The organism is Trinickia mobilis, from assembly GCF_017315705.1.
Taxonomy (GTDB): domain Bacteria; phylum Pseudomonadota; class Gammaproteobacteria; order Burkholderiales; family Burkholderiaceae; genus Trinickia_A; species Trinickia_A mobilis.
The window spans coordinates 1-56,625 of the sequence record NZ_JAFLRF010000019.1 but is presented as its reverse complement, the minus strand read 5'-3'; the positions used below and the strand labels follow the sequence as shown (position 1 = coordinate 56,625).

Below are 56,625 nucleotides of genomic sequence, written 5' to 3'. Positions count from 1 at the left end.
CTGGTCCGATATGCGCGTTAACAATTGCCTTATAACGAAAGACAAATCGCTCAAGCATTTGAACTATTTCAGCGAATTGCTTTTGTGTCAGCTGACATGCTGATACTAACAGCGGGATGCAATTCGTATGTTTCAGCTCAACCACCAGAAGCCGAAGCCGATCGGCGTCCCATTTCGACACGGGTGCCGCGAGTGTGTACGGCCAAGAACCCTCTAAGATTTTCGTCATTAACCGAAATTCAGTCTGTATTTTCAAGACAGTGTCAGTTAACTTACTTGCAGACGCTTTGCTAAGCGGCGTCTCACGGTGCATTGGAAAAAAGAAATCCAAACAGTCATCGAATAGTGTGGTCTTCCCAGGTCGAGAGCCTTTGTGAGACGAAAATAACCAGCGGAGCCCTTGCTCAATTCGCTCGGGTTCCGTCCCCAAAATATCATCCCAACTATTTTCGACGGTTTGCTGCTGAGTCGCGGTTCCTCCACTGTCCAGTACTTCCAGCGTCTTCGCCCTGAGCAATTCACCCTCTGTCAGGCCCATGCCTCGATCATTCAAGACTTGGAACAGCATGTACGCTTCTGTCCGGGTGTGGGTGGCCATGTGAATGACGGTCCAATCCTCCTCGAGAACTTCCGCTATAACTGCCAATGCCTCCGCACGCTTTTTGTCCGAATGCTCGGTCGCAACGACTTCATCCAGATGCTGCCCTATTCTTTTGTAAGCCTCCGCTAGCAATTTGTGAGATTCTCTTGTGCTGGTCGCGTGCTGATCACTTAATAACTCCGTAAAGAAGTCCTTGTCGGGCTTCGACAACTCCAAGCGAGGAATGGGGACCACTTCGAGGTTGATGGTATCCATAAACGTCTCGTATTGACTGACGAGTGTGTTAGCTTTGGCCTTCAGAAACTTTTTTAGTGGCTGGGAGCCGCTGTTGACCGATGTCGAGAGCTTTTCCATAGCTCGTCGAAGCTGGACCACAAGCATCACAAAGGACGCCAGTCGCTGCTGCCCATCAATAACCTCGAGGTTCTGGCGAGCGCTGCCGGGAAAGGGTTTCGACACGGTGACCAGTCCGCCGAAGAAATGTGGACGGGGTGTTTGCGCTTGGCGGGCTTTTCGACAAGCGTCCAAGTCCTTCAAGAAGTCATCTATTTCTTCGCTCGCCCAAGAGTAGTATCGCTGATACTTCGGAACACGAAATATTAAATTATGCGAGAACAGCTGACCTACCGACAGATGTGTGGGCTTTATATTCATTTTGTTTGTCATTTGAATGAGTTAAGTTTTTGCTTTTAATTTTGGCACTGGTCTCTACGGCCGGAAGATCGGATCACGTCAGCTCGTATGCCCTCACGCACTGGCATCAAAACAAAGGATAAGCACAGAGTCCCGTGCGGGTCCGCGCACCCGCTTATATCTAGGAGGACGCGATTAGTTGTTCTTAATACGATGCGTGAGTTCCTAGATCCTAAGTCTCGATAGATCGAGGACCTGCGTATCAGATTCCGCACGCTTTCGAAGGGAAGAGATCATCAGTAAAACCGCTTGGCTCAGGTTCACGTCTCCCCGGGTCTCATTGGCAATAATAGCCAGTCCGCCATTTGCATATTCTTCAAAAATCTCTGAGCGCCTTGCGATCATTTCTTCAGAATCCTCAAGAACAGCGGGACTTTTCTCAGCCTCAACCGCGACTAGGCAGATCAATGTGTCATATCCTTGACGATCGAACACTTCTTGTCTGATTGGCTCTCCGAGAGCTTCAGGCAACGGCTCACGTCGCTTGCGGTGCGCTCCCAACGACGCAGCAAAAGCGAGTACATCTGCCTGCGTTCGAAAGGGGCCAGTGCCGTCTTCCGACGAAAGGAGGCGTCTCATGAGTTCTTGCTTCTCTTTGGCGTATCGTATTCTTCTCTCAGCCACGATCGACCTCTCGAATTGTTGAATATTCAAACTCATTGGGGCTGCTGGTTACCAATTCGTACCGACTAGTGCCAATGTCTAGAGGTTCGTTTGGAACACCGTCACGAGGCGTCGAATATTCGACGACATACGACTTACCGATCCTAGCCCCCAACGCCGTTTCGACTTCCCCGAGCCACTGCGTGTTGGTCACCATAAGCACAACTTGATCGGCAAGTGCAGTAATATTCTCGGCCACCTGGGTTCTGTAGGTTGGCCCCAGGCTACCGAACGGTGAGTCCATTACAACGGGGTAGGTGCTAGCTTCCGGTCCAGGCAGTCGTTCCTTGCTTCTTGTGAACTCCCGCGCGACGTCTATCACGGCACCAATAAATGCCAAGCTAAGGATTTGGTTTTCTCCTTGAGAGGCCGCAACAGGGAGCATCGAGCCACCAGCGCCTTCCAAGAGACGCAAAGAATAGCCTTCAGTGATCTCCGGGACGTATGGCGTGTAGGAAATTTTGCCAAAAATGCTGCGAACCTTGTCTGTCAGCGTGCGCCGGAACGTCTCTTCAAACCGGCCCTTCGACTCCGCCAGTCGCGCGACTGCATCGGTCGTGGCGTTTAGTCGTCGTTGAGCCAAGCGTTGCTTCTCTTCGTTTTGCTGGCTCTTTCTCAACGCTGCTTCGCACTCAGCAAGTTGATCTTCCAGACCTCGCTTTAGGGTATTCGAGCTACCGATTGTTTGGTTAGCTCGCTCAATATTTTCGCCCGCTTCCGTGTGCTGCCGCTCAAGATCCTGAACCTCCTCACGAGGGCTGCCTTGGAGACGAAGATGAATTGCCTCCAATTCCGACTCGATTCTTTTGATCTGCTCGCGATCTCCAGCGATTCTCTTTTGAAAGGCTTCACTTTGATCCCAAAACGTATCTTGGTCTAAGCGGATTCGTCGCACTTCCCCGCCCATCCGGATCGCCTTGTCTTCAACATCAACGAGCCCCGCGCGCTGTTTCCACCTCTCGACGGCGCAGTGCGCTATGTGATCCACAGAGGGATTGAGCGTTCGCTCACAGATGCATTCGCCGCGATTCAAAAGATCATCCACAAATTGCCGCTTAATTCCCGCAGGTAGTTCCCCTTTCTGACGAAGATTCTCGATTAGGTTCAAATATGTGTCAGATACATCACCGAGAAACACCTTATATCCATCAGCGTTCACCAACTCGTTCAACTGCTGCTTTGTCGTATCCAGTGCGTCGGAGTATGTCCTGTGCTCACCATTTAGGTGATCGCGACGAGCTTGATCACTCTTAATGTCCTCGAGTTGTCCAAGGCGCTTTGATAGCTCTCGCTGTCTAAGGCGAAACCCTTTCAAGTTGCGCTCTGTCTGCGCAAAGGTCTCTTCGACCGCCCTTAATTCCTCTTCGATCTGGCTCTTCTTCCGAAGAATTCCTTTTGTTGTTTCGTCGCCAACGACTTCGAGCTCGCGCTCCAGGGTCTTCTTCGCGGACGTCAGGTGACGTATTGCCCGCTCAACAACTTCCAGGCCGAGAATTTTTTTCGTCGCATTGGCGATGTTAGCTTGATCTTCAGCAGACGGCTGCACAATGCGTTCGATACGCTCGCCATCGAAGAAAAAATATGTATGGAGATCCTGAGGCAACACCCTTCCGATGACATCGGCGATGTTCGTTTCTGGACGCCACGTCCCGGATTCATCGGTCCACATGAATTCACGACGCGGTTCACCTTTTGACACGACCTCGGTGTCACTATCGCCGCGTATTGCGTCTACCATCTTGCGAAGTGAATACTCGCGACCCAGATGTTCGAATTTCAGATGAACCCACGCGTTAATGGTCGAACCCGGCGCAGCTTCACGGATTGCTCGCTTATTTATAATTTGATCCGGAAACAAAAAACCTTTGCTTACCGCATCGTATAATGTCCATGTAAACGCGTTAAGGAAAGTCGTTTTCCCCCCTCCGTTCGTAGCATGTATAACCGTGACGTTCTTCTTGCCTTGTGAGAATTTGATTACCGGAGACGATCCAAAGAATTGACGGAAGTTGTGCAATTGAAGCTCGAGCAATATCATTTCACAATCTCCTTGATAATTTTTATTATATCGTCGTTGATATGCGGCTTCTCCTGATAAAGCCGCTCGGCCTCGATTGTTAATACCTGAGCAATAATTTCGCGCACGTCCTTCGGGTCACGTGTCAGTGGTTCCATGGGATCCGGATGCATTTTGGCCTCCAAGCTTATTTCAGATATCCATCAAATCGAACTTTTTCTGAAGTTCTAATATAGCCACCCTCGTCTCGCCACTATTAATCGCAAGATCGGCAAATTCAGCGAAACGAGTCAGTTCTTTGCGAAGCAAACTTCGCTCGGCGTCCGTTGGATCAGAGCTGTCTGGCGGCACAACAATCATGTCGTATATTGTCGCGTTTTCCTTATCCGGCGCACGCCTAAGCACGCGCCCGCGTCTCTGGATAAACTGACGAGGATTCGTACTGCTCGCAAGGATGACTGCCGTGCGCACTGACGGGATGTCTACGCCCTCGTCGAGACACCGAATTGCAACAAGCCCCTGAAGCTGCCCCGAGGTGATCTGGGTTCGGAGAGACTCGCGCTCGGCGACAGACTCGTCGGATGTATATTTCGCAACTCTGATTCCCGCCTCATGGCCGAGTATGCGTGTCACCTCGTCCACCTGCCGCGCAACACCATTACTTACTTCGGATTCGACAGATCCGTCGCCGCAATAAAATAGCATTTGCTCATTTTTTACCAATTTCTGTGCTAGATCACGCAATGCATGCAACTTGTTTTCCGCGGAGGCAACAAGGCGTGCTCGCTCCAATAAAAGATATTTGGATGCCTCTGTCAATTCGCCATCGACACCTGCTTTCTTGGCGATTTCAGCACTCAGCCGGAGGTACTCCTCCTGCTCTATATCTGTGAGTTCGATCAGGATCGGGAAATAGAAATACGGCACAAGCACTTCCAGTTCTAACGCCTTTCGAAGCGTTAGGCGCGGTTCCAAGACCTGCCCGAAGTAATCGAAGAGTCGGTTCGTTCCATCTGGATCAAACCAACGTTCGGGTGTTGCGGATAAGCCGAGGCGGAGGCTAATTTGCGACGGGAGTGCATCGCAAAAGACTTTGGAACCTAGATTGTGAACCTCGTCAGCAACCAATAGCGATCTTGTTGGAAAATAGGGAAGTAAGCTCTGAAAGGTGAGCGAAGCAAAAGTTGCGTTCGTGGTAATAACGCAAAGAAATCCACCTTCGCCCACCGATATATCGTTAAGTTCGGCCTTGAGTGTTTCGGCCCAGCTTTGTGCCGATTCGAAGGCCAACAACGGATCAAACCCAAGCTTGATGGCCTCATCACGCCATTGCGTCACCAAGTGCCGATAGGGGCAGATGACAACCAATACCTTTAGCCCCAGTTGCTCATACAGGCTAACTGCAGCCGCCAAAGCGGTTAGAGTTTTGCCGGTACCGGTGGCCATCTCGAGTATTCCGCGGCCGTTCGCGGATACCCAATTGCGAATTGCTTCAAGCTGATAGGAACGCAGAGTAAGGGTGGCGGGGAGGCGCGGCTTGTTTCGAGCGATTCTTCGCGAGCGAGGACGCCACGACACTTCCTCTGGGTCCACTGTCGGTGGCTCACTTGTTTTATATTTCTCCAGTACTTCCTTCGCAATCTGCGTGAAGTCTTCCACGAGGACGCCGGACTCGACATCCCCCCCCGCCCACAGCGCTTCAAAATCATTTACTTTGCCAGCCGCTCGCCGATGACTGTCGTCCCAAGACCAATAGACGTCGATTGATTCGAAGTTTGAGACAAAGCCGCCTGCAGTTTCGTTTTGGGACCCGGTAAACGCGACTCGGTTACCTTCTTCATCTTCAAAGACACCAATTTTCTCGTGGTAAAGACCACGGGCGAGACATCCAGTACTTGGGTCTACTCGAAAGGCGATCCGTATCTCAAGGCGCCCTAGGGAGATAAGCCACGCCAGGGCACTCAACCGTTGCTGAATGAGTTCGGACTCCACTCGTTCCATCTCAAGAACGAATAAGCGTTGTGCCACTCGCGACCTGGCCTCATACCCCCTCTCTATTGCTTCGATATCTTCTTCCGATAGATTAGGCGAGGTAATCAGTTGAATCTTTCCGCCAGAAGCAATCAGGTGAGCCGCACCTCTTGCAGCTAAGCTTAGACCTGCGCTAGTAAAATAACCGACGGCGCGTCGATAAAGCACCGACCTCTCCATGCACGGCACATAGAAGTCGTCAACAACATTTGAAGCACCTGATCTGTAGCAAATCTTGAACGCCAGCTCTCGAAGACTGTTCATTTTTAGCTTTTTTAAGGTGCCTTGCGGTAGTTTCGGCCCGTCGCGATCGCACAACAACTAGCGTGGTGCCGCCGACGCAGACACAAATCTCACCAGCCAGGAATTTTGAAAGTATTCGTCGCCGCTTTGAAAGAAATTTCACAGAATTAGAGGGCGTGTGCTAGATATTGAAAGTTTTGACGTAATACGTCGCCGCCTTGCAGGATTTGTGCACATTTTTCACCTACAGTCTCACTCGATATCTATTTGGCGGCTTGCAAAAAAAACGCCATTCTGCGTCGCCCCCCCGGCTAGCAGCACAGCCGACTCGACAAACGTCACTTTCGACCGGCTAAATTCCCACCAGCCGCGAAAGGACCCCGTCAGACGCGATCGCATCTTACTTACCCCGGCAGCACGCTTTTCTCATAAATATTGTTTGAAGTCTAGCAGGGGGAATCCTCCTCTGGCGAGTACAAAATGGTGTTGCTCGTGCAGGGCAAATCTTCACGATTGGGATCGCCGTCCCCGACTTGCACTTCCAGGTCCTTCTTTGATCGTCAGGATTTGGTTGAATTCCCTTGCCGCGGTGTTCCAGCGCACACCACCGCTCGGCTCTAAGGGAGTGGCTGTACCGGACAGCGATCTGCAACGGAGTGAGGAAGAGCCATCGCCGCTCCTTGTTAGCTTGGGAACACGGCAAAAGCCTCCGCATTGTCGATTACACAATCGATCTAGTGCGGCGAGAGAAGTTGGGACCCAGCTACTCTCACTTGGCGTCAACTCTTTGAGATCAATTGAATACGTTTGCTCTTGAAGATCTGCCACTCCCTGCCTTGGCAAGGTCCGGGTGGCTCCGGTACACAGTCCCATCATGTGAGCCGATTTTCGGGGGACTTCTCAATGGAAAGAAGCTGTGCAATGAAGACCAAACGCTTCGACTTCGAGCTGACCGTGGCGGTGGCTTTGCACCGGTACTTCCGAACACTGCATCCAACTCTGGATGATGAATCGGCTCTCCGCCGGAATTCTTCTTGGCGCGCGAAATTCCAGCGCGCTAAACGTGTGTTTCTCGCTGTAGTGCTTGAACGCGTTAGCGCGTTTGTTCGAGCCCGTCGCTGCGTCGGGCTTCGGCACGAAGAAAATGTAGTCGCGCTTCATTGTCATCACGAAGCTTTCCGCCGTCGCGTTACTCTGCTGGCCGCAGACCCGGGGCATCGACCGTCTACGGTCGATGCCCGCGCCGAAAGCGCGGGGTTTCTCACCTCCGTAACCCAAGCCGTTGTTCGTCAGCCATTCGATTTTCGTACAGCGCCTTCTGACATTGCCAAGGCGCTTTTCGACGGCTTCTGACATCACGTCGCCGCTGTGGATGCTGGTCATTGCCACATAGCTCATCGCCTCGCGCTCGCAACGGTCCGGCACGAACATCACTCGCGGCGGCTCGCTGCCAATGTCGCAACGAAACTCAAAGCCGTCCGAGGATCGTCGCTGGTTGCGATTCAGCACGGCGACCTTGCCGTCATGCCGGCGCTCCGGGCTAGGCGAGATTGTCTTGTGTAGAAGCGGTAAGGTCGCGAGATCCACTTGACATTGACGGGAGCCATACTTTGGAATTCGCATTCCCTCCCATTCTGCGGCACACATGCAGGCAACCCCAGCTCGGCAAGTCGGCAATCACGCGCCGGATTTTTTGGCCAGTTTAGCGTTGTCGAAGGAAGACTATTTGCTCACACGGCGCCCCAAACCGGCGGAAGCCAATCCTGCAATACCCTAATTTGCTCCTATTTTTAGCGCACACTTTCAAACGCCATTGCGACGCTGCCAAATGCTTCCGAATCGTCACCGAACTTAATCACCCATTCCGCCGCCTGCATGCGCGTTGCGATCGTTTTCGAATTGAAATGCAACGCAGTTACCCAAGGAACCGCGCCGAGCGCGTCGTGGACAATAAGCGCATCGGTAAACAAACCGAGCTGCAAACGAAACCGAGACGGGAATCACGGACAGAATGTGTGATGCGCGATCCAACATAAAATTTGCGCTGGACGGCTAAGCCATCGCGTTAAACCTCACACCGAACTCTGCGGAAACGCACGTCCCAAAGACTACCCTACCGTTGCTCCGATGCGACGAAACGAAAAGACTGCGTTCTTCCCGAGCGTCCCGCTACGGGCCAAGGCGCTCTGCAAACGTCCACAACGCTCGCGTAGACGACGTTGACGGGCTATCCAACGGCATGCACGATCAGTTAGAGACATCCGATACAAACGGAGGGTCACGATGCCTGCACCGAAGACCTACACGAAAGCCCAATGGGACGAGTTTGCCCGGCTACTCGACGCGTTACCGGAAAAGCCACCGTCGGAACGACGCATCACTGTGCGCGACGCGATGCCAAACGTTCGCGTCCACATCGACGCGGCTAGGGCGAAAGGTTATTCGGTCGAGCAACTGATCGATCAGGCTAAGCAGGCGGGTATCGACGTGACTGCCAGTGCGCTTCGATACGCACTACAGGAAACGAAGAAGCGAAGGGGCACGGCTCATCGCATGGACGGCACATCCCGGTCCCGTGGGAGCACGAACACTTCTCGCAACCAATCGACACAGCGTACGGCCGGTCAGCGGACCAGTCTTGCATCTCAGGCAAAAACGGCACACGAGAACAGCAAACCCGGCTCGACGGTCATCCAGGATGCGTTCAGCTTCCAGATTAGACCCGACATAGAAGACCTTTGAACCAGATAGCGACGCGAACGAATCAGCAGGATAGGCGCCTTCAAAACGCGGTAAAAGTCGATCAAACGAAGCGAGATCGAGGTAGAAAAAGTGCTGTTTCGCGATAGATGGGCGGCGACAAAGGTCCATTCTCAGCGCAGACCTCTACCTCGGGCCGTCGATGGCGCAACATCTGCCTTCGCCGGGATTGGTTGCGACACAGTCCACTTATGAAGCTCAGCACGTTAGGGCCTTCGCCTCAAACACCCCGCGGCCGAATCGGCCCTACCTCGGCCCCCGCTTTCAGTCGATCCAGATAGTTGGCCCACTCCTGCATCATCACTATGCGGTCGTCGATAAACCGGGTGCGGTTGTAGGCGGTGCCGAGCGAATCAGGCACTCGGTGGGCCAGTTGATGCTCGATGACTTCCGCCGGAAACCGAAGCCGCTCGTGCAGGATGGTCCGAGCCATCGCCCGGAATCCGTGTCCGGTGATCTCGGTTTTCGTGTCGAAGCCCAACCGCTGCAGCGCGGCATTGATCGCCGCTCCGCTCATAGGCTTTTTGCGTTCACGGCCCGGAAAAACACAACGCCATTTGCCAGTCTGCGCTTGCAACTCTTTCAGAATCTCCACAGCTTGGGTGGCCAGCGGCACGAGATGCTCGGTCTTCGTCTTCGAGACAGTAAAGCGCCATTCGCGCCGTTCCAAATCAATCTGCGCCCACTCAGCCTGTCTCAACTCTCCGGGCCGCACGAACAGCAACGGCGCCAACTGCAGAGCTGCGCGCACGACCAATGTACCGGAAAAGCCGTCAAAGGCTCGCAGCATCTCCCCGACCTTCTCCGGATCTGTGATCGAGGCGAAGTGCGTATGCCGGTTGGGACGCAGCGCGCCACGCAAGTCGGTGCTTACATCACGCACGGCGCGTCCAGTCGCCACCGCGTAGCGAAAGATCTGCCCGCAGTTCTGATGCAATCGGTGTGCGGTGTCGTGAGCACCACGCTTCTCGGCACGACGCAGCACTTCGAGCACTTCGGGCGGGGTAATGTCGGCGATCGGACGTGACCCGAGCCATGGAAACAGGTCCTTTTTCAGTCGCCCCATGATCTTCTCGGAATGGCTGGTTGCCCAGCCGGGCACCTGCTGCTCGAACCACTCGAGCGCGACTGCTTCGAAGGTCGTGGCTGCGTTGAGCCGGGCGAGGCGCTTCTTCTCTTTCTTGGCCTGCCCTGGGTCGACGCCATCGGCCAGTAGCGCACGCGCCTCATCGCGCTTCCTGCGCGCGTGGGCCAGCGTGACATCGGGATAGACGCCCAGCGCCAACTTCCGCTCGCGGTCGTTGAATCGGTATTTGAGGCGCCAGTACTTGCCGCCGGCAGGAGAAATCTCGAGATACATGCCGCGGCCGTCGGAGACTCGATACGTCTTCTCCCGTGGCGCAGCCCGGCGTACTTCCAGATCGGTAAGAGGCATGGGACACCTCCCGTGGCGTGGGGGCCTAAATTTCCGGTGGGCTCTAAAAATGAGCCGATGCCCCCAAAACTGCGCTGAAAAGCCTCCGGCTGTCAACGGAAACCACAATCCCGAAGTGGAAACAAAAACCCCGCGAGCCTTACGGGACGCGGGGTTTGCGGAATGCTGTGGAACTTCGTGGAATACTTAATGGTGGAGCGGAGGAGGATCGAACTCCCGACCTTCGCATTGCGAACGCGACGCTCTCCCAGCTGAGCTACCGCCCCAACGAAGCGCTAATTCTAGCACAGCGCCCGAACCGTTTGCCAAGCCCCTGACCGCCGCAAGGCGTCACTTCGACGGCGCCCCCGCCAGCACCCACGCAACCACCGTGCGAATATCAGCATCGCTCATTTGCGGATGCGACGGCATCGGAATCGCGCCCCAGACGCCCGAGCCGCCGTCGCGCACTTTCAGCGCGAGCTTCGCGGGCGCCTGCGCGTCGCCCTGGTACTTGCCCGCGATCTGCTGAAACGACGGCCCGACGAGCTTCCGATCGACCGCATGACACCCCATGCACGCATTACTCTTTGCGATCGCGAGGCCATTCGGCGCATCGGCAGCGTAGGCATGCGCAGACGCCACCCCAAACACGACCATCACGCCCGCCGCAACCACCCCACCCAACGTCCGACTCACCAAACTCATTGCATTGCCTTCGGATTGCCGGAGTGGACCGCATTCGAATTGGTGACCGGCGCGGGCGGCTGCTGGTCGAGCGGCTGCGAGCTGATCGTCGCCGACTGCACCGCCCCGACCGTAGGCTCGCTCGACGCCGCCGCCTGTGCCGCGCCCGGCGCGCTGGCCGCCGCCGCCGCGGACGCTTCGAGCGCCTGCGCCTCTTGCGGCTGGACGTACTGGAACACCTTCACGACCTGCAAGACACCCGGCACGCGGCTCGCCGCATCGCCGCCGGTATCGCCTTCAGCCGTCGTCACAAGCCCCATGAGGTACACGTTGCCCCGCTCGCTGACCACCTTGAAGTCGTTCGCCGAAATGCCCTTCTCCGCGATCAACGCAGTCTTCACGCGGCCTTCGAGGTACGAGTCGTTCGCCCGCGACGAGAACGAGCTCTTCGGCTGGACCGCCAGCTCGTTGATGATCCGGTTGACGTTATTGATGCCGCGCACGATCGTCTCGGCCTGTTGCTTGTCCTGCTCGCTCGGCACCTCGCCCGTCAGCAGCACGCGACGGTTGAAAACGGTGACGTTCACGTGCGCCTCGTCGGGCAGCGAACTGCTGATTTGCGACAACGCCTTGACCTGGATCTCGCGGTCTTCGGTCTGCGCGCCCACCGTGCGCCGGTCGGTCGCGATCAGCGCGCCGCCTCCGGCCGCGCCGGCCAGCGCCAGCACGCAGCCCTGCAACGTTGCGGCGAGCCCCGCCGTCAGTCCGACCACGAGCGTGGTCCTCACAAGCGTCTTCTTGACGCGGTTTCCGCTCATCAACGCACTCCCTTTCGTGGTCAATCTTCGCCGAGCAGCATCGCATCGATGCCGTCGCACAGACAATGAATCGTCAGCATGTGCACTTCCTGGATGCGCGCCAGGCGCTCCGACGGCACGCTGATATGAATATCCATATCGGTCAGCGCCTCGTTCATTTTTCCGCCGCCGTGCCCCGTCAGCGCAATCACGACCATCTCGCGCTCGTGCGCCTCGGCGACAGCCGCAATCACATTGGCCGAGTTCCCGGTGGTGCTCAACGCGAGCAGCACGTCACCCGTGTGGCCGAGCGCGCGGACTTGCTTCGAGTAGATCTCGTCGAACGCGTAGTCGTCGCCGAGCGCCGTCAGAATGGAAGAATCGGTGGTGAGCGCGATGGCCGGCAAGCCAGGCCGCTCGCGCTCGAAGCGGCCGATCAGCTCGGCCGCGAAGCGTTGCGCGTCGGCGGCAGAACCGCCGTTGCCGCACGCAAGAATCTTGTTGCCGTTCGCCAGCGCGGCGAACATCGTGTCGACCGCTGCGGCGATCGGCATCGACAGGGTTTCCAGTGCTTCGAGCTTGACTGCCGCGCTGTCGCGGAAGTGCTGTTGAATGCGTTCGACTGACATCGATCTCTGACTAATACCAAGGTTGTCGCGCAACCTCGCTGCTGCATCCATGGTGCGCCTTTCGGCGCTGATTGTGGAGCCCTTTGGTGACGGCCGCGTGCATCAGCCGGCAATTCGCTTCGCCCCGTGCATCGCTTCGGGCGGCATCGCTGCGCGCAAGCGATGCGCCGTTTCGGCCAAATCGCCAGCGCGCAAGTTTAACGCACTCGGCAAGCGCCGAAACACCGTTCATACATCGTCGGCGCGAAAAGCGTCCCGCAACCACACGAGCCGGGGGCCATCGAACGCGACGACGTCGAAGCGGCACGCGCCCACCGCCCCGCCGCTCGTCGCGAGAAAGTACTGCGCCGCATGCACGAGGCGCCGGCGCTTCTGCCAACCGACGCTCGCCGCCGCGCCGCCGAAGCGTTTGTCCGCACGCGCGCGCACTTCGACGAACACCAGCACGCCATCGCGATCGCGCATCACGAGGTCGATCTCGCCGCGGCGGCAACTCACGTTGCGGGCCACAAGCCGCATGCGCTGCCGGCGCAAATACTCGAGCGCACGCGCCTCGAATGCCGTTCCGACGCTCTTCGACCCTGCCCGCCCAGAAAAGTTGTCGCTCGCCGCGTGGCACAATGTCGGCCTTGTTCCGCTTGTCCGCGTTTTCTGCCTCATGACTGATCTCCTCGAACTCGCGCAAGGGCAGCAGTACCCGGCCGGCGCTCTGTATGTGGTGGCAACGCCGATCGGCAACGTCGCCGACATCACGCTGCGCGCCCTGCACGTGCTTGGGGCCGTCGACCGCATCGCCGCCGAGGACACGCGCAACAGCGGCCAGTTGCTCGCCCGCTACGGCATCGCCAAGCCGCTCATCGCCGTGCACGAGCACAACGAGCGCGCCGCGGCCGCGCGCGTGATCGAACACCTGCGGGCCGGCGAGCGGATCGCGTATGTATCCGACGCAGGCACGCCCGGCATTTCGGACCCCGGCGCGAGGCTCGTCGACGCCGTGCGCGAAGCCGGCTTGGCCGTCGTTCCGCTGCCGGGCGCCAGCGCGCTGACCACTGCGCTCAGCGTGGCCGGCGACTGGGCCGGCACATTCTCGTTCCTGGGCTTTCTGCCGACGAAGGCCAAGCAGCGCGCGGCCCAGCTTCAGCAATTGGCCGGGCACACACAGGCTTTGGTCTTTTACGAGGCGCCGCATCGCATCGTCGAAACCGTGCAGGCGCTCGCCGATGCATTCGGCGGCGCGCGCCGCCTGTTGATCGCGCGCGAGTTGACCAAGTTACATGAGGCGCTCCACCGCTGCCCCCTGGCCGAAGGGCCAACGTGGCTCGCCGCCGACGCCAATCGGCAGCGCGGCGAGTTCGTGCTGGTGGTCGAAGGCGCGCCGCAAGCTGAGCCAAGCGCCGGCGATCACGACGCACTCCTGAATATCCTGCTCGAAGAACTGTCTGTGAGCGGTGCGGTGAAGGTGGCCGCCGCGGTGACCGGGGCGTCGCGCAACACGTTGTACGCACGCGCGCTCGAGCTTAAGAAAAACTGAAGGGCCGCACGCGGCGGCCCTTCGAGTTTCGAATCGATTCGGTGCGACGGCGAAGCGGACCGCGCACAGCACGGCACGGCACCGTCAGATCCGACGCTTACTTGCTGATCGAATTGTCGGCCAGCATTTGGGCCTGCTCGGACTTCGCTTCCTGCTGCGACAAGCCTTCGATATTCACTTGCGCCGTGCCGGCTTTGCGCAAACCAAGCACACGAGCCGCGGCGTAAGACAAATCGATGATGCGCCCGCGCACATACGGCCCGCGATCGTTGATCTTCACGACGACCGACTTGTTGTTGGTCGTGTTCGTCACCCGCACGTAGGACGCGAGCGGCAGCGTCTTGTGCGCGGCGGTCAGCGCATTCATGTCGAAGCGCTCGCCGCTCGCCGTCTTGCGGCCGTGGAACTTCATGCCGTACCACGAGGCGCGGCCGCTCTGACGGAAATCGGAAACATTCGGGCCTGCTTCGAGCGGCGTCGCATCAGCGAGGCTCGCCTTCGAATCGGCAGCGGGTGTCGACGTGTTCAAGGCGTCGTAGCCGACGGGCGCGGATGCGGCGCTTGCCAGGGCGCCCTGCGTGCGCATCGGCGAGGCGCTGGCTTGATCAGCCGGACCATGAGGAACCGCGCAGCCCGCCAAGGCAAAAAAGGCAAACAGACTCCCCAGACGAGACAATCGAGATTTCATAAGACGTAACTCAGCAGTGTCGAGCCGCAACACGTCAATCTTTCGTGTAGCTTGCGGCTCGGGCGACCGAGGCAAAACGTGGCTCCGCTCGCTTTGGCGAGTCGTGCACATGCACTCGGGTGCGGCCATTCGCCGCTTTCCGCCCGGTTAGCTTTCACGTCTGGCGCAACCTGTCCCCGGCAGCCTGACCAGACCCCACATGCCGCCATCGAACGTAAATTGCACGTTCTATGCACGTCGCAAGACGTACAGGAACAGCGGCGTAGGCCCCACCCAGCGTCACGGCAGCAAGGCCGTAGCAGGCGCGCGGCGCCTGGCTGGGCAAGACGTGTGCATCGAATAACCTATCCGACGCAAGGTTTGTGCCGTCGTAACCGACGGCCTTTCACTTGACGGCGACCCGGCTCTATTCGCCTGCGAGCGATGCCGGATCGTCAATTGGCAGCGTGGGTGCTCCACGCACAACGGTGCGGATTATAGCAAATCCACATTCAAAGCACCTGTCAACCTACATAGCCATCATTGATTTTCACTATGGGCGTAAAAATCGGGATTTGCCGTCGTCCGTTCGGCCAGCCAGCGACGGCTTCGCGCCGCCGGTACAATCGAGCTTTTCGCCGTCTTGCCGCATCGCCGATGAAAGTCTCGATCATCCCCGTCACGCCGTTTCAGCAAAACAGCTCGCTGCTCGTCTGCGAGGCGACGGGCCGCGCCGCCGTCGTCGATCCGGGCGGCAATCTCGAGCGGATTCAGGATGCGGTTGCCCGGCAAGGCGTGAGCGTCGAGAAGGTGCTGCTCACCCACGGGCACATCGACCACTGCGCCGGCGCGAAAACGCTCGCGGCACATTACGGCGTGCCGATCGAAGGACCGCACCGGGACGAGCGCTTCTGGCTGGACCAACTGCCGCAGCAAAGCCAGCGCTTCGGCTTTCCGGAGGCGGAGGCGTTCGAGCCCGATCGCTGGCTGGAAGACGGCAATACCGTCCAGTTCGGCAACGAAACGCTCGACGTCTACCACTGTCCGGGCCATACGCCGGGGCACGTCGTGTTCGTGAGCGATGTCCACCGGCTGGCACTTGTGGGCGACGTGCTGTTCGCGGGCTCGATCGGCCGCACCGATTTTCCGCGCGGCAACCACGCGGACCTGATCGCGTCGATCCGCAGCAAGCTGTGGCCGCTCGGCGACGATATGACGTTCGTCCCCGGCCACGGCCCCACGTCGACTTTCGGTGCCGAGCGGCGCACGAATCCATACGTGGCGGATGGAGTCGGCGCATGACAGCCGAGATCTACGTCAGCACCGATGTCGAAGCGGACGGCCCGATTCCCGGTCCCCATTCGATGCTCAGCTTTGCGTCAGCGGCCTACACCGCGGACAAGCAACTGATCGGCACGTTCTCCGCCAATCTCGAAACGCTTCCGGGCGCGGAGGCGCATCCGATCCAAGCGGCCTGGTGGAAGACGCAGAAGGAAGCTTGGGCGGCATGCCGCGCGGATCTGCAAAAGCCGGAAACGGCACTGGTCGCGTACGTCGAATGGGTTGAATCGCTGCCAGGCAAGCCGGTGTTCGTAGCGATGCCGGCCGGCTTCGATTTCACGTTCATGTTCTGGTACATGATGCGCTTCGCGGGGCGCTGCCCGTTCTCGTGGTCCGCGCTCGACATCAAGACGCTCGCGTTCGCCATGACGGACCTGCCGTACCGCAAATGCATCAAGCCGCGCATGCCGAAGCGCTGGTTCGACGACCATCCTCACACGCACGTCGCGCTCGACGACGCCATCGAGCAAGGCGCTCTTTTTTGCAACATGCTGGCAGAATTGCGCAGCCAGCAAGCCGCCCTCGGCATCATCTCGAATTTGCCCTCGCCGGACCCGTCAGCTGGGGACAACACAGGACAAAACGCCGCGAGCAACCCGGCAAATTAGGGAAATTCCCTCGCTCCTGGGGTCTCACATTGCCTTTCTTTTCCGCCACCTCTAACATTTAGGAAAGTTGCGGCCGAACTGGGAGGCGCGCGTGACACTCGATACGTTTTCTCAAAAAATTCTGCGCCTGCTGCAGCTCGACGCGCGCCGATCGGTGCAGGAAATATCGGATCAAGTCGGCTTGTCCAGCACGCCTTGCTGGCGGCGGATCAAGGATATGGAGCAATCAGGCGTGATCCAGCGCTATACGGCACTGCTCGATCGCGAGAAGCTGGGGCTGCATGTCTGCGCGCTGGCCCATATTCATCTGATGAGACACACGGAAGGCGGCGTCGAACAATTCGAGCGCGAGATCGCCACTTGCCCGGAAGTCACCGAGTGCTACAGCACGACCGGGGAAGCGGACTACATTCTGAAAATCGTCGCCCCCGACATCAAAGCGTACGACTCGTTCCTGCACGAGCGCATCTTCAAGATCCCCGCCGTGGCGCAGGTCCGCACCAGCGTGGTGCTGCGCGAGATCAAATTCGATACGCAATTGCCGCTCTAGCAGCGGCAATCTGTTCCCGCTCAACTGATGCGCGCCGCCTTCTGATCGGACGAGCGGCCTGACGTTTCGAGCAAACGTTGCACGGTAATCTTGCGCGCGCCGAGCCGGGCGGCCAGATCCGTCAAGTCCAGGCGGCTTGCAAGCTCGGCGTCGTGCTCGGCGAGCGCGTCCGCCGCGAACGTCACCTCAATATCGAGCCCGCTGCTCAGGTAGTGGAGATTGAGACTGGCGGCACGCAAGCCGCACTTCGCCAGTTCGGCATCGAGCGCCTCGATCACCACTTCTCGCGGCGGCAAGTTCGCGGCGGGGTGTCTTACCGCGTCGTTCTCCGGATCGACATGGATCAGCGCATCGAGCACGCGCTTGTCGGTCAGCACGCGCGAGCGCGCTGACTCGGCGATGTAATGCCCCTCCGACACCGAAATCAGCGGATCGACCAGAATATGCGCATCCACGAGTGCGAGGTCGCCCATCTTGCGCGTGCGCAACTCATGCACGTCGCGCACGCCGGGCGTCGACATCAGCAGCTTGCGCACGTCGGCGGTGGCGTCTTCATCGAGCGCGCGGTCCGACAAGTCCTGCAAGGCGTCCCAGCCAAAGGTCCAGCCCATGCGGGCCACCATGAAACCGACGATCGCGGCCGCGATCGGATCGAGCAGCCGCACCCCCGCGAGACTGCCGACGATGCCGATTGCCACGACCAGCGACGACGCCGCGTCGGAGCGCGCGTGCCACGCGTTGGCGATCAAGAGCGCCGAGCGCACGCGCTGCGCCTCGCGCAGCATGTAGCGAAAGAGCCCTTCCTTCGATACCAGAACGAGTATCGCGACAGCGAGCGCACTGACATGCACGGCGGGAATATCGTCCAGGTGAGCAAGCCGTTGGCCCGCGCGCCACAGCATGCCGACGCCGACGGCGATCAGCAGGCCGCCCAGAAAAAGCGACGCCACGGTCTCATAGCGGTTATGTCCGTAATTGTGATCGGCATCGGGCTTCGCACCGCTCGCTTTATTCGCGACTAATACGATGAAATCCGATACGAGATCGGCAAGCGAATGCACGCCGTCGGCGATGAGCGCTTGAGAATGAGCGATGACACCGATAATGATTTGCAGCGTCGTCAGCACGAGGTTCAGCACGATGCTGACAAACGTGGTCTTGCGCGCGACTGCTTGCTTCTCTGCCGTGTCGGCGTGGAAACTGTCGAAACTTTGCGACATAGGAAACCGGAGCGTAGAGGGTTTTGAATGCCCGGATTCTAGCAGCGCAACTGTGACAAGTCGTCGCAAAGCCCTATATTTTCGTTTTAAATCATATGCTTATGCAAACACGAAGTATTCGTGTTTCGATATCCGCGCGCCCGGCGTGAGTGCGCGCGATGGTTTCGCGCCGCACGCAAAGCGATGAAGTCAGACTTTCTGCGGACATTAAAAAACCGCGCACTTTTGAAGTGCGCGGTTTTTTGTGTTGGACGCCGCGGCGTGAAGCAGGCCGCTCGTGCCAGGACGTTTCCAACAATTACTTCTGAATCAGAAATCGATCGCGATCTTGGCCGGCGATCCATTTCGGAGGTTTGCCGCGACCCGACCAGGTGCTGCCGCTTTCAGGATCGCGATATTTCGGCGCAACGCCCGCGCGCGGACGGCCAACTTTTGCATGCTTGCCGCGAATTACACCGAGTTCGGCGAGCGTAATGCCGTAGTCGGCCATTTTCTGTTTGATCTCGTTAAGCACTTCCGCGTATTCACGTGCCTTCGCCTCTTCGATCTGCTTTTCCAGCTTTTCTCGTTGGGCGAGAAGTTCCTTGTAAGAAGACATACATTCCCTTGTGGTTTCGATAAATGACGCAGGTCTGTAGCCGGCTTGCCATTTCACTGCGTGGTGCCTCGGATATTTCGCAGGGAGATTAGCACAAACAAGAAACCGAAGAAAAGACTGAAAAGCAAAAAAATAAAAACGCTGATTTGAATCCATTGATTAGGTTGCATCACGCATGACGCGGGCGGCATTTATACCCCCTTCGAGTATCTCGAAATCTGATCGGCTGGCCTAGTCCAATGGGCATAATTCCCAAAGCATGATATTAATATCGACCGTCTCACAAAAACCTATCATGCGATGAGAGGTTTCAGGTTAAACAAAGATGGGCCTTCGCTCATCTTTGCTAAAATCGAACTAATCAGAGTTTTCCCGATTAGGAAAAGCACGAAACTATTTTGACGCGCGGCGCTCGATGCAATCGGCCAGCGCCGTTTGGAGTTTCGGAATCGTCCGTTTCGGTTCGTCAAAAGAATCGCGTTCGAGCACACCGTCGACTTTCAAGTCTGCTCCGTAGCGATCCACCCCCGCCAATCCGAGCCGCGCCGGGCGCTGCGGATGACGCTCGAAGAATGCCGTCAGCGCCGCTTCTTCTTCGGACGGCAGCGGGGCGAGCGGGTCCAGGTCGGCGGCATCGAGCCACCCCATTGCGCCGAAACCGCCGATATAACGCAGCCGCTCAATCGCCATGACCCAATACGAAAAATCGCCTAGCGCGAGATAACGCTCGGCGTCGGCGTGATAGCGCAGATAGCGCGTCGCGGCAGCCGAAGCGGGCTCGAGCGGCTCGAAGCTGCCGATCAGCGTGACACGCTCTGCGTTCAACACGTCGCCGCCTGGCGCGTGCACGACGAGAAAACCGGCGCGCGGGTCGGCCTGCAGATTGCGCGTATGTTCGGCGAGCCGGCTCACGAGCACGACCGGACGATGCCGCGCGTCCGTCGCGAACGGCAGCACGGTCGGATAAGGGAAACCTTGCGGCTCGCGCGAATGCGTCGCGAGCGTGCCGACGCCGCTCCGGTGCAGCAGGTGAAGCGGGGCATGAGCGGGAATTTTCAAGTCGATGTCCTCGAATTGAACCGGCCTGGAACTGGAGTATGCGCACGGCCGGGACACGAATCGGTGCTTGGCCTTGCCCAAACATCTTAGATTACCGCGCAAGCGAGACAGCAAGCGCTCCGATAGAATCGACCAGGGCGCGCTAGACCACGTCGAGGCTCACCGACGCATCGCTTGCCCATCACCCTCCATCTGTGCCCTCGATATACCCGCAACCCGCTGTTTGACGAGCCGACCTGTGCCCGACCACTCCCCCGAACTCGCCCCGCTCCCCGCCGCGCATCGCAACCTCCCGGCGGCAGCGCGCAACCGTGCACGCAATGCGACGATGGCACTTTTTTTCATTGCCGGCATGGTGTACGCGTCGTGGGGCGTGCACGTGCCGACCGTGCGCGACAAGTTCCATTTGAGTCCGGCGCTGCTGTCGATCGCGTTGCTCGCCGTCGCCGGCGGCTCGATTGCCGCGATGGCGACCAATGCCAAATGGATAGCGCGCGTGGGCACGCGCCGCGCGTGTCTGGCGGGCGGTCTCACGATGTCGGTTTGCGCGGCGCTGATTCTCGTCGTGCCGTTCTATTGGCTGCTGCTCCCGGTGCTCGCGATCTTCGGCATCGGCCTGGCCACACTCGACGTCGCGATGAACGCCGAAGCGAGCGCCGTCGAGACCGCGCTCGCGCGGCCGATCATGTCGTCGCTGCACGGCATGTTCAGCGTCGGCGGGATGGCGGGCGCGGCCATCGGCGGCGCGCTGCTCTCGCGCGGCATGGCGCCGGCGCTGCATCTCGCGCTCGTGGCGGCGGTGAGCACCCTCGTCCTGCTGCTCGCGTGCCCCGCCGTGCTGCCGCACGTGCCGCATGCCGACGATCCTCGCCACGGCGGCTCGCGCGCCAACCGCTGGCGCTCGCCCGTGCTGTGGGCGCTCGGCGCGGTCGCGCTGATCGCGCTCATCGCCGAAGGCGCGATGTACGACTGGGCGACGGTCTACATGCGCGATGTCGTCGCGGCGACGCCCGCGCTCGCCAGCGCGGCGTATGCGGCGTTTTCCGGCGGCATGGCGGCCGGCCGCTTCGCCGGCGACGCCGTGCGCGCCCGCTTCGGCGCGCCGCAGCTCGTGCGCGCGAGCGCAACGCTCGCGTGTGCAGGGATGATCGGTGCGCTGCTGCTGCCGTATTCGTTTGCCGCGTTGACCGGCTTCGCGCTGATGGGCCTCGGGCTCGCGAACATGATGCCGGTGCTGTTCGCCGCGGCGGCGCGCGTCAAAGGGATTCATGCCGCCGAAGGTCTTGCGCACGTTGCCGGCCTCGCTTATTTCGGGCTGCTGTTCGGGCCGGTCGTGATCGGCGGCGTGACGCAGGCGACGAATCTGTCGATCGGCCTTTCGATCGTCGCACTGTGCGCGGCGCTCGTCGCTTTCGTCGGGCCCAGGGTGCTGGGCCGGCTGCGCATCTAAGGCCCACGAGGCCCGCGAAGCCGACGCCAGCCATGCATGGGACCGCCCTGCATGGGACCCGAGTAAGCGCTGAAGCGCTAACTCGGGTCGACCGCCTTGCATGGGACCCGAGTAAGCGCTGAAGCGCTAACTCGGGTCGACACAAAAAAAGCACGCATGCCGTGAAGCATGCGTGCTTTCTTGAAGCAGTCGAAACAGAAGGAACATCCACGCCCGCCTGGTCCATCGCGAGGCCGCGGCAAAGCGGCCCGTCGATGCGCTAAGCGAGCGTCGACATTACATCTTGACTTCGTTCAGGAACGACTTCTTGCCGCCCTTGTAGTTATACAGCGTGATGACGCCGTGCTTCAGGTCGCCATGCTCGTCGAACTGCGTTTCGCCGATCACGCCCTTGTAGTCGGTGGCCGGCATCGCGGCGAGGATCTTCGCCGGATCGGTCGACTGCGCACGCTTCATCGCATCGACAATGATGTAGACGGCGTCATACGTGAACGGCGCATAGATCTGGATCGGCACGCCAAAGCGCTTTTGGAACTTCGCTTCAAACTCCTTGCCGGCCGCGCCCATTTTATCGAGCGACCTGCCTGCTTCCGAGCACACGATGTTGTCGGTCGCGTCGCCAGCCAGGTCGGACAGCTTGTCGGTACACACGCCGTCACCCGCGAGCACCTTCGAGCGCAGGCCAAGCTGCTTGGCTTGCTTCGCGAACGGGCCGCCGGTGGCGTCCATGCCACCGTACATGATCGCGTCCGGGTTTTCGCCCTTGATCTTCGTCAGAATCGCGCGGAAGTCGACGGCCTTGTCGTTCGTCGCATCATGCGACATCACGTTCATGCCCAGCGACTTGGCGGTCTTCTCGAACTCGTTCGCAAGACCTTGCCCGTAAGCGGTCGAGTCGTCGACGATCGCGACGCTCTTCAACTTCATGTCCTTGGCAGCATAGTTCGCGAGCGCCGGACCTTGTTGCGCATCGGTCGCCACGACGCGGAACGTCGTCTTGAAGCCTTGCAGCGTATAGGCCGGGTTGGTCGCCGACGGCGAGATCTGCACGATGCCCGCATCGCTGTAGATCTTCGAAGCCGGGATCGACGTGCCCGAGTTCAGGTGGCCCACCACCGCGACGACCTTGTCGTCGACGAGCTTCTGCGCCACTTGGGTAGCCGTACGCGGGTCGGCTGCGTCGTCTTGAGCGTCGAGTTCGAGCGTGACCTTCTGGCCGCCGATCTCGAGACCCTTCTTGTTGATTTCCTCGACCGCGAGGCGCGCACCGTCTTCGTTATCTTTGCCGAGGTGGGCGATCTGCCCAGTCAGCGGTGCGACGTGGCCGACCTTGACGACTTGATCCGCCGCGGCGCCCGTCGCCATCGTCGCAAACAGCATGGCTGCAGCGCTGATCGGCAACAGCTTTTGCATCTTGATATTCATATAAGTCTCCAGTTTCGGTCCCAAAAACAACGTAATCGTCCTGTGCCCCGCTTCAGTCTTATCCGTCTAAATCCCGTGGACGACCACGCCGGATGCATCGTCATGCACTTGGCTAAGCACGTGAGCCAACTCGTTTTTGGCAGGTGGCATCCCGTACTTGCGCGCAAGTGTAGGGCATCAAATTAATTTAGGGGATTTTTTTGAGAAAGTGGGACGACTACCAATAGCGCGATCGCTCGCTGCCTAATCCGCAGACTTGAAGACTGCCCGGAAACGTCCGGCCCATGCGGCTTTCGGCAAAAGCAGGGTTTTTGCTGATGCCTGTGATCCGTGCATCCGAAAGCGGCCTAGGCCATTGGCCGCGATGAATACGACTGCTGTAAGTCGACGCTTCCGGTCGGCTTTCGTTGCCTTCGCGCTAATGAATCAGTCCGGCTAAGCGCGCTTGTCGCGCGACATAAATAATTGGCGGGCAAAACGCGCGGAGCATTCGTTTCACTCCATGCGCCAAGCAGTTTCAATCCATGCAACCAGCACGGCCGCGCGGTGCCGCGCCTGCAACCGTTTTCGATTGGTGGCACACTGACGGCCCGATTTTCTCCCCCACGTTTTAATAGGAGAGCGACGTGAGCGTCACATCCCGCTGGATCGACATTCCCATTGGCAGCGACAATTTTCCAGGCTATCTGGCATTGCCTAAAGGCGGCAAGGGGCCGGCCGTCATCATCATTCAGGAAATCTTCGGCGTGAACAGCCATATCCGCTCGGTCGCGGATCAATACGCGCTCGACGGCTACGTGGCGCTCGCACCGGACATCTTCTGGCGCACGCAGCCGCGCATCGAACTCGGCTACGAAGGCACGGATCGCGAGAAGGGTATCGAGATCCTGCAGAAGACCGACGTCGATCTCGCGGCGGCCGACATCGGCGCGGCTGCACAGGCGCTGCGCGCGATGCCTGAAGTGGCGGGCAACGTTGCGGCGATCGGCTATTGCTTCGGCGGACGGCTCGCCTATCTGGCGGCGGCGCAGGGTTCGATCGACGTCGCTGTGGCTTACTACGGCGGCGGTATTCAGAACCTGCTCGAGCACGCGGCGAAGATCAAGGCGCCGATTCAATTCCACTACGCTGAGCTCGACGCGGGCATTCCGCTAGAAGCCGTCGGTCAGGTGAAGGCGCGTTTTGCGGGCCGCGACGACGTCGAGTTCCACCTGTATCCCAACGCGCACCACGGTTTCAACTGCACGGACCGCTCGGCATACAACCAGCACGCCGCCGCGCTCGCGCACGGCCGCACGCTGACGTTCCTCGGCGAGCATCTGTAACGTCCGGGGGGCGGCTTGCCCGTTGCGCGGCAAGCCCGCCTGGCCGCGCAGCGCGAAGCCGCGCGGCCGTGCTTCGGCAGGCGGCCGCTGCGTGCGGCCCCGCAGGCGCGAATCAGGCCTTCTTGTTATAGGCGCTGCACCAGCCCTTCGACGACACTTGCTTGCCGCCGAATATGGAGCACGGCGCCCACGCATCGGTCGGCTTGCCCTGGAAGAAGCTGCAAGTGCCGCAATCCTGGCCGGCGGCGTACTTCGCATACTTGGCCTTATCGACTTGGGTCGCGTCTTGCTTGTAGCCGAGCCCCTGTGCGGTGGGATCGGATTCGGCAACCTTCGGTGCGTCAGCGAAAGCCGCCTGGCGGGACAACGCGAGCGTCGACGCGACACCGATGCTCGTAATCAAGAACGTCCGACGAGATGATTTCATTGGGGATTCACTCCACGTTATATGAACTTGAACGCTGCTCTAACGGCAGCGGTTACAGAGCATAGCAACGAAGCGGCGCGATGTGACACCCGAAATGATAGAGATAAGCGATTGTTTAGCTCGCGCGGCGCGGCCTCGCTTCAGCCTAATCATGCGCGCCCCGCCACCTCGCACACCCTTTGCGCGATCGCGAGCGACGCCGTCAAGCCAGGCGATTCGATCCCGAACAGGTTCACGAGGCCGCGCACGCCATGCGCGGCCGGCCCCTGGATGACGAAATCCGCCGCCGGCTCGCCCGGCCCCGAGAGCTTCGGACGAATCCCCGCATACGCGGGCTGCAGCGCGCCGTCCGGCAGCGCGGGCCAATATTCGCGGATCGCCGCATAGAACGAATCGGCACGGTGCGGATCGACGTCGTAATTGATCGCATCGATCCATTCGACGTCGGGACCGAAGCGCGCCTGGCCGCCCAGGTCGATCGTCAAATGCACGCCGAGGCCGGCTTCGTTCGGCATCGGATAGACGAGCCGCGAAAACGGCGCGCGTCCCGACACGGTGAAATAGTTGCCGCGAGCAAGATAGAGCGGCGGAACGTGGCGCGGATCGAGCCCGTGGATCTTGCGCGCGATCGCATTCGCATGCAGCCCCGCGCTATTGACGACGCAGGCGGCACTGATCGTCGTCGGCGACGCGCCGCCGACGCTCACGATAAAGCGCCCGTTGCGGCAATCGATCGACTCGACCGGCGCATGAAACACGCACAGCGCACCGTCGTTCTCGGCATCGCCCTGCAGCGCGAGCAGCAGCTGATGGCTGTCGACGATGCCGGTCTGCGGCGAAAACACCGCGGCGACACACGACAGCGCGGGCTCGAGTTCATGCGCCTCGTCGCCGTTCATGCGGATCAAGTCCAGCACGCCGTTTTCCTTGCCGCGCGCCTCGATCACCTGGAGTTGAGGAATCTGGTTACGCGCCGTTGCGACCAGCAGTTTGCCGCAGCGCTCGTGCGGCACCCCGCGCGCCGCGCAATATTCGTAGAGCATTTCGCGGCCGCGCACGCAGAGCGTGGCCTTCGACGAGCCGCGCGGATAGTAGATGCCCGCGTGGATGACTTCGCTATTGCGCGAACTCGTGCCGGTGCCGATGGCCTCGGTCGCTTCGAGCACGATCACTTCGCGTCCGCGCGCCGCCAGCGCGCGCGCCACCGCAAGACCGACCACCCCTGCGCCGATCACTACGCATTCGATCTGATCCATGTTTGTGTTTGTCCTTGCGGCGCCATGCACCGCGCCTCTCCACCCGCGTTGGACATAGGATGCGCCCTCGCAACGCGCACCGTTCGCTTTAGCGCTTCACACAAATTGTACGACGTGGACGAGCACGCAAACGCCCGCTCTCGTACAAGTACTGCGGGCGGCGTGACAGGAACGTGACAGAAACACGGGGATCGTGCGCAAACCGGCTTTGGCGTCGGATCGCATTTGCGTTGCGGCATGCGTTCGTGCGCGATCGGAAGATTGGTCACACTAATTTGACGCGTGTGCGCAATGCCGCCGAAAACACGATGCAGACGACGCGCCTCAAAAACCAATCGGCTTGCGGCGCGTGCCGAATTCGAGCCGGATGTCGACGGGGCGCACTTGATCGCGTCCGGCCACACGCGCAGCGCCGAAGCCGTTCAGTATCGCGCGGCGCATGTCGCGCGGCGAAGCAAGCGCGAGCGCGTCGAGCGTGTCGTCGCCGAGCGCTGCGGGAAAGCGCCGCCCCCACACGTGCGCCGAGCGGATCTCGTCGTAGATCGACTGCGCGATGCGCCGCGCGCCTTCGCGATCGGGCGCCGCGATTTCGTAGACGCTCATCCGGTCGAGGATCGGCTCGGGAATCGCGCGCTCGTCGTTGGCGGTGGCGATCCAGATTACATGGCCGGCGTTGATCGGAATCTCGGCGAACTCGTCGATGAACGTGCGCGCCGTCTCCTGTTCGAGCAGCGCGTACAGCGCGCCGAGCGGATCGTATTGCGAATCGCCGCTCGCCTTGTCGATCTCGTCGATCGCGATCACGGGGTTCGCGTAGCTGCCGTGCACGAGCGCATCGAACACCTTGCCGGGCTTCGCGTTCTTCCATTGCGACGACGCGCCCGACAAGATCCATCCCGCCGTCAGCGAGCTCATCGCGACGTATTGATACGATGTGCCAAGCAAGTGCGCGAGCTGCTTGGCGAAATGCGTCTTGCCGATGCCGGGGTCGCCGAGCAAGAGGATCGGCATCAGCTCGAGCCGGTCGTCGGTTTCGAGGCACAGCGCGACTTGCTTGCGCACGTCATCGAGCGGTTCGGAGAAATTGGGCAGCGCGCCGATCAGATCGTCGATCGACGGCATCCGGTTCGGCTTCACGCAAAAGCGCAGGTTGCCTACTTTCAGCATCTTTTCGTACGTGACGCGCAGCGCTTCGTTCGCGCCTTCCCCGAGTTCGTTCAGCGCGGTCTCGACCTCGTCGAGATCGTAGACCTTGCTGAACGACGCCAACGCGATTTCCTGTTTGACCATGGCTGTTGTCATCGCTCACCTCGCCTGGACGTGCTTTAAGCCGTGTGCCGACTGCGGCTCCGATTGTGCGCCGGCATCGCGCGCGATACGCGTGCCTGGCGCACATTTCGTCCCGCAACGATTTCAGTGTAACGGCGCAATTTTCGTGCGCAAGCAAGCAGCCGACGCGCCGTGCTGCTGACACGGACCGATGTCCCGCCGGCTCCCATCGCGCTCGCGCCGACTGAACCCCTCGGCCGAGGCATAGTCTGAAAACCGTAATTTCGATAGAGCGTAAGATGGGCCCCTGTGCTTTTTTTCCGGGCGCCCTGGAGAGGATCTGCATGTGGAACACCCGCGTCGCCGTGCTGTCAGCCGCCTTGTTCACCGTATCGATTGCCGCGCACGCGCAAACCGCGGCGCAGCCGCCGGTGCACTGGGAGGTGCAGGTCGTGCGCGACGGCCAGCAGATCGATGCCTTCGATGCCACGACGACGCTCGGCCAGGCGCACACCGAGACACATCATCATGACGTCGTGCATGACGTCGGCTGCAAGGACAGGCCCGCGGGCAATATCGATTTGACGCGCACGCTGACGGTCTCTCCGACGCAAGCGAGCCCCGATTCCGTGACGCTCGCGATCGACGCGCAGGAAACGCTCGAAGACGACAGCGCGCCGCAAACCGTGGAAGGCTGCAAGCTGCCGCCGCAGCCGCGCGAGATCACCGCGAGCCACCCGGGGCTGACGATACCGAACGGTCAATGGGCGACGTGGACGATCGTCGACAAGAATCCGACGCTGATGTATCGCGTGCGCGCCAGCGTTCCTCCTTTGAAAACGAATTGAAGTGGAAACGACGCGGCATGCGAAATCCCGAAGAATTGAAACGTGAGAGTCCGCTGAAAAAGGACTTCATCGCGGTGAGCTGGAACCTTCACAAGGGCCGCTCGCCGCTCGGCTTCACGGCGTGGAATGCGATGCAGCGCTGGGTGGAATCGACGCACGCCGACGCCTATTTCCTGCAGGAAGCGATGGCGCGGCGCATGCCCGGCCCGATGCTCGCGACGAGCTTCGGCTCGCCTGTCGTCCACGATCCGCTTGAAGACGTCTGGCATTGCCAGGCAACCGAAATCGCCCGCTCGCTGGAGCTCGACATCGCGCTCGGGCCGAACGTCTTCAAGCCGTCGTGGCGGCACGGCAACGCGATTCTGTCGCCGCATCCGCTCGATCTTGGCGGACGCTGGGATATCTCGGCGCACCGCTTCGAGCGCCGCGGGCTGCTCGTCGCGCGGGCGGCGTTCGCGGGGCAGTCGGTCACGCTGCTGTGCGCGCACCTCGCGCTCACGCGCGCCGCCCGGCTGCGCCAGATGAACTGGATCGCGCATTGGATCGCGCGCGAGGCGCCCGCCGGGCCGCTCGTCCTCGCGGGCGACTTCAACGACTGGCGCAACGATTCGGTGCCGCTCTTCGGCGAACTCGGCCTGCAGGAAGTGGCGACGTGGCTCGGCGAAACGGGCCGGACGTTTCCGGCGTTCTCGCCGGCGCTCGCGCTCGACAAGATGTTCGTGCGCGGCATGCGGCCGGTCGAATGGATCCAGCCTGCGCAGGAAACGGCTTGGCTGTCGGACCATCTGCCGTACATGGCGCGGCTGCGGCTCGAATGACAGCGGGACAGTGAACAGCGGCAACGCTCGCAGAGGGGATTTGCCGCTCGCGCTTTTCGGCAAACGGTTACATTAACGGCTTCACGCTACCGCCCCTGTGAGTCACGCCATGGTGCATTACCTGCCGATCCTGCTGCAAATCGCCGTCGTCTATCTGATTGCCGCCATTAGCCCGGGACCGAATTTCTTCATGATCACGCAACTGTCGCTCGCCGGCCGGCGCGGGCTCGGCGCCGCATCGGCGCTCGGCGTCGGAACGGCTTCGGTGACCTGGGCGGCGCTTGCGATGCTCGGTCTCGCCGCGATCCTGCAGCAGATCGGCTGGCTCTATACCGGCATCCGGATCGCGGGCGCGGTGTACCTCGTCTACTTCGGGCTCAAGCTGCTGCGCTCGAGCGCGAAAGCCGAACCCGCGGCGGCCGCCCCGGACGCCGCCGAGCCCCAGGCGCACGACGCCGCCGCCTACTGGCGCGCGTACCGCTCGGGTCTCCTGACCTGCCTGACGAACCCGAAATCTTGCGTATTCTGGACCAGCGTGTTCGCGGCGATGTTTCCCGCGCATCCGCCGCTTTGGTTCTACGGCGTGGTGCTGGCGATGATCGGCATGCTGTCGGGCGGGTGGTACGGCGGCGTCGCGCTGATGTTCGCGTCCGAGCGCACGCAGCGCGGCTACCGCAAGCTGCGCCGGCCGATCGACGGCCTGTGCGGCGCCGCGCTGGTGGGCCTGGGGGCGAAGCTCGTCGCCGAGCGATAAAGCCGGTTGGGGCGACCCTAACCCGTTTCGCGCTGTTCCACAGCGCAGCCGGCCGCCGGCAGCGCGCCGCCCGGACAGCGCAACAGCAGCCACCCAACGGCCACCTTTTATTGCCGCTTTCCGCACCCGCGCTCGTTCCCGCTCGTTCCCTTATGCACTCGAGTTATTTCGATATGTAATGGGTGTCGAAGACGCATAAGGCGCGCCGCGCTAAAATGCGCGTTTTCCGTCGTTTTCCGGCTCCCTGTCTGGCGCCTTCGGCGCCCCAGCACAGCGACGCCCGATACCGCCGCCTCGCCACGATGACCCAGGCCGGGATGGCCCAGGCGTTCTTGTCGGACGCCCGGCAGCCTCGTTTTCTGAAATATCCAAGAAGCCATGAGCAACCTGAATTCTCAAACCGTTCTTTCCGTCCATCATTGGACCGATACGCTTTTCAGCTTCACCTGCACGCGCGATGCGGGGTTCCGCTTCGAAAACGGCCAGTTCACGATGGTCGGCCTCGAGGTCGAGGGCAAGCCGCTGATCCGCGCGTACAGCATGGCGAGCGCCAACTATGAAGAAAACCTCGAATTCCTGAGCATCAAGGTCCAGGACGGCCCGCTGACGTCGCGCCTGCAGCACCTCAAGGTGGGCGACCAGGTGCTGATCGGCAAGAAGCCGACCGGCACGCTGATGTGCGACAACCTGCTGCCGGGCAAGACGCTGTGGCTGCTGTCGACGGGCACGGGCCTCGCGCCGTTCATGTCGATCATCAAGGACCCGGACGTCTACGAGCGCTACGAGAAAATCGTGCTGACGCACACCTGCCGCTTCGTCGACGAACTCGCGTACAAGGAATACATCACCGATCACCTGCCGGCACACGAACACATCGGCGAGCTGGTGAGCGAAAAGCTCGTCTACTACCCGACGGTCACGCGCGAAACGTTCCAGAACCGCGGCCGGATCACCGAGCTGATCGACACGAAGAAGCTGTTCGAAGACCTCGAGCTGCCGCCGTTCTCGATCGAGAACGACCGCGTCATGCTGTGCGGCAGCCCGCATATGCTGCGCGACACGCGCGAGCTGCTCGACGGGCTCGGCTTCCAGGAAGGCAGCAACAACGCCCCGGGCCACTATGTCGTCGAAAAGGCGTTCGTCGGCTGATCGAGACCGCTTAGTGCACGTTTGGCCTGACGAATACCTTAAAAAAGCCGGAGCCTCGCGCTCCGGTTTTTTTTCGACCCGAGTTAGCGCCTCGGCGCGCCGCCGCGATCATGGGCGCGGTGCGCCAAACGCTCGACAATCGTTACAAATCGATTCCTTACCGCCGCCTCCCGTGTCGGTATTTTTCCTACGAGAAAACCCGTACCGAGTGTGAATCTTTGATGGCAAGCAACACGGGGAGCCTTGTTACATCAGACTTTTAAATTGTTTTGAGATATCATCGCGGCGCGGCGAGGGCGTTTTGAAACCATCGTGGCGTGCGCTCCGATGTGTTACGAAATGTAAAAATCGTTACGCTGCGCCGTTACCGTTTGTCCGTCGCGCCTTGCCTTATTGACCGCATTTGCGGCGACTTTTGAGACGCGCCGGAAGTCTGGTCGTGTCACCCGTAGGAAAGCTCATGGATACGTCGATTGTCGTACCAATCAACGCGACCACCTCGTTTGCGCCGTCAAGCGAGACGAGCCGCGCGCACGGCTTCGACCCGCTTACCCACGCCGAACTTCTCGCGGCCAGGCTTGCAGCCGAGCGGGAGGCCGAACAGTTGCGCAAGCGTCTGCGCGAGCTCGCAGCCGAACTGACCGCAGTCCAGGAAGAGGCGCGCGCCTATCTGGCGCAAGAGCTGCACGATAGCGTCGGCGCCGAGCTGACCGCCGCCCGCTTCGCGCTCGCCAACGCCGAGAATCGCTTGCCCGCCGGAACGGACCCGCAATGCGCGGCGGCCATCGCCGTCGCTCAGCAGTCGCTCGACGCCGCGAGCGACGCGAGCCGCCGCATCGTCGAGCACCTGCACGCGCGTCCGCTAGAAGCCGGCATCGTCAGCGCGCTGTCGCAATGGACCGAAGGCTTTGCCGCCCGCACTCGGCTCAAGACGAGCTTCATTTGCGCCGCCGACGTCCGCCTCACCCAATTACCCTACGGCGCGGCGCTCGCGATCTTCCGCGTCGCCCAGGAAGCGCTCTCGAACGTCGCCAAGCACGCCGGCGCGTCGTGCGCCGGCGTGCACATCGAGACCGACCGCCGCCACCTGACGCTGATCGTCGAGGACGACGGCCGCGGCATCGGACGCCGCGCCCGCAAGGACACGAGCGGCTTCGGGCTCGCCGGCATGCGCGCGCGCTGCGACGCGCACGGCGGCAAGCTGCACATCGTGTCGCGCAAGCCGCGCGGCAAGCAGCAGGCAGTGCAAGCGAGCGGCACCATCGTGCGCGCGCGCTTCGCGTGGCAGTCGATGCTGGCCGCCGACGCGCCGTGCCGCAGCGTATCGCTCTCGTGAGGCCGGACCGATGACGCTGCGCATCCTTCTCGTCGACGACCACGCGATCGTGCGTCAGGGCGTGCGGCAATTGCTGCTCGATCGCGGCGTCGCGCGCGACGTCGTCGAGGCCGACAGTGGCGCGCAGGCGCTCGCGAGCATCGACAAGACCGTGTTCGACACGATCCTGCTCGACATATCGCTGCCGGACATGAACGGCGTCGAGGTGCTGAAGCGCATGAAGCGCAAGGCGCCGCGCGTGCCGGTGATGATGTTCTCGATGTACCGCGAGGATCAGTACGCGGTGCGCGCGCTGAAGGCCGGAGCGGCCGGCTATCTGTCGAAGACGGTCAACGCCGCGCAGATGATCGAGGCGATTCAGCAGGTCGCGGCGGGCCGCAAGTACGTGAGCCCGGCGATGGCCGAAGCGCTCGCCGACTATGTGTCGTTCGACGGCGAGCAACTGCCGCACGAAAAGTTGTCGGACCGCGAATATCAGACGCTGTGCATGCTCGCGTCGGGCAAGCGCCTGACCGATATCGCGCACGCGCTGTCGCTCTCGGTGAAGACGGTGAGCGTGTACCGCTCGCGGCTCCTGGAAAAGATGAAGCTCAACAACAACGCCGAGCTGACGTTCTACGTGATGAGCAATCGTCTCGTCGACCTCAATCCGGCGATGACCGCATAAACGCCACGGGGGGCGCTAGAAGACGCTGGCAAGCAGCGCGACGATCAAAAGCAGTCTTCCGAAACGGCTCCCGCGCCCGGCGCAGGGAGCCGTTTTTTTAAGGCCTTTTTGAAGAAGCCGCGCTGTCTGGTCGGCGCAGCCTTGCTCTAGTTCAAATCGCGGCGTGCCGCAGGCGTTGCCCCTCCCCGGGGCGGGGGCAATGCTCGTGGAGCGACGCGAAATCAAAGTTTTCACGCAGGCCTTGGCGAACACCACAACACCGGGTCACAGCGCGAGCGCCTAACTTGTGCTTTACTTCCCGGTGCAACATCAAAAAAAAGCGCATCATGCCGGGCGAACGACACCAATAGCACAACAAGTGCAGCGAGTGCCAAACGCCCAAAAGGAGACAGTTCATGGCAATCAGCGTCAGTCTGACGGTCAACGGCGCGCCCGTGACCGCCGATGTCGAATCCCACACTCTGCTCGTCCAGTTCATCCGCGATCACCTCCGCCTCACCGGCACCCACGTCGGCTGCGATACCGCCCAATGCGGCGCCTGCACCGTCCATCTGAACGGCCGCGCCGTCAAGGCCTGCAACATTCTCGCGGTCCAGGCCGAAGGCGCCGAGGTCACCACCATCGAAGGGCTTTCGAAAGACGGCGCGCTGCACCCGATGCAAGCCGCGTTCCGCGAATGCCACGGCCTCCAGTGCGGCTTCTGCACCCCCGGCATGGTGATGAGCGCCGCCGCCCTCGTCGCCCAGCAGCCCGATCTCACCGAAGACGACGTGCGCCGTCAGCTCGACGGCAACCTCTGCCGCTGCACCGGCTATCACAACATCGTCAAGGCCGTCCTCGCCGGCGCCGCCGCGATGAAGGAAGCCGCAGCCGTTACCGCCAGCTAAGGAGGCATCATGAACGCACCCGAAGAGCAGCGCTTGATCGGCGCGCCCGTCAAGCGCAAAGAGGACTTTCGCTTTCTGACAGGCAACGGCCAGTACACCGACGACGTCGTCCTCCCGCAGCAAACCTATGCCGTGTTCGTGCGCTCGCCGCACGCGCACGCCCGCATCAACCGTGTCGACACCGAGGCGGCCAAGCGCGCGCCGGGCGTCGTCGCCGTGTTCACCGGCGCGGAGCTCGCTGCCGAGAACGTCGGCGGCCTGCCGTGCGGCTGGCTCATCCACAGCATCGACGGCTCGCCGATGCACGAGCCGCCCCACCCCGTGATCGCGCACGACAAGGTCCGCCATGTCGGCGATCAGGTGGCGCTCGTCGTCGCCGAATCGGTCAAGGAGGCGAAGGATGCGGCCGAGCTGATCGAAGTGGACTACGACATGCTGCCCGCCGTCGCCGATACCGCGCACGCTGCCGACGCGGGCCAGCCCGCGGTCCACGACGGCGTGCCCGACAACACCTGCTACACCTGGGGCCACGGCGACAAGGCCGCGACCGACGCCGCGTTCGCCAAAGCCGCCCACGTCACGACGCTCGATATCGTCAACAACCGCCTCGTGCCCAACGCGATCGAGCCGCGCGCCGTGAACGCGAGCTATTCGAAGCAGGACGACAGCTACACGGTCTACGTCGCGAACCAGAACCCGCACGTCGAGCGGCTCTTGATGGCCGCGTTCGTGCTGTCGCTGCCGGAATCGAAGCTGCGCATCGTCGCGCCCGATGTGGGCGGCGGCTTCGGCTCGAAGATCTTCCTGTATGCCGAGGACGTCGCGCTGACCTGGGCGTCGAAGAAAGTCCGCCGCCCGGTCAAATGGACCTGCGAGCGTTCCGAATCCTTCCTCTCCGACGCGCACGGCCGCGATCATGTGACGAAAGCCGAGCTCGCGCTCGACGCCGACGGCAAGTTCCTCGCGATGCGCGTCCATACGATCGCGAACATGGGCGCGTATCTTTCGACGTTCGCCTCGAGCGTGCCGACGATCCTCTACGCGACGCTGCTCGCCGGCCAGTACACGACGCCCGCGATCTACGCCGAAGTGAAGGCGGTGTTCACGAATACGGTGCCCGTCGATGCGTATCGCGGCGCAGGGCGGCCCGAGGCGACCTATGTCGTCGAGCGGCTCGTCGAAACCGCCGCGCGCGAGCTGAACATCGATCCGGCCGAGATTCGGCGCCGCAACTTCATCCGCCAGTTCCCGTACGCGACGCCCGTCGGCCTCACCTACGACACCGGCGACTACGAGCCCTGCCTCGACCGCGCGCTCGAACTCGCCGACGTCAAGGGCTTCGCCGCGCGCCGCGACGCATCGAAGCAAAACGGCAAGCTGCGCGGCCTCGGCTACTCGTGCTACATCGAAGCGTGCGGGCTCGCGCCGTCGAACATCGCGGGTGCGCTCGGCGCACGCGCGGGTCTCTTCGAAGCGGGCGAAGTGCGCGTGCATCCGACCGGCAGCGTGACCGTCTTCACCGGCTCGCACAGCCACGGCCAGGGCCACGAGACGACCTTCGCGCAAGTCGTCGGCGACCGGCTCGGCGTGCCGATCGAGAACGTCGAGATCGTGCACGGCGACACCGGCCGCATTCCGTTCGGCATGGGGACGTACGGGTCGCGCTCGATTTCGGTGGGCGGCTCGGCGATCATGAAGGCGCTCGACAAGATCGAAGCGAAGGCCAAGCAGATCGCGGCGCACCTGCTCGAAGCGTCGGCCAACGACATCGAGTTCAAGGACGGCGTGTTCCGCGTCGCCGGCACCGACCGCACGAAGACCTTCGCCGACGTGTCGCTCGCGGCCTACGTGCCGCACAACTACCCGCTCGACAAGCTCGAACCGGGTCTCGACGAAAACGCGTTCTACGACCCGAGCAACTTCACGTATCCGTCCGGCGCGTACATCTGCGAACTCGAGGTCGATCCCGAGACGGGCGAGACGTCCATCGAGCGCTTCACCGCCGTCGACGACTTCGGCAACGTGATCAATCCGATGATCGTGGAAGGCCAGGTGCATGGCGGCCTCGGCCAAGGCATCGGCCAGGCGATGCTCGAGCAGTGCATCTACGACAAGGACACGGGGCAGTTGCTGTCCGGCTCGTACATGGACTACGCGATGCCGCGCGCATCCGACCTGCCGAACTTCACCGTCGAGACCGCAAAGGGCACGCCGTGCACGCACAACCCGCTCGGCGTGAAGGGCTGCGGCGAAGCGGGTGCGATCGGCTCGCCGCCCGCGGTGATCAACGCGATGCTCGATGCGCTTGGCCCGCTCGGCGTGAAGGACCTGCAGATGCCGGCGTCGCCGCATCGCGTCTGGAGCGCGATCCAGGCCGCACAGAACCCGAAGAATTGAGCCGAGGAGCCCACATGTACTCGTATTCATTCGACTATCAGCGCGCCGCCGATCCGAAATCCGCTGTCGCGGCGCTCTCGGCGAACGGCGACGCGAAATATCTCGCGGGCGGCCAAAGCCTGTTGCCGACGATGCGCCTGCGCCTCGCGCAACCGGCGCAATTGATCGACGTGACGCGCATCCCCGAGCTCAAGAAGATCGCCGTCGACAGCAAGACGGTGACGGTCGGCGCGGCCGTGTGCCATGCGGACGTCGCCGAGAACGCGGACATCCGCCGCGTGCTGCCGGCGCTCGCCGCGCTCGCCGGGCAGATCGGCGACCGGCAGGTGCGCGCGCTCGGCACGATCGGCGGCTCGATCGCGAACGACGACCCCGCCGCCGACTATCCGGCCGCGCTGCTCGGGCTCGGCGCGACCGTGGTGACGGACCGCCGCCGCATCGCCGCCGACGATTTCTTCGTCGGCATGTACGAGACGGCGCTCGCGCCGGACGAGCTGATCGTCGCGGTCGAGTTTCCGGTGCCCGAGAAGGCCGCGTACGAGAAGTTTCCGAATCCGGCGTCGCATTTCGCGCTGGTCGGGGTGTTCGTCGCGAAACGTGCGGACGGTGTGCGCGTCGCGGTGACGGGGGCGGGGCCGTCGGTGTTTCGCGCGCCGGCGCTGGAGACCGCGCTTTCCGCAAACTTCAGCGCAGCAGCGGCGCGCGGCGTGACCGTCGCGCCGGACGACCTCAACACCGATCTGCACGCGAGCGCCGCATATCGCGCGCATTTGATTCCGGTGGTCGCGGGGCGTGCCATTGAACGGGCGGCTTAGCCCGGGCAGCACTCCGCGCTTGGCCATGCCGCCCGCTTCGATCGACGAAACGCTCGCCCAGCTCACCGCTCACGGCTACTTCGCGAGCCGCGAGCTTGCGACCGCGCTGTTCCTCGCGCTGAGGATGGAGCGGCCGCTCTTTCTCGAAGGCGAGCCGGGCGTCGGCAAGACGGAGCTGGCAAAAGCCGCCGCGGGGATGCTCGGCACGACGCTATTGCGGCTGCAATGCTACGAAGGCCTCGACACGGCGAGCGCGCTCTACGAATGGGACTATCCGCGCCAGATCATGGCGCTGCGCCTCGCCGAAGCCGCCAACGAACGCCCCGGCAACGAAACGCTCTATCGCAGCGAATTCCTGTTGAAGCGCCCGCTGCTGCAAGCGCTGATGCCTGACGAGCATCACCCCGGCGCGCGGCGCGTGCTGCTGATCGACGAAATCGACCGCGCCGACGAGCCGTTCGAAGCGTTCCTGCTCGAACTGCTGTCGGACTTTCAAGTGACGATCCCCGAATACGGCACGGTGCGCGCGGAGCACGCGCCGCTGGTCGTGATGACGTCGAACCGCACGCGCGAAGTCCACGATGCCCTGAAGCGCCGCTGCCTCTATCAGTGGATCGGCTATCCCGAGCGCGACCGCGAACTCGCGATCGTCGCGGCGCGTGCGCCCGAGGCCGCCGCGGACTTGCAGCGGCGCGCCGTCGATTTCGTCCACCAGTTGCGCACGATGGATCTCTTCAAGGCGCCGGGCATCGCCGAGACGATCGACTGGTGCCGCGCGCTCGCGGCGCTGTCGGTGGCGGAACTCGATCCGCAGTCGGTGCAGGACACGCTGGGCGTGCTGCTCAAGTATCAGGACGACCTCGCGCGCGTGGATGCGGCGCGGATCGCGCAGTGTCTCGCGGCGCCGGAGTGACGCATGTCGACGATCGCCCCCGCTTCGACAACCGGCCCGCTGCCGATGCTCGCGCGCAACGTCGTGCACTTCGTGCGGCTGTTGCGCGGGGCGGGCCTGCCGATGTCGCCCGCGCACGCGGTCGATGCGCTCGCCGCATTGCGCCTGATCGGCATCGAGCGGCGCGACGATGTGCGCTCGGCACTCGCGGCGCTGGTGGTCGGCGCGCCGGACGAGCGCGAAGTGTTCGACGCCGCGTTCGATATCTTCTGGCGCGACCCCGATTGGGAAGGCAAGCTGCGCGCGCTGATGCTGCCGAAGGTGAAAAGCGGCATGCCGCCGCCCGTGCGCAACAACCGTCTTGCCGACGCGCTCGCGGCGCGGCGCCGACCAGAACCGCATTCCGAGCACGCGCAACCGCCCGAACGCTCGCCGCGCGAACTCGTCGCGCGCGTCACGTTCAGCTCGGAGGAGCACCTGCGCCATCGCGATTTCGACACCCTCACCGCCGACGAATGGCGCACGCTGCGCCACCTGATCCGCGGCCAGCGCGTCTCGCTCGCGACCGAGCCCACGCGCCGCCTCAAAGCCGCCTCGCACGGCACGCACGCGGACCTGCGCGCGAGCGCGCGCCACGCCGTGCGCGCGGGCGGCGACTGGACCGTCTGGAAATATCGCGCCGCCGTGAAGCGCAAGCCGCCGCTCGTCCTGCTGCTCGACATCTCCGGTTCGATGAGCAGCTACTCGCGCGCGGTGCTGTACTTCTGCCACGCGCTCTTGCAATCGCGCGAACGGCTGCAAGTGTTCCTGTTCGGCACGCGGCTCACGAACGCGACGCGCGCGCTGCGCGAGCGCGACCCCGACGTGGCGATCGCGACGCTCGCCGAACAGGTCGTCGACTGGTCGGGCGGCACGCGCATCGGCGCCGCGCTCGCCGAATTCAACCGCCGCTGGGCACGGCGCGTCCTCGCCGGCCGCGCGACCGTGCTGCTCGTCACCGACGGGCTCGATCACGAAGCGATCGACGTCCTCGACACCGAGATGGCCCGCCTCGCGCGCTTCGCGCATCGCCTCGTGTGGCTCAACCCGCTCTTGCGCTTCGCGGAATTTTCGCCGCGGGCGCGCGGTGTGCAGGCGATCCTGCCCCATGTCGACGCGCACCGCCCGGTTCATAATCTGGAAAGCCTCGCGGCTTTCGGCCGGGATTTCGCTCACTTGACGCGCGCCCCTCGCGGCCGCGCCCCGGCCTTAACCTCCTTAACCTAAAAGGAGCCATGAGATGGAATTGACGGAAAGCTATACGCTGCCCGTGCCGCAACGGCGCACGTGGGAGGCGTTGAACGACACCACGATCCTGAAGGCGTCGATTCCCGGTTGCGAGAACATCGAAGCGGACGGCGAGAACGCGTATTCGCTGTCGATGAGCGCGTCGGTCGGTCCGGTGAAGGCGCGCTTCAAGGGCCGCATGCTGCTGACCGACATCGACGCGCCGCACACCTACACGATCGTCTTCGAAGGACAAGGCGGCGCGGCCGGCTTCGGCAAAGGCAGCGCGCGCGTGACGCTCGAGCCGGAAGGCAACGAAGCGACGAAACTCTCGTACACGGCGCAAGCGCAGATCGGCGGCAAGCTCGCGCAGATCGGCTCGCGGCTCGTCGACGGCGCCGCGCGCAAGATCGCGGGCGAGTTCTTCAAGCGCTTTTCCGAGCAGGTGACGAGCGACGCGGCAGAGGGCGACGCGGCACTCGCCGCGCGCAGCGATGCGGACGAAGACGACGAAGCGGACGAAGACGACAGCGCTCGCGCCGACAAAGCCGAAGAAGCCGGCGAATCCGCGCATACCGGAAAAGGAAGCAAGTCATGGAAAGCGTGGATCTCGAAGTTCTGAAGTCGAGCGCGCGATGGCTCGACGAAGGGCATCGCGCGCTATTGGTGACTGTCGTGAAGACCTGGGGTTCGTCGCCGCGCCCCGAAGGCGCGATGCTCGCGGTGCGCGACGACGGGCTCGTCGTCGGCTCGGTATCGGGCGGCTGCATCGAAGACGATTTGATCGACCGCGTGCGCAGGCTCGGCATCGAGCAGAAGCGGCCTGAATCGGTGAAGTACGGCATCACGGCCGAAGAGGCGCATCGCTTCGGGTTGCCGTGCGGCGGCACGATCCAGCTCGTGCTCGAGCCGTTGACGAAGGCAAGCGGCATCGCCGAATTGCTCGCAGCGGTGCAGGCGGGCAAGCTCGTGGCGCGTACGCTCGACATGGCGACCGGTGCCGCGCGCCTCAGTCCGGCGCAAGCGACCGACGGCGTCGACTTCGACGAAACACGCCTTCTCACGATCCACGGCCCGCGTTACCGGATGCTCGTGATCGGCGCGGGGCAGTTGTCGCGCTACCTGTGCAACATCGCGGCCGGACTCGACTATCAAGTGACCGTGTGCGATCCGCGCGAGGAGTACACCGACGAGTGGGACGTGCCCGGCACGACGATCGTGCGCACGATGCCCGACGACACCGTGCTCGACATGAAGCTCGACGAGCGTTGCGCGGTGATCGCGCTCACGCACGACCCGAAACTCGACGATCTCGCGCTGATGGAGGCGTTGAAGACGCCGGCGTTCTACGTCGGCGCGCTGGGGTCGCGGCGCAACAACGCGGCGCGGCGCGAGCGGCTGAAGGAGTTCGATTTGAGCGAGCTGGAACTCGCGCGGCTGCATGGGCCGGTCGGCATCTATATCGGCAGCCGCACGCCGCCGGAAATCGCGGTGTCGATCCTCGCGGAGGTCACCGCTGCAAAAAACGGCGTCTCGCTGCCGATGATCCTGCAGGTGGAAGGCGCAAAGGCCGCGCGGGAGATGGCGGCCGGGGGCGGCTCGGCGTGTGAGGTTTGAGAACCTGACGATGCTGCGTCTGTTCGCGTCCAATTCGGCTTTCGCAGCCCGCTCTCCGCGATATTCGGCCTCGCACGCAATCCAATCGACAGTAGTGATCTGATCGATCAACGCCACGCACCGCTTTGACAATCAGGCAATCGGGATTTCGGTTGCAAATCCCCTCATCTTCGTCGTGCACAGCACACCGGTGATCCGGTGAGATGGGCCGTTATGAATCTCGTGCGTGAGAAGCCCGAGCACGGCTTAGAAGAGTCTGTCTTTTCCACTACTCAGCCCACACAAATCGTCGTGGTTGCGCCGTATCCGCTCCGGTACGGGAAATGACAACACGGGCGCTTTCCGTCCTCACGTAACCATTCGGGTACGAAATCGGTAGCTGAGCCGTCGAACCCGTGTTCCGTACCCTAGCGGTTACGGAACCCAGAGAAAATCTGACTTGCGTGGCATAATGTTTCCGAGCGGGTACGAACGCGAACAGGAGAGAGCGGTGCAGGAATCGGGCGTTTTCATCGGCAGCATGGTGACGTTAGGCAATCTTGTCCGGGCCGCACGACTCGCACAAAGCCTGACGCGTGATGACGTTGCCAACGCGACTGGCCTGTCTCCCAAATTCATCACGCATCTTGAGGCAGGTAAGCCGACAGCCCAGATTGGCAAGGTGTTGCACCTCCTTGCCGAGCTGGGCATCACGCTCCATGCACAGGTTTCCGTGGACATTCCCCCGGCCTTGGCGACCAAGGCCATGCATCGTCGACGGACTTCTCATGGCAGCTAGAACGCTTGTCGCATTCGCGAATGGCCAACGAATGGGCGTTGTCAGCGATGAGAGCGATATCTGGTCTTTTACCTACGACAAGCGCTGGATCGGTCGAAACGACGCGTTCCCACTTTCGCCGGCATTCCCGCTGGATGCCGGACCTTTCGTGGATGGGTCAAGCCAGCGGCCGGTGCAGTGGTTCTTCGACAACCTGTTGCCTGAGGAGGAGATGCGCACGGCGCTCGCTCGAGAAGCTAAAGTCAATGCGAGCGATGCTTGGGGTTTGCTCGCCTACTACGGGCGAGAGTCGGCCGGAGCCCTAACGCTCCTTTCTGAAGGTGAGCAGGAGGAAGCCGGCGGTCTGCAACCGCTGTCGTATGCGGAACTGGAGGCGCGCATACAGGCAATGCCACAGCGTGCGCTCACGGCCACCGCACCCAAGCGCATGTCTGCGGCGGGTGCTCAACAAAAGCTCCTCCTGACATTGCGCGGCACCACTCCGGCTTACGCACTCTTTGAGCCTGTCGGCAGCGAACCGTCGATGCACCTGCTCAAGCCCGACATGCGAACAACGGGCTACCCCCATTCAGCAGTCAACGAGTTTTTCTGCATGCGCCTAGCGCAGGCGATGGGCGTCCGCGTACCGCCTACGCACTTTCTGCGCGTGCCCTCAGCCTGCTACGTCATCGACCGCTTCGACCGCGATACGACAACTGAGCCTGTCCGGCGTCGGCATACCATCGACGCAATGCAGCTCTTGAACTACGACCGCAGCTTCAAGTATCAGAACGCGAATGCGGAGGTGCTTCGGGACGCCATCGAGAAGACGAGCACGCGGGCAATGGCACGTCTTGAGGTATTTCGATGGGCCCTCTTCAACGTGCTCGTCGGGAACGCGGAAGCCCACCTGAAAAACGTCTCTTTCTTCGTCACCCCTCGAGGCTACATGCTGGCTCCGTTTTACGACCTGGTCAGCACAGTCGTCTACCACACCCCGACATACCAACCTGAGAGACAAGACCGCTGGCCCGCTTGCGACCTGACAATGCCTGTTGGCGAAGCCACGCAGTTCTCGCACATCTCCAGGAAGAATATGCTGGCATTCGGCGAGCAACTCCGCCTGCCGGCAAAAGGCGCAGAAAAATTGCTGGACGATATGCTGGCCGTCGTCGACGACCGGGTCGCCGACACCAGACGTGCTGTCGACGAGATTGCGCAGCCCGAGGCGGGCGAAGTCCGGTTGCTGGACTCTATCGCCGCGATGCCGCTCGCCGAGATGAGTCGGGCATTGCGCAAGTGACCTTGCCGCCCTGCTTTAGAAGAGACGGCCCAGTCCAGTCATATCAAGCTTCGCAGGCCCAAGCCGTAACACATAGTCACCTTTCTACTATGTGAAGACATGGACACCCGGACCTCGACCCAAACCCGCTACACCCTGTCCATCTGCGTGTTCTTCGCGCTTCTCCTGATCGGCACGTTCGTCGTCATCCGCTTTTTCGTCACGCCGGAGCTCGCGCAGCTCGAAGGCAAGGTGATCGCCCGCGAGGTCGATCAGATCGCCGTCCGCGTAAGCGAGCAATTGCGTCAGGTAGAGGCGCAGCAGCGCAGCATCACGCAGACGGTCGCGCTCCTCGATAGCGACCCGATCGACAAGCTGTTGCCGGGACTCGTCGACCAGTACGGCGACCCGAACGTGTTCGGCGGCGGCATCTGGCCGCTACCCGGCAAGCGCGACCCGGCGCGCGACAAGGACAGCACGTTCTATGCGCGCGACGCCGCGACGAACCAGCTCGCCATCAACACGCACTGGAACTCGCCCGAGTCGCTCAAGTACTGGGAGCAGCCCTGGTACGAGAACGGCCGCACGGCGCCGAAGGGTCATTGCAAGTGGGCGAAGGCGTATCAGGACGACGCGAGCCCGCAGCCGCGCACGAACTGCGCGATGGCGATCTACAAGGGCGACGAGCTGTACGGCGTCGCGACGATCGACGTGACGCTCGGCTTCTTCAATCACCTCGTCGCGGACATGGAAGAGAAAATCCACGGCCAGATCCTGATCATCGAGGGCGACGGCAAGATCGTCAGCAACAGCACGAAGATCCCGAACAACATCGTGTTGAAGAACGTCTCGGAGCTCGCATCGAGCTCGGCGATGGCCGCGGAAATCCAGCGCCTGTTGCCCGACGTGCAAGGCGGCGGCGAAACGTCCGGCGAGTACGACGGCCCCGACGGCGCGCAAACGCTCTTCCTGAAACCGATCCCCGGCAGCCCCTGGTTGATCGCGACGAGCGTGCGATCGTCGATGCTGATGGCCAACAGCAATCGCATCCTGCGCGAGCTCGCGCTGGTCCAGATCCCGATGGCGCTCGTCTTGCTCGCGATCATGATCGCCGGCATCCGCATGTTCATGAAGCGCCTTGCGACGCTCAAGGAAAACATCGACGTGCTCTCGAGCGGCGACGCGGACCTCACGCGCCGCGTGCCCGAAACCGGCGGCAAGGAATTCGCCGAGGTCGCCGCGAGCCTCAACCGTTTCGTCGCCCGCCTGCAGGACGTGGTGCGCCAGGTGGTGAGCGGCTCGACGTCGCTCGCGGCGGCCTCGCGCGAGATCACGAGCGGCAACCAGGACCTGTCCGCGCGCACCGAGGCGCAAGCGGCGTCGCTGCAGCAGACGGCGGCGTCGATGGAAGAGATCACCGGCACCGTCAAGCAAAACGCCGACAACGCGAACCACGCCAACCAGCTCGCCAACGACGCTTCGCAAGTCGCCTCGCGCGGCGGCCGGGTGATCGGCGAGTTCGTGCAGACGATGAACTCGATCAGCGACTCGTCGAAGAAAGTGGTCGACATCATCGGCGTGATCGACAGCATCGCATTCCAGACCAACATCCTCGCGCTGAACGCGTCGGTCGAAGCGGCGCGCGCGGGCGAACAGGGCCGCGGTTTCGCGGTGGTGGCCAGCGAGGTGCGCAACCTCGCGCAACGGGCGGCGGCTGCGGCGAAAGACATCAAGGGGCTGATCGCCGATTCCGCGGCCAAGGTCGATTCGGGCAGCACGCTCGTCGGCGAGGCCGGCGCGACGATGAACGAGATCATGGCCACGACCAACAGCGTCGCGACCATCATGAGCGAGATCATGGCCGCGAGCCAGGAGCAGACCCGCGGCATCGAGCAGGTCAACCAGGCGATCACGCAGCTCGATTCGACGACGCAGCAAAACGCGGCGCTCGTCGAGCAGGTGACGGCGTCGGCGCGGTCGATGCAGGACCAGACGATGACGCTCTCCGACGTCGTCGGCGCGTTCAAAGTGTGAGCGCTGGCGGCCGGGCGAGCCGCCATCGATGAAGTGCGAGACCGCATGCGCGTTCTGATGCAAAGCGCGCGTGCGGCGCGCGCATCGCGCCGTTACACGTCAGACCAGCCCGGCCAGCAACGCCGCGCCCACCGACCCCGCCACCAGCACGACCCCGAACGTTCTCCGCTTGTTCAGCTCGGTCCACAGCAGCACGCCCGTCAGCGACAGCAGGATGATCGCGCCCGCAAGCGTATCGATCAGCAGCACCCAGCCGATGCCCAAACCGACGCCCTTGTGCAGGTTGTTGAGCGTCGCAAAGAACGCGTTCTGCGAGCGCTTGACCGACACGAAGCCGTTGCCCACCCAATACTCGGCCTGGACGCCGTTGCGCGGCCCGGCAATGTTGAAGGTCCAGAACTCGGGCTGAACCGTGCGGCGATCGCCCCACGCGACCGGATGCGCCGGCTCCTGCTTCACCTTGCCGACCCGGCCGTCGAATTGCAGCTCGCTTTTGAGCCAGTCGGCCATGGCGTCGGGCGACGCCGGCACGGGCTGCGGCAGCGCGATCTGCAACTGCTCGACCTGCGGCTTGCCCGGCGAAATCTGCAGCGGCCCGGCGCGGTGATTCAGCAGAAAACCCGTGGTGCCGAACAAGAGCCCCAGCACCGCGCCCCATAGTCCGACCCAGCCATGCACCTTGCGCAGCCATTTGAGGAACGTCGCGCGGCGCGAACGGCGGCGGCGTTCGGCTTGCTGGGCGTCATCGAAATGGGGGACGGCGGGGGGACGGTTTGCGTCGCGCACGTCGGCATGTGCAGCCGGTTTCAGACCGATCGTTTCAGGTGCGTTCAAGGGCAGGCTCCATGCGCTCGTCTGCGTTGGCCCCGTGCACCGCCGCTATCGCGCGAAAGCCGTCACCAAGCAGAAATTACAAACAGAAAGGCTGGCCATTGTACAGCCTCGCACGGATAACGCGAACGATTCTTATTTGCAGGCCTGCAGCGACATCAAGCGTTCTCGCCGCTGTCCTCACCGAACACCCCTTCCGCCGCCTCGACGACCGGCCCCGGCGCGCTGTCGTCCGCGCCGCTTTCGAGCCGGTAGAGCCAGGCGAGCAATTCGGCGACCGCCTTGTAAAGCTCGGGCGGAATCCGCGAATCGAGATCGACCTGCATCAAGAGCGACACCATCTCGGGTGCCGTATGCACGTAGAGCCCGGCTTCCTGCGCGCGCTGCACGATCATCTCCGCGACGACGCCGTAGCCCTTCGCGACCACGCGCGGCGCCGCGTCGCCGTTCGTGGTGTCGTAGACGAGCGCCGCCGCGCGCTTGCGCCTCGCGGGGCTCATGAGCCGCCCCATTCGAACGGATCGTGGAAAAGGCGCTCGAGCGGACTCGTGCTCGCCGGCTTCGCGGACGCGTCCCGCGCCTTGAACGGTGCGAACGCGTGGGCCGAGGCCGCGGATTTGTCGATGACTTCGGCATCGACCACGTCGTTGGCGCCGACGCTCGCCGCCGAGCGCGCATACGCAAACGCCGCCGACGCCGCGCTCGCGCCTCCCGCCGGGCTCGTGCCGCCGATCTCGCGGATCGAAAGCCCGGAGAGTTCGATGCCGGCCGCCTGCAGCCGGCGCCGGAACGCCTCGCCCTGCGCGGCGAGGCGCGCTGCGCCGCCCGGGCTCGCCTGCACGCGCGCGACGAGCTGCGTGCCGGTCAGCGTCAGCTCCGCATCGACGGTGCCGAGCGTCGGCAGCGACAGCGTGAGGCGCGTGCGCCACGGCTGCTCGTAGTCGGACGCGTCGGCGCCGCGGCGGCTCGCGTGCTGCCCGCCGTCGGGCTCGATCGTCCAGTCGAGCTTCGCGCCGGGCCAGACTTCCCCGGTCCAGCGAAACTGGTCGGTCGCGAGCAAATCGAGTTGCTGGCGCACGAGCGGGATCGTCGCCGGGTGGATCGAGGCGGCAATCGAAGAAGGCGCGGTCTGGGCCGCGCTGTTCGCCGGCGAAGCGTTGTTGCTCGTCGGCTGCGAGGAAGCAGCGTGAGCGGACGGTGCGTCGCTCGCCGGGTACGCGCCGAAGGTGCTTGGCGCGAACGTCATCGGCGCGCGCGACACCGCCGCATAGCCGGGCATCGCCGCGCTATTGGCGGCACTCGCGGACGCATTCGGCGCGTTCGATGCATTCGGCGCGCCGCGCGCCGATGCGCCGCCCGCCTGCGCTTGTCCATCGCCGCCGCCGAAGATCGACGAAAACTGGCCGTCGAGCCAGGAACTCAAGGTAGCGTCGCCGGCTTCCGCGGCGCCCGGGCTGCCGCCCCAGGCCAGCGGCAACTGCACTTCTCCGGCGGCGAGGCGCGTTTGCGGCTCGCCGGCGAGCGAATCGACGGTGCGCGAGCCCAAGAGCCATTGCGCGAGATGCGATTCGTAGAAGAGGCCGCTTTCGGACACGGCCTGCGCGAGCGCGGCGGCGAGCAGCGCGACGGGCACCGTCGATGCGGAGAGTGCAGCGCCCTGGGTCTGCTGCGCGGCAGACGCGGAAGCGGAAGCGCTGCCGCCCGCAGCCGCGGCGGAATCGAGCGATGGAAACAGCTCGGCGCTCGCGCCCGCCACCACGTTGATCGCGGGCGGCGCAGGCCAGATCGGCGCCTCGCCGACCACGGCGGGCGTCGCCTCGCCGCCGAAGCGCGAGATTGCGTCGAGCGTGAGCGCGACTTCGGACAAGACGGCCTGCGCGGAAGCCTGCGCCGCGGGAATCGCGCCGGTCACGCCGGCCGCAGCGTTGGACGTATCGACGCTCAGCGCGGAAGCGCCCGTCTGCGCGGTCGAAGGATTGGAAAACGAGCCGACGCCGTTGGTCAGCAAGCTATCGACGCGACTCGCAAGCACAGACGCGATGGCAGTGTCGATTCCGGTCATGCCGAGTCCTTTCGCGCCAAAAAGTCGTGCTGCTTACGAGGTTGAATTGAGTGTGGCTTGAGGCAGGGTATTGCGTGATTGTGCTTGCGCCAAAAAACCATAGCGCTCAGCGCGCGCCGTACAGCTCTTTCAGCACGCGCGCCGGCCGCTCGGTGGCGAAGAGCGCCGACAGGCGCGCGACGCTCGGACTCGCCAGGTCGCGAATCGCCGCGTCGTCGGCGAGAATCCGCCGGATCAGGTCGAACTTGCGCGCGCGCTCGCCGTCGTCGAGCATCACGTTCGACTCGGCGTCCTTCAGCCCGTCGACGAGCGCCAGGTACTCGTCCTGCAGCCTGATCAGATCGCTCCACAGCGCGCGGCGCGCGGCCGACAGCATCCTGTGCGACACCGCCGCGATCGCTTCGTATCGCGCAAAATATTCTGCGTTCTGGTTCATCTAATGCGTTCCGGCGATGGCTGTGCCGCCATCTTCGCGATTGCTGGGGCAATTCCGATCCAGGCTTCTTCGAGCGTCGCGATCAGACGGTGCGGATTCGCGCCCATGACCCCGGTCTCGACGCCGACGCGCGCATCCGCACTCGCTCCAGAGTGTCCTGGGGAATACATCGGCGCTCCTCCTGTGCTCTTCGGTTGGTGGCCGGCAGCGCAAATGCCTGCCTTATACCGGTGTTATCGGATCGCGCCGCGAAAGCTTTAGGTGATTTTTGGGGCGCTCACACCGACATTTGCATGATGTCGTTGTAGGCCGAGACGAGCTTGTTGCGCACCTGCAGCCCGAACTGAAAGCCGATGTTGGCCTTTGCCCCGTCGATCATCACGTCGTTCAGCGAAACGTTCGGCGCGCCGAGCTCGAAGGCCTTGGATTCGCCGGCCGCCTTTTGCTGGTTATCGCTGATTTTGTCGAGCGACGCCTTGAGCGCCGCCGAAAACGTACCCGCCGTCGCAGCGCCGTTGCTTTGGCTTTGCACTTCGGCGCTGTCCGCGGCTTGGGCCGCCAGCGCCTGCAATTGCTGCAGGGCCGAATTCATCGCAGTGACAGTCATGGTTTCTCCACAGCCGGGAAAGTGGAAATGGACCGGCTCGAGCGCTCGCGCCAAGCGTAAACCGCTTGTAAGCAGCACGCGCGGGACGTGCCGATCCGATTAAAAGAACATAGCAGCGAGCATAGCAGCGGCCATTTCGCGAAAGCCGTGAAAGTAGGGGGAAAACCCTGTTCTATTCAACCAATGGAGTTGCGCTCCCCTGCGGATAATCCCCTTCGTGAAAGTGTCCGTAAGTGGGCGTCAAAGCGCGTCCCGACAGGACCTACCCGCATTCCGGAGAACCCAGACGCATGGATTCGCAGGCCAACTCTTTGATCAACCCCGACACCCGCATCGGCCTCGCGGGCGCGCAACCTGCCGCGGCAGGTGCGGGCGGGCTGCCTGCCGGCGGCGGTGCCGAACTCGGCGGCGGCAACGGGTTTGCACAGCGCCTGCCGACGCTCTCGCAAATGCGCGGCAACCCGCGCGCGCCGCTGATCATCGCCGTCGCGTTGCTCGTGGCCGTCGTGGCCGCGCTCGTCATGTGGTCGCGCACGCCGGACTACAAGGTGCTGTACAGCAACCTCTCGGACCGCGACGGCGGCGCGATCATCACCGCGCTGCAGCAGGCCAACATCCCGTACAAGTTCGCGGACGCCGGCGGCGCGATCCTCGTGCCTTCCGACCAAGTGCACGAGATGCGCCTGCGCCTCGCTGCGCTTGGGCTGCCCAAGGGCGGCTCGGTCGGCTTCGAGCTGATGGACAACCAGAAGTTCGGCATCAGCCAGTTCGCCGAGCAGGTCAATTACCAGCGCGCGCTCGAAGGCGAGCTCGAAAAGACCATCGAATCGATCTCGACCGTGCGCGAAGCGCGCGTCCATCTGGCGATTCCGAAGCCGTCCGTGTTCGTGCGCGACCGCGAGGCGCCGTCGGCGTCGGTGCTCGTCAATCTGTATCCGGGCCGCGCGCTCGACGAAGGCCAGGTGATCGCGATCACGCACATGGTGGCGTCCGCGGTGCCCGACATGCCGGTCAAGAACGTGACGATCGTCGACCAGGACGGCAACCTCCTGACGCAATCTTCGTCCGCCACCGGGCTCGATCCGTCGCAACTGAAATACGTGCGGCAAATCGAGCACGACACGCAGCAGCGCATCGACGCGATCCTCGCCCCGCTCTTCGGCGCCGGCAACGCGCATTCGACGGTCAGCGCCGACATCGACTTCTCGAAGGTCGAGCAGACCGCCGAATCGTACGGCCCGAACAGCAGCCCGGCGCAAACCGCGATCCGCAGCCAGCAGACGAGCTCGTCGACGGAAGCGTCGACCGGCGCCGCGCAAGGCGTGCCGGGCGCGCTGTCGAACACGCCGCCGCAGCCGGCTTCCGCGCCGATCAATGCGCCCGCGAGCGGCGCGAGCGCGGTGTCGGCGACGCCGCTCTCCGAGCACAAGGATTCGACGACCAACTACGAACTCGACAAGACGATCCGCCACACCGAGCGCGAGATCGGCAGCATCAAGCGTCTGTCGGTGGCGGTGGTCATCAACAACGTGCCGGTCACGGACGCGAAGGGCCACATGACGATGCAGCCGGTGCCCGCGGATCTGCTCACGAAAGTCGATCAGCTCGTCAAGGACGCGATGGGCTACGACGCGCAGCGCGGCGACTCGGTCAACGTCGTCAACAGCGCGTTCACGAAGATCGACGACCCGTTCTCGAACATCCCGTGGTGGCGCACGCCCGACATGCTCGCGCTCTACAAGCAGATCGCGACGTGGCTCGGCATCGGCGCGGTGGCCCTGATCCTCTACTTCGTGATGGTGAAGCCGGCGCTGCGCCGCGCATTCCCGCCGCCCCTGCCGCCCGGCGAGGCGACGGCCGCCGTGGCGATCGGCTCGGCGGGCGAGCCGGTGCTGCTCGACGGCATCCCGGCCGAGGGCGCGGACAAGGCCGCACTGGACGACGACGGCGTGAACGTGAACCTGCTGTCGTTCGAAAGCGAGAAGCACAAATTCGAACGGAACCTGGACTACGCGCGCACGATCGCGCGCCAGGACCCGAAGATCGTCGCGACGGTCGTCAAGAACTGGGTGGCTGAATGAACGGCCCCCACGCTCACTATCGTTCGCTAGGGGCATCATGAACACTGAAGGTCTCACCAAGAGCGCGCTCTTGCTGATGTCGATCGGCGAGGAAGAGGCCGCGGAGGTATTCAAGTTCCTCGGGCCGCGCGAAGTGCAGAAGATCGGCTCCGCGATGGCCGCGTTGAAGAACGTGACGCGCGAGCAGGTCGAGGGCGTGCTGCAGGATTTCGTCAAGGAAGCGGAAAGGCACACGGCGCTGTCGCTCGATTCGAGCGACTACATCCGCTCGGTGCTCACGAAGGCGCTCGGCGAGGACAAGGCGGGCGTGCTGATCGACCGCATCCTCCAAGGCAGCGACACGAGCGGCATCGAAGGGCTCAAGTGGATGGATTCGGCGGCCGTGGCCGAGCTCATCAAGAACGAACACCCGCAGATCATCGCGACGATCCTCGTGCACCTGGACCGCGACCAGGCCTCCGAGATCGCCGAATGCTTCGCCGAGCGTCTGCGCAACGACGTGCTCTTGCGGATCGCAACGCTCGACGGCATCCAGCCCGCGGCGCTGCGCGAACTCGACGACGTGCTCACGGGCCTCTTGTCGGGCAGCGACAACTTGAAGCGCAGCCCGATGGGCGGCATCCGCACGGCGGCCGAAATCCTCAACTACATGTCGAGCACGTTCGAAGAATCGGTGCTCGAGAGCGTCCGCCAGTACGACGCGGATCTCGCGCAGAAGATCATCGACCAGATGTTCGTGTTCGAGAACCTGCTCGACCTGGAAGACCGCGCGATCCAGCTGCTGCTGAAGGAAGTGGAGTCGGAAGGGCTGATCATCTCGCTGAAAGGCGCGCCGCCCGCGCTGCGCCAGAAGTTCCTGTCGAACATGTCGCAGCGCGCGGCCGAACTGCTCGCGGAAGACCTCGATTCGCGCGGACCGGTGCGCGTGTCGGAAGTCGAGACGCAGCAGCGCCGCATCCTGCAGGTCGTGCGCAACCTCGCCGAGAGCGGTCAGATAGTCCTCGGCGGCAAGGCGGAAGACGCGTATGTCTAATGTTGACCGCCCCCCGCGTTCGCTTCCCCCCCAAGGGGGGAGTCAGCACGCTTGGGGCGGCCCGGCGGGCGCTGACGTGGACGGCCCGGCGCATGCCGGCATGGATCGATCGAAAGAGACACTCTCGGCGTATCAACGCTGGGAGATGGCTTCGTTCGACCCGGCGCCGCCCGCGCCCGCGCAGCCGTTCGACGATGGCGCGTTCGAAGCCGAGCTGCAGCGTCTGCGCGATGCCGCGCATGCGCAGGGCGTCGCTTCGGGCCACGTCGCGGGCCAGGCGCTCGGTTATCAGGCAGGCTTCGAGCAAGGCTATGCGCAGGGCTTCGAGAAGGGCCGCGTCGAAGCGCTTGCCGAGGCCGCCAAGCTCGCCGACCTCGCGCAAGCGTTCAAGTCGGCGCTGACGGGCGTCGAGGCGCATCTCGCGGAAAACCTCGTCGAACTCGCGCTCGATATCGCTCAACAAGCCGTGCGCCATCACGTGACGCACGATCCGTCCGCGCTGCTCGACGCCGCGCGCGAAGTGCTCGCCGCCGAACCGGCCTTGACGGGCACGCCGACGCTGATCGTGCATCCCGCCGACCTGCCGATCATCGAGGCTTACCTGCAAGAAGAATTGAAGCGCGGCGGCTGGCACGTCCGCACCGAAGCGACGGTCGAGCGCGGCGGCTGCCGCGCGCAGGCCGCGAGCGGCGAAGTGGACGCCACGCTCAAGACACGCTGGGAGCGCGTCGCGGCCGCCCTCGGCAAGGTGAGCACATGGTGAAGCCGACCGTCGACGAGATCCTGACGAGCGGCCTCACGCCGCTGGAACAGGAATTGGCGCTGGCGTCGTTCGGCACCTCGCTGCCGGGCGGCGAGCCCGCGGTGCCGGCCGGTCTGGCGGCGCCCTCGCTCGACGCATTCGCGACGAATCACCTTCATATCGGATTCGACGACTCGGCGAGCGCCGCCACGGCTGGCGTCGCCGCATCGCCCGCTCCATCCGCCGACAACCCCCATCTGCACGCCTGGCGCGCGCGGCTCGACGCCGCGCGCCGCCGCAACACGCTCGCACGGCCGATGCGCGCGTGCGGCCGCCTCACGCGCGCCGCAGGCCTCGTGCTCGAAGCGGTCGGCTTGCGCCTCTCGGTCGGCGCCGAGGTGATGATCGAGCTGCCCGCGGGCAGCACGCGCGACATGGCCGAAGCCGAAGTGGTCGGCTTCTCGGGCGAGCGCCTGTTCCTGATGCCGACGACCGAAGTCGCCGGCCTCCTGCCCGGCGCGCGCGTCTATCCGCTCGAAAACGCGCCGATCGCCGATCCGCTCGCGGGCGCGAAGCGCCTGCCCGTGGGCTGGGCGATGCTGGGACGCGTCGTCGATGCGTCGGGCCGTCCGCTCGACGGACTCGGCCCGCTCGGCAACGCGGCCGACGCGCCGCTCTCCGCCCCGTCGATCAACCCGCTCAACCGCGAACCGATCCATCAGGTGCTCGACGTCGGCGTGCGCGCGATCAACGCGCTGCTCACGGTCGGACGCGGCCAGCGCATGGGCCTCTTCGCGGGCTCGGGCGTCGGCAAATCGGTGCTGCTCGGCACGATGGCGCGCTACACGAGCGCCGAAGTGATCGTGATCGGCCTGATCGGCGAACGGGGCCGCGAAGTGAAGGAGTTCATCGAGCAGATCCTCGGCGAGGACGGCCTCGCGCGCTCGGTCGTCGTCGCCGCGCCCGCCGACGTCTCGCCGCTCTTGCGCATGCAAGGCGCCGCGTACGCGACCTCGCTCGCCGAATTCTTCCGCGACCAGGGCAAGCACGTGCTGCTGCTCATGGATTCGCTCACGCGCTACGCGATGGCGCAGCGCGAGATCGCGCTGGCCATCGGCGAGCCGCCCGCGACGAAGGGCTACCCGCCGTCGGTGTTCGCGAAGCTGCCCGCGCTCGTCGAGCGCACCGGCAACGGGCCGCAAGGCGGCGGCTCGATCACCGCGTTCTACACGGTGCTCACCGAAGGCGACGACCAGCAGGACCCGATCGCCGATTCGGCGCGCGCGATTCTCGACGGCCATATCGTGCTGTCGCGCGCGCTCGCGGAGGCCGGGCACTATCCGGCGATCGACATCGAAGCGTCGATCAGCCGCGCGATGACCTCGCTCATCGACGAGCGCCACCTCGACCGGGTGCGGCTCTTCAAACAGATGCTGTCGCGCTACCAGCGCAACCGCGACCTCATCAACGTCGGCGCCTATTCAAGCGGGCGCGACGCGTTGCTCGACCGTGCGATCGCGCTGTATCCGCGCATCGAAGCGTTCCTGCAACAGCATTTCCGCGAATGCGCCGAGTTCGAGCCGAGCGTGACGGCGCTCGACGCGCTATTGCAATAGGGAGGCTGACTGCCTATGTCCAAGCACTTTCCGATTCAAACGCTGATCGATCTCGCGCAGGACGATCTCGACGCCGCGACCAAGCATTTGGGCCGCGTGCAGCGAGAGCGCGCCGATGTCGAAGCGCAGCTCGACTCGCTGGTGCAATACCGCGACGAGTATCACGCGCGCTTCACGAAGACCGCGCAGTCGGGCATGCCCGCCGGCAACTGGCGCAACTTCCAGGCGTTCATCGACACGCTCGATTCGGCGATCGAACAGCAGCGCCGCCTGCTGGCGACGGCAACCGCGCGCGTCGAGGCGGCGAAGCCTGAATGGCAGCAGCAAAAGCGCAAGCTCGGCTCGTACGAAATCCTGCAGGCGCGCGGCGAGGCCGCGCAGGCGCTGAAGACCGCGCGCCGCGAACAGCGCGAATCTGACGAACACTCGGCGAAGGTGCTGCGCATGCGCGCGGACAGCGTCGAGTGACGCCTTGCAAGCGCACGTAAAAGAAACGCATGTATTTCGACGCCCAACCCTCTGACCGACCTTAAGAGGCCTCGCATGACGTCTCCGCTCTCCTTCCTCGGCCCGCTGTTCGGCGCGGCAAGCACGTCGACCGACGCATCGAGCGCAGCGCCGCTGCCCTCCTCGCAGCCTTCGACGCCGTTCTCGCAGACGCTCGCCCAGGCGCAGCAGCAACAGGCGGGCTCGTCCGGAGGCGCGTCGAACGCATCGTCGAACCCGGCACAAAGCGCGAACGCGTCGTCGAACGCGGCACAAAGCGCGAACGCGTCGGTGAACGGCTCGACGGCCAACGCCGCGAACGGCTCGAACAACGCGAATGCGAACGCGGCCAACGCCGCGAACAACAACGCGTCGCAGGCGCAAGCGTCACCGCAAGCCTCGGCAAGCGGCAGCGGTATGAACGGCACCAGCAGCACCGCATCGAACGGCAAGAGCGGCAAGACGAACCACTCGACGCCGGACGCCAATGCAACGAATGCGGCGAGCAACGCAGCGGCACAGGCGGCGGCGGTTGCCGCGGCCGTTCAAGCCCAACTGCAGGCGCAAGCGAACGCATCCAACCCGAACGCCGCCGCAACGGCAACGGACGCCTCGATCGACGGCACGGCCGCAACGGGCGTGAGCGGCACGACGACGGCGGGCACCACGGATTCGACCAAGGCCAAGACGCTGCAACAAGCGCTGGAGGCCGCGCTTGCCGAAGCGACGGGCCAGAGCGCGGCAAACGCGCCCGCAGCGGGCACGCCGGGCAAGGCAGCCGACGCGACCGCGTCCAAGGCGGCGACCGGCTCGAACGCCGCGATCACGCCGAAGAATCTCCCGAATGCGGCGGCGTTGGGCCAGGGCAAGTTCGGCGCCTCCGGCACGGCGGCGCACGCGGCGGCGCAAAACGCGAGCGCAACCGCAACGACGGTGGTCAACTCGCTGGCGGCGAACAGCCTGTCGGGCAGCAATACGCAAGACGCGACCGCGACGCTGCAAGCGACGGCGAACCAGACGAGCGCGACGCTGGCAACCCAACAGTCCGCCGCAGCGGCCCAAGCGGCGGCGCTGGCGCCGAACGCGACGGCACTGAGCGCAAGCGCGGCCGCGGGCGCGTCGGCGGCTGCGGCGTCGCTGTCGCCGCAAGTCGGCACGCCGGACTGGGAAGACGCCTTGAGCCAGAAGGTGGTGTTCCTGTCGAACGCCCACCAGCAGACGGCCGAATTGACGCTCAACCCGCCTGACCTGGGTCCGCTGCAAGTGGTGCTGCAAGTCGCCGACAACCACGCGCACGCGCTGTTCGTCTCGCAGCACCAGCAGGTCCTCGACGCCGTCCAAGCGGCGCTGCCGAAACTGCGCGAAGCGATGGAATCGAACGGGATCGGCTTGGGCAGCGCGAGCGTGAGCAACGGCTTTGCAGGACAAGCGCAACAGCAGGCGCAGCAGCAGGGCGGGGGAGGTTCGCGCGGCGGAAACAGCGGCAACGCGACCGGCGCCGAGGCGCTCGCGACCGCCACGTCGGCCACAACCAGCGTCCAACGCACGGTCGGGATCGTCGATACGTTTGTTTGAGGGCGGGGCACTGCTTCGGCCTAAACCCGGGGGTAGGTCACGAATGTTTGAAGGCGGAACGCGAGCCCCAAACCGGCGCATTCAACTGTCGGAGGGCCGAAATCTGAGCCTCAGACCGACGACTTCGACTCTTTGAGGGCGGAACGTCAGCCCCAGACCGAGGACTTCGGATGTCCGAAGGCGGAACGTGGGCCTCAGACCGTGGAGTTGTCCACGCTTTGAGAGTGGAATGCGAGCCTCAGACCTCGGAGTTCGACTGTTTGAAGGCGAAGCACAACCCTCACACCTTGGAATTCGAATGAGTTGTGTGCGTCAAGTTGTGCAAAAACGGCTGACCATAGTTTCAGTTGATTCTTTTGCGCGGGGCTCGGCGCGA

Annotated in this window: 54 protein-coding genes, 1 tRNA gene and 1 pseudogene (1 of these 56 only partly in view); 29 read left to right on the top strand and 27 right to left on the bottom strand. The window is 63.1% G+C overall.

Annotated features, from left to right (window positions below):
• The 7 genes from J3489_RS23285 to J3489_RS23255 all read right to left on the bottom strand — a co-directional run.
• Window positions 1-1,255: the 5' portion of a DUF262 domain-containing protein gene (locus J3489_RS23285; RefSeq protein ID WP_207002077.1), read on the bottom strand. Its footprint begins 554 nt before the window's first position; only the first 1,255 of its 1,809 coding nucleotides appear in the window; it begins with the start codon at window positions 1,253-1,255; its stop codon lies beyond the left edge, outside the window.
• A 204-nt stretch (window positions 1,256-1,459) separates the two neighbouring features.
• Complete coding sequence (locus J3489_RS23280) at window positions 1,460-1,954, bottom strand: DNA phosphorothioation-associated protein 4 (protein ID WP_207002076.1); 495 nt, start codon at window positions 1,952-1,954, stop codon at window positions 1,460-1,462.
• A complete protein-coding gene (locus J3489_RS23275) occupies window positions 1,911-3,995 on the bottom strand; it encodes an AAA family ATPase (RefSeq protein WP_207002074.1) in 2,085 nt (694 codons plus the stop codon). Before J3489_RS23275 ends, J3489_RS23280 begins: the two co-directional genes overlap by 44 nt.
• The gene (locus J3489_RS23270) at window positions 3,992-4,147 is read right to left on the bottom strand and encodes a hypothetical protein (RefSeq protein ID WP_207002072.1); all 156 of its coding nucleotides are present in this window, start codon (window positions 4,145-4,147) and stop codon (window positions 3,992-3,994) included. The genes J3489_RS23275 and J3489_RS23270 overlap by 4 nt, the downstream gene beginning before the upstream one ends.
• Window positions 4,148-4,166: 19 nt before the next feature.
• On the bottom strand, window positions 4,167-6,269 hold the full coding sequence (locus tag J3489_RS23265; protein ID WP_207002070.1) for a DEAD/DEAH box helicase family protein: 2,103 nt from the start codon (window positions 6,267-6,269) through the stop codon (window positions 4,167-4,169).
• Between the two features lie 879 nt (window positions 6,270-7,148).
• Window positions 7,149-7,835 carry a hypothetical protein gene (locus J3489_RS23260; RefSeq protein WP_207002068.1) on the bottom strand — a complete coding sequence of 229 codons (687 nt, stop codon included), beginning with the start codon at window positions 7,833-7,835 and terminating at the stop codon, window positions 7,149-7,151.
• A gap of 203 nt (window positions 7,836-8,038) precedes the next feature.
• Complete coding sequence (locus tag J3489_RS23255) at window positions 8,039-8,218, bottom strand: hypothetical protein (RefSeq protein WP_207002066.1); 180 nt, start codon at window positions 8,216-8,218, stop codon at window positions 8,039-8,041.
• Window positions 8,219-8,531: 313 nt separating this feature from the next.
• Here J3489_RS23255 and J3489_RS23250 point away from each other — a divergent pair, with 313 nt between their 5' ends.
• Window positions 8,532-8,990 carry a hypothetical protein gene (locus J3489_RS23250; protein ID WP_207002064.1) on the top strand — a complete coding sequence of 153 codons (459 nt, stop codon included), beginning with the start codon at window positions 8,532-8,534 and terminating at the stop codon, window positions 8,988-8,990.
• 238 nt (window positions 8,991-9,228) lie between these two features.
• On the opposite strand, the gene J3489_RS23245 is transcribed toward J3489_RS23250, so the two are convergent.
• The 6 genes from J3489_RS23245 to J3489_RS23220 all read right to left on the bottom strand — a co-directional run bounded on the left by J3489_RS23245 (window position 9,229) and on the right by J3489_RS23220 (window position 13,195).
• Window positions 9,229-10,443, bottom strand: coding sequence for a tyrosine-type recombinase/integrase (locus J3489_RS23245; protein WP_207002062.1), 1,215 nt, complete (start codon window positions 10,441-10,443; stop codon window positions 9,229-9,231).
• A 190-nt stretch (window positions 10,444-10,633) separates the two neighbouring features.
• Window positions 10,634-10,709, bottom strand: a tRNA-Ala gene (locus J3489_RS23240).
• A 64-nt stretch (window positions 10,710-10,773) separates the two neighbouring features.
• Window positions 10,774-11,082, bottom strand: a complete 309-nt coding sequence (locus J3489_RS23235; RefSeq protein WP_374193480.1) for a c-type cytochrome — start codon at window positions 11,080-11,082, stop codon at window positions 10,774-10,776.
• A 44-nt stretch (window positions 11,083-11,126) separates the two neighbouring features.
• Window positions 11,127-11,927, bottom strand: coding sequence for a BON domain-containing protein (locus tag J3489_RS23230; RefSeq protein ID WP_207002059.1), 801 nt, complete (start codon window positions 11,925-11,927; stop codon window positions 11,127-11,129).
• A 20-nt stretch (window positions 11,928-11,947) separates the two neighbouring features.
• Window positions 11,948-12,535, bottom strand: a complete 588-nt coding sequence (locus tag J3489_RS23225) for a phosphoheptose isomerase (RefSeq protein WP_207002057.1) — start codon at window positions 12,533-12,535, stop codon at window positions 11,948-11,950.
• Between the two features lie 228 nt (window positions 12,536-12,763).
• Entirely contained in the window at window positions 12,764-13,195 is a 432-nt protein-coding gene (locus tag J3489_RS23220) for a YraN family protein (RefSeq protein ID WP_207002055.1), read from the bottom strand.
• Between J3489_RS23220 and rsmI the strand changes: the two genes are divergently transcribed.
• Complete coding sequence (gene rsmI, locus J3489_RS23215) at window positions 13,194-14,066, top strand: 16S rRNA (cytidine(1402)-2'-O)-methyltransferase (protein ID WP_207002053.1); 873 nt, start codon at window positions 13,194-13,196, stop codon at window positions 14,064-14,066. The two genes, J3489_RS23220 and rsmI, sit on opposite strands and share 2 nt — an antisense overlap.
• A gap of 97 nt (window positions 14,067-14,163) precedes the next feature.
• On the opposite strand, the gene J3489_RS23210 is transcribed toward rsmI, so the two are convergent.
• Complete coding sequence (locus tag J3489_RS23210; RefSeq protein WP_207002052.1) at window positions 14,164-14,754, bottom strand: septal ring lytic transglycosylase RlpA family protein; 591 nt, start codon at window positions 14,752-14,754, stop codon at window positions 14,164-14,166.
• A 636-nt stretch (window positions 14,755-15,390) separates the two neighbouring features.
• Between J3489_RS23210 and J3489_RS23205 the strand changes: the two genes are divergently transcribed.
• From J3489_RS23205 to J3489_RS23195, 3 genes are all read left to right on the top strand, one after another.
• Complete coding sequence (locus J3489_RS23205) at window positions 15,391-16,035, top strand: MBL fold metallo-hydrolase (protein ID WP_207002051.1); 645 nt, start codon at window positions 15,391-15,393, stop codon at window positions 16,033-16,035.
• A complete protein-coding gene (locus J3489_RS23200) occupies window positions 16,032-16,682 on the top strand; it encodes a 3'-5' exonuclease family protein (protein ID WP_207002050.1) in 651 nt (216 codons plus the stop codon). Before J3489_RS23205 ends, J3489_RS23200 begins: the two co-directional genes overlap by 4 nt.
• A 91-nt stretch (window positions 16,683-16,773) precedes the next feature.
• Window positions 16,774-17,232 carry an Lrp/AsnC family transcriptional regulator gene (locus J3489_RS23195; RefSeq protein WP_207002049.1) on the top strand — a complete coding sequence of 153 codons (459 nt, stop codon included), beginning with the start codon at window positions 16,774-16,776 and terminating at the stop codon, window positions 17,230-17,232.
• Between the two features lie 20 nt (window positions 17,233-17,252).
• On the opposite strand, the gene J3489_RS23190 is transcribed toward J3489_RS23195, so the two are convergent.
• From J3489_RS23190 to J3489_RS23180, 3 genes are all read right to left on the bottom strand, one after another.
• Window positions 17,253-18,452, bottom strand: coding sequence for a cation diffusion facilitator family transporter (locus J3489_RS23190; RefSeq protein WP_207002048.1), 1,200 nt, complete (start codon window positions 18,450-18,452; stop codon window positions 17,253-17,255).
• A 298-nt stretch (window positions 18,453-18,750) separates the two neighbouring features.
• The gene (locus J3489_RS23185; RefSeq protein ID WP_207002162.1) at window positions 18,751-19,050 is read right to left on the bottom strand and encodes an H-NS histone family protein; all 300 of its coding nucleotides are present in this window, start codon (window positions 19,048-19,050) and stop codon (window positions 18,751-18,753) included.
• A gap of 393 nt (window positions 19,051-19,443) precedes the next feature.
• Window positions 19,444-20,109 (bottom strand): HugZ family pyridoxamine 5'-phosphate oxidase, encoded by a 666-nt coding sequence (locus tag J3489_RS23180; RefSeq protein ID WP_207002047.1) that lies wholly within the window; start codon window positions 20,107-20,109, stop codon window positions 19,444-19,446.
• Between the two features lie 238 nt (window positions 20,110-20,347).
• Between J3489_RS23180 and J3489_RS23175 the strand changes: the two genes are divergently transcribed.
• Entirely contained in the window at window positions 20,348-21,559 is a 1,212-nt protein-coding gene (locus J3489_RS23175) for an MFS transporter (RefSeq protein WP_207002046.1), read from the top strand.
• Between the two features lie 276 nt (window positions 21,560-21,835).
• Here J3489_RS23175 and J3489_RS23170 read toward each other — a convergent pair whose 3' ends face one another.
• Window positions 21,836-22,984: a branched-chain amino acid ABC transporter substrate-binding protein gene (locus J3489_RS23170; RefSeq protein WP_207002044.1), complete on the bottom strand. Its 1,149-nt coding sequence runs from the start codon at window positions 22,982-22,984 to the stop codon at window positions 21,836-21,838.
• A 626-nt stretch (window positions 22,985-23,610) separates the two neighbouring features.
• Here J3489_RS23170 and J3489_RS23165 point away from each other — a divergent pair.
• Window positions 23,611-24,309 carry a dienelactone hydrolase family protein gene (locus J3489_RS23165; RefSeq protein ID WP_207002043.1) on the top strand — a complete coding sequence of 233 codons (699 nt, stop codon included), beginning with the start codon at window positions 23,611-23,613 and terminating at the stop codon, window positions 24,307-24,309.
• A gap of 112 nt (window positions 24,310-24,421) precedes the next feature.
• Here J3489_RS23165 and J3489_RS23160 read toward each other — a convergent pair whose 3' ends face one another.
• The 3 genes from J3489_RS23160 to J3489_RS23150 form a co-directional block, all read right to left on the bottom strand.
• Entirely contained in the window at window positions 24,422-24,736 is a 315-nt protein-coding gene (locus J3489_RS23160) for a high-potential iron-sulfur protein (protein ID WP_207002041.1), read from the bottom strand.
• A gap of 149 nt (window positions 24,737-24,885) precedes the next feature.
• The gene (locus tag J3489_RS23155) at window positions 24,886-25,992 is read right to left on the bottom strand and encodes an NAD(P)/FAD-dependent oxidoreductase (RefSeq protein WP_207002039.1); all 1,107 of its coding nucleotides are present in this window, start codon (window positions 25,990-25,992) and stop codon (window positions 24,886-24,888) included.
• Window positions 25,993-26,316: 324 nt separating this feature from the next.
• Window positions 26,317-27,294: an AAA family ATPase gene (locus J3489_RS23150; protein WP_207002036.1), complete on the bottom strand. Its 978-nt coding sequence runs from the start codon at window positions 27,292-27,294 to the stop codon at window positions 26,317-26,319.
• 311 nt (window positions 27,295-27,605) lie between these two features.
• Between J3489_RS23150 and J3489_RS23145 the strand changes: the two genes are divergently transcribed.
• The 16 genes from J3489_RS23145 (at window position 27,606) to J3489_RS23070 (ending at window position 44,780) form a co-directional block, all read left to right on the top strand.
• On the top strand, window positions 27,606-28,109 hold the full coding sequence (locus J3489_RS23145) for a hypothetical protein (RefSeq protein ID WP_207002034.1): 504 nt from the start codon (window positions 27,606-27,608) through the stop codon (window positions 28,107-28,109).
• 17 nt (window positions 28,110-28,126) lie between these two features.
• Window positions 28,127-28,927, top strand: coding sequence for an endonuclease/exonuclease/phosphatase family protein (locus J3489_RS23140; protein WP_207002032.1), 801 nt, complete (start codon window positions 28,127-28,129; stop codon window positions 28,925-28,927).
• 112 nt (window positions 28,928-29,039) lie between these two features.
• Complete coding sequence (locus J3489_RS23135; protein WP_207002160.1) at window positions 29,040-29,681, top strand: LysE family translocator; 642 nt, start codon at window positions 29,040-29,042, stop codon at window positions 29,679-29,681.
• A 378-nt stretch (window positions 29,682-30,059) separates the two neighbouring features.
• Window positions 30,060-30,830, top strand: a complete 771-nt coding sequence (locus J3489_RS23130; protein ID WP_207002030.1) for a ferredoxin--NADP reductase — start codon at window positions 30,060-30,062, stop codon at window positions 30,828-30,830.
• 460 nt (window positions 30,831-31,290) lie between these two features.
• On the top strand, window positions 31,291-32,166 hold the full coding sequence (locus tag J3489_RS23125; RefSeq protein ID WP_207002027.1) for a sensor histidine kinase: 876 nt from the start codon (window positions 31,291-31,293) through the stop codon (window positions 32,164-32,166).
• Between the two features lie 10 nt (window positions 32,167-32,176).
• Window positions 32,177-32,833 (top strand): response regulator transcription factor RqpR, encoded by a 657-nt coding sequence (gene rqpR, locus J3489_RS23120; RefSeq protein ID WP_207002024.1) that lies wholly within the window; start codon window positions 32,177-32,179, stop codon window positions 32,831-32,833.
• Window positions 32,834-33,228: 395 nt separating this feature from the next.
• A complete protein-coding gene (locus tag J3489_RS23115) occupies window positions 33,229-33,720 on the top strand; it encodes a (2Fe-2S)-binding protein (protein ID WP_207002022.1) in 492 nt (163 codons plus the stop codon).
• A 9-nt stretch (window positions 33,721-33,729) separates the two neighbouring features.
• Complete coding sequence (locus tag J3489_RS23110; RefSeq protein WP_207002020.1) at window positions 33,730-36,117, top strand: xanthine dehydrogenase family protein molybdopterin-binding subunit; 2,388 nt, start codon at window positions 33,730-33,732, stop codon at window positions 36,115-36,117.
• 14 nt (window positions 36,118-36,131) lie between these two features.
• Entirely contained in the window at window positions 36,132-36,932 is an 801-nt protein-coding gene (locus tag J3489_RS23105; RefSeq protein WP_207002018.1) for an FAD binding domain-containing protein, read from the top strand.
• 25 nt (window positions 36,933-36,957) lie between these two features.
• A complete protein-coding gene (locus tag J3489_RS23100) occupies window positions 36,958-37,845 on the top strand; it encodes an AAA family ATPase (RefSeq protein WP_207002016.1) in 888 nt (295 codons plus the stop codon).
• A 3-nt stretch (window positions 37,846-37,848) separates the two neighbouring features.
• On the top strand, window positions 37,849-39,090 hold the full coding sequence (locus J3489_RS23095; RefSeq protein WP_207002014.1) for a vWA domain-containing protein: 1,242 nt from the start codon (window positions 37,849-37,851) through the stop codon (window positions 39,088-39,090).
• 13 nt (window positions 39,091-39,103) lie between these two features.
• The gene (locus tag J3489_RS23090) at window positions 39,104-39,712 is read left to right on the top strand and encodes an SRPBCC family protein (RefSeq protein ID WP_207002012.1); all 609 of its coding nucleotides are present in this window, start codon (window positions 39,104-39,106) and stop codon (window positions 39,710-39,712) included.
• Window positions 39,685-40,707, top strand: a complete 1,023-nt coding sequence (locus J3489_RS23085; RefSeq protein WP_207002010.1) for an XdhC family protein — start codon at window positions 39,685-39,687, stop codon at window positions 40,705-40,707. The genes J3489_RS23090 and J3489_RS23085 overlap by 28 nt, the downstream gene beginning before the upstream one ends.
• 520 nt (window positions 40,708-41,227) lie before the next feature.
• Entirely contained in the window at window positions 41,228-41,485 is a 258-nt protein-coding gene (locus tag J3489_RS23080; RefSeq protein WP_242540236.1) for a helix-turn-helix domain-containing protein, read from the top strand.
• Window positions 41,475-42,767 carry a HipA domain-containing protein gene (locus J3489_RS23075; protein ID WP_207002008.1) on the top strand — a complete coding sequence of 431 codons (1,293 nt, stop codon included), beginning with the start codon at window positions 41,475-41,477 and terminating at the stop codon, window positions 42,765-42,767. Before J3489_RS23080 ends, J3489_RS23075 begins: the two co-directional genes overlap by 11 nt.
• A 99-nt stretch (window positions 42,768-42,866) precedes the next feature.
• Window positions 42,867-44,780 (top strand): methyl-accepting chemotaxis protein, encoded by a 1,914-nt coding sequence (locus J3489_RS23070; protein WP_207002005.1) that lies wholly within the window; start codon window positions 42,867-42,869, stop codon window positions 44,778-44,780.
• Window positions 44,781-44,879: 99 nt separating this feature from the next.
• Here the strand turns inward: J3489_RS23070 and J3489_RS23065 are convergent, their stop codons facing one another.
• The 6 genes and pseudogenes from J3489_RS23065 to fliE all read right to left on the bottom strand — a co-directional run bounded on the left by J3489_RS23065 (window position 44,880) and on the right by fliE (window position 48,716).
• Entirely contained in the window at window positions 44,880-45,614 is a 735-nt protein-coding gene (locus J3489_RS23065; protein ID WP_207002003.1) for a PepSY-associated TM helix domain-containing protein, read from the bottom strand.
• Window positions 45,615-45,769: 155 nt separating this feature from the next.
• Entirely contained in the window at window positions 45,770-46,111 is a 342-nt protein-coding gene (locus tag J3489_RS23060; protein ID WP_207002001.1) for an EscU/YscU/HrcU family type III secretion system export apparatus switch protein, read from the bottom strand.
• Window positions 46,108-47,673 carry a flagellar hook-length control protein FliK gene (fliK, locus tag J3489_RS23055; RefSeq protein WP_207001999.1) on the bottom strand — a complete coding sequence of 522 codons (1,566 nt, stop codon included), beginning with the start codon at window positions 47,671-47,673 and terminating at the stop codon, window positions 46,108-46,110. Before fliK ends, J3489_RS23060 begins: the two co-directional genes overlap by 4 nt.
• A gap of 106 nt (window positions 47,674-47,779) precedes the next feature.
• A complete protein-coding gene (locus J3489_RS23050; protein WP_207001997.1) occupies window positions 47,780-48,109 on the bottom strand; it encodes a flagellar protein FliT in 330 nt (109 codons plus the stop codon).
• 35 nt (window positions 48,110-48,144) lie between these two features.
• A pseudogene (locus tag J3489_RS23045) lies at window positions 48,145-48,279 on the bottom strand (flagellar export chaperone FliS); the annotation flags it as partial.
• A 107-nt stretch (window positions 48,280-48,386) separates the two neighbouring features.
• A complete protein-coding gene (gene fliE / locus J3489_RS23040) occupies window positions 48,387-48,716 on the bottom strand; it encodes a flagellar hook-basal body complex protein FliE (protein ID WP_207001993.1) in 330 nt (109 codons plus the stop codon).
• A 290-nt stretch (window positions 48,717-49,006) separates the two neighbouring features.
• On the opposite strand from fliE, the gene fliF reads away from it, so the two are divergent.
• The 6 genes from fliF (at window position 49,007) to J3489_RS23010 (ending at window position 56,249) form a co-directional block, all read left to right on the top strand.
• Window positions 49,007-50,797 carry a flagellar basal-body MS-ring/collar protein FliF gene (gene fliF / locus J3489_RS23035; protein WP_207001991.1) on the top strand — a complete coding sequence of 597 codons (1,791 nt, stop codon included), beginning with the start codon at window positions 49,007-49,009 and terminating at the stop codon, window positions 50,795-50,797.
• Window positions 50,798-50,834: 37 nt separating this feature from the next.
• Window positions 50,835-51,830 (top strand): flagellar motor switch protein FliG, encoded by a 996-nt coding sequence (gene fliG, locus J3489_RS23030; protein WP_207001989.1) that lies wholly within the window; start codon window positions 50,835-50,837, stop codon window positions 51,828-51,830.
• A gap of 100 nt (window positions 51,831-51,930) precedes the next feature.
• Complete coding sequence (gene fliH, locus J3489_RS23025) at window positions 51,931-52,593, top strand: flagellar assembly protein FliH (protein WP_207001987.1); 663 nt, start codon at window positions 51,931-51,933, stop codon at window positions 52,591-52,593.
• Window positions 52,587-54,188, top strand: a complete 1,602-nt coding sequence (gene fliI, locus J3489_RS23020) for a flagellar protein export ATPase FliI (RefSeq protein ID WP_207001985.1) — start codon at window positions 52,587-52,589, stop codon at window positions 54,186-54,188. The genes fliH and fliI overlap by 7 nt, the downstream gene beginning before the upstream one ends.
• 15 nt (window positions 54,189-54,203) lie before the next feature.
• Window positions 54,204-54,656 (top strand): flagellar export protein FliJ, encoded by a 453-nt coding sequence (gene fliJ / locus J3489_RS23015; protein ID WP_207001983.1) that lies wholly within the window; start codon window positions 54,204-54,206, stop codon window positions 54,654-54,656.
• A gap of 75 nt (window positions 54,657-54,731) precedes the next feature.
• Window positions 54,732-56,249: a flagellar hook-length control protein FliK gene (locus tag J3489_RS23010; RefSeq protein ID WP_207001981.1), complete on the top strand. Its 1,518-nt coding sequence runs from the start codon at window positions 54,732-54,734 to the stop codon at window positions 56,247-56,249.
• The last annotated feature ends 376 nt before the right edge of the window (window positions 56,250-56,625 follow it).

What these genes read in the sequence shown, in the direction of transcription:
- J3489_RS23220 (WP_207002055.1), bottom strand. Translation starts at nt 13,195, where the DNA reads ATGAGGCAGAAAACGCGGACAAGCGGAACAAGGCCGACATTGTGCCAC.
- J3489_RS23145 (WP_207002034.1), top strand. Translation starts at nt 27,606, where the DNA reads ATGTGGAACACCCGCGTCGCCGTGCTGTCAGCCGCCTTGTTCACCGTA.
- fliF (WP_207001991.1), top strand. Translation starts at nt 49,007, where the DNA reads ATGGATTCGCAGGCCAACTCTTTGATCAACCCCGACACCCGCATCGGC.
- fliK (WP_207001999.1), bottom strand. Translation starts at nt 47,673, where the DNA reads ATGACCGGAATCGACACTGCCATCGCGTCTGTGCTTGCGAGTCGCGTC.
- J3489_RS23250 (WP_207002064.1), top strand. Translation starts at nt 8,532, where the DNA reads ATGCCTGCACCGAAGACCTACACGAAAGCCCAATGGGACGAGTTTGCC.
- J3489_RS23235 (WP_374193480.1), bottom strand. Translation starts at nt 11,082, where the DNA reads ATGGTCGTGTTTGGGGTGGCGTCTGCGCATGCCTACGCTGCCGATGCG.
- J3489_RS23280 (WP_207002076.1), bottom strand. Translation starts at nt 1,954, where the DNA reads ATGAGTTTGAATATTCAACAATTCGAGAGGTCGATCGTGGCTGAGAGA.
- J3489_RS23270 (WP_207002072.1), bottom strand. Translation starts at nt 4,147, where the DNA reads ATGCATCCGGATCCCATGGAACCACTGACACGTGACCCGAAGGACGTG.
- J3489_RS23185 (WP_207002162.1), bottom strand. Translation starts at nt 19,050, where the DNA reads ATGTCTTCTTACAAGGAACTTCTCGCCCAACGAGAAAAGCTGGAAAAG.
- J3489_RS23275 (WP_207002074.1), bottom strand. Translation starts at nt 3,995, where the DNA reads ATGATATTGCTCGAGCTTCAATTGCACAACTTCCGTCAATTCTTTGGA.
- J3489_RS23070 (WP_207002005.1), top strand. Translation starts at nt 42,867, where the DNA reads ATGGACACCCGGACCTCGACCCAAACCCGCTACACCCTGTCCATCTGC.
- J3489_RS23140 (WP_207002032.1), top strand. Translation starts at nt 28,127, where the DNA reads ATGCGAAATCCCGAAGAATTGAAACGTGAGAGTCCGCTGAAAAAGGAC.
- fliG (WP_207001989.1), top strand. Translation starts at nt 50,835, where the DNA reads ATGAACACTGAAGGTCTCACCAAGAGCGCGCTCTTGCTGATGTCGATC.
- J3489_RS23245 (WP_207002062.1), bottom strand. Translation starts at nt 10,443, where the DNA reads ATGCCTCTTACCGATCTGGAAGTACGCCGGGCTGCGCCACGGGAGAAG.
- J3489_RS23110 (WP_207002020.1), top strand. Translation starts at nt 33,730, where the DNA reads ATGAACGCACCCGAAGAGCAGCGCTTGATCGGCGCGCCCGTCAAGCGC.
- J3489_RS23125 (WP_207002027.1), top strand. Translation starts at nt 31,291, where the DNA reads ATGGATACGTCGATTGTCGTACCAATCAACGCGACCACCTCGTTTGCG.
- rqpR (WP_207002024.1), top strand. Translation starts at nt 32,177, where the DNA reads ATGACGCTGCGCATCCTTCTCGTCGACGACCACGCGATCGTGCGTCAG.
- J3489_RS23155 (WP_207002039.1), bottom strand. Translation starts at nt 25,992, where the DNA reads ATGGATCAGATCGAATGCGTAGTGATCGGCGCAGGGGTGGTCGGTCTT.
- J3489_RS23095 (WP_207002014.1), top strand. Translation starts at nt 37,849, where the DNA reads ATGTCGACGATCGCCCCCGCTTCGACAACCGGCCCGCTGCCGATGCTC.
- J3489_RS23085 (WP_207002010.1), top strand. Translation starts at nt 39,685, where the DNA reads ATGGAAAGCGTGGATCTCGAAGTTCTGAAGTCGAGCGCGCGATGGCTC.
- J3489_RS23010 (WP_207001981.1), top strand. Translation starts at nt 54,732, where the DNA reads ATGACGTCTCCGCTCTCCTTCCTCGGCCCGCTGTTCGGCGCGGCAAGC.
- J3489_RS23105 (WP_207002018.1), top strand. Translation starts at nt 36,132, where the DNA reads ATGTACTCGTATTCATTCGACTATCAGCGCGCCGCCGATCCGAAATCC.
- fliI (WP_207001985.1), top strand. Translation starts at nt 52,587, where the DNA reads ATGGTGAAGCCGACCGTCGACGAGATCCTGACGAGCGGCCTCACGCCG.
- J3489_RS23265 (WP_207002070.1), bottom strand. Translation starts at nt 6,269, where the DNA reads ATGAACAGTCTTCGAGAGCTGGCGTTCAAGATTTGCTACAGATCAGGT.
- rsmI (WP_207002053.1), top strand. Translation starts at nt 13,194, where the DNA reads ATGACTGATCTCCTCGAACTCGCGCAAGGGCAGCAGTACCCGGCCGGC.
- fliE (WP_207001993.1), bottom strand. Translation starts at nt 48,716, where the DNA reads ATGACTGTCACTGCGATGAATTCGGCCCTGCAGCAATTGCAGGCGCTG.
- J3489_RS23230 (WP_207002059.1), bottom strand. Translation starts at nt 11,927, where the DNA reads ATGAGCGGAAACCGCGTCAAGAAGACGCTTGTGAGGACCACGCTCGTG.
- J3489_RS23205 (WP_207002051.1), top strand. Translation starts at nt 15,391, where the DNA reads ATGAAAGTCTCGATCATCCCCGTCACGCCGTTTCAGCAAAACAGCTCG.
- fliH (WP_207001987.1), top strand. Translation starts at nt 51,931, where the DNA reads ATGGATCGATCGAAAGAGACACTCTCGGCGTATCAACGCTGGGAGATG.
- J3489_RS23060 (WP_207002001.1), bottom strand. Translation starts at nt 46,111, where the DNA reads ATGAGCCCCGCGAGGCGCAAGCGCGCGGCGGCGCTCGTCTACGACACC.
- J3489_RS23115 (WP_207002022.1), top strand. Translation starts at nt 33,229, where the DNA reads ATGGCAATCAGCGTCAGTCTGACGGTCAACGGCGCGCCCGTGACCGCC.
- J3489_RS23150 (WP_207002036.1), bottom strand. Translation starts at nt 27,294, where the DNA reads ATGACAACAGCCATGGTCAAACAGGAAATCGCGTTGGCGTCGTTCAGC.
- J3489_RS23130 (WP_207002030.1), top strand. Translation starts at nt 30,060, where the DNA reads ATGAGCAACCTGAATTCTCAAACCGTTCTTTCCGTCCATCATTGGACC.
- J3489_RS23080 (WP_242540236.1), top strand. Translation starts at nt 41,228, where the DNA reads ATGGTGACGTTAGGCAATCTTGTCCGGGCCGCACGACTCGCACAAAGC.
- J3489_RS23225 (WP_207002057.1), bottom strand. Translation starts at nt 12,535, where the DNA reads ATGTCAGTCGAACGCATTCAACAGCACTTCCGCGACAGCGCGGCAGTC.
- fliJ (WP_207001983.1), top strand. Translation starts at nt 54,204, where the DNA reads ATGTCCAAGCACTTTCCGATTCAAACGCTGATCGATCTCGCGCAGGAC.
- J3489_RS23075 (WP_207002008.1), top strand. Translation starts at nt 41,475, where the DNA reads ATGGCAGCTAGAACGCTTGTCGCATTCGCGAATGGCCAACGAATGGGC.
- J3489_RS23090 (WP_207002012.1), top strand. Translation starts at nt 39,104, where the DNA reads ATGGAATTGACGGAAAGCTATACGCTGCCCGTGCCGCAACGGCGCACG.
- J3489_RS23160 (WP_207002041.1), bottom strand. Translation starts at nt 24,736, where the DNA reads ATGAAATCATCTCGTCGGACGTTCTTGATTACGAGCATCGGTGTCGCG.
- J3489_RS23050 (WP_207001997.1), bottom strand. Translation starts at nt 48,109, where the DNA reads ATGAACCAGAACGCAGAATATTTTGCGCGATACGAAGCGATCGCGGCG.
- J3489_RS23170 (WP_207002044.1), bottom strand. Translation starts at nt 22,984, where the DNA reads ATGAATATCAAGATGCAAAAGCTGTTGCCGATCAGCGCTGCAGCCATG.
- J3489_RS23190 (WP_207002048.1), bottom strand. Translation starts at nt 18,452, where the DNA reads ATGTCGCAAAGTTTCGACAGTTTCCACGCCGACACGGCAGAGAAGCAA.
- J3489_RS23100 (WP_207002016.1), top strand. Translation starts at nt 36,958, where the DNA reads ATGCCGCCCGCTTCGATCGACGAAACGCTCGCCCAGCTCACCGCTCAC.
- J3489_RS23200 (WP_207002050.1), top strand. Translation starts at nt 16,032, where the DNA reads ATGACAGCCGAGATCTACGTCAGCACCGATGTCGAAGCGGACGGCCCG.
- J3489_RS23210 (WP_207002052.1), bottom strand. Translation starts at nt 14,754, where the DNA reads ATGAAATCTCGATTGTCTCGTCTGGGGAGTCTGTTTGCCTTTTTTGCC.